The organism is Colwellia sp. RSH04 (assembly GCF_003545765.1).
Taxonomy (GTDB): domain Bacteria; phylum Pseudomonadota; class Gammaproteobacteria; order Enterobacterales; family Alteromonadaceae; genus Colwellia.
In genome coordinates this window covers 115,343-173,013 of record NZ_QXIO01000002.1, presented here as the reverse complement: position 1 = coordinate 173,013, position 57,671 = coordinate 115,343, and the positions used below count along the sequence as shown (strand labels likewise).

Genomic DNA, 57,671 nt, shown 5'->3' with positions numbered 1-57,671 from the left:
ACAATGCTAAATTAGATAATGAAGTTAAATTATCATTTTTTAGGCTTATCGCATGTCTGTAGACTTTTTCAGCCTGTTTTTCATAGCCATTCAATTTATAAAGAATACCTAAATTACCCCAAGCTGGACTAAACTCCCCATCAGATATTGTAGCTGCTTTAAAGTATTGATAAGCCACTTTATACTGTTTGCTCACTAACGCATTAGCACCTTTGTTATTATAGAACATTGCTAACACCGTATTTTTATCAATAATACGTTTTCTAAATGATTTTTTAGCTGCATCTGGATCAAAGTCGATTTGAAAAACATCTTCACCCCAAACGACACGTAAACCAGGAGAATCTTCTTCCCTAACTATTAAATTAATGTGACCAGTTAATTGGTTATATTTACCGTTTCTTACCCAATATTCAGGTACATCTATTTGTTGAAAGTTTACGTTGAGTTTTGCAGCTGTTGCTAATGCATAAGCCATTACCGTTAAAGACATACAGTTGGCTGTTTGACTATGATAGGCGTCTCTTGCTGTTACATTGGCATTGCCATCATATTTTAATGAAATATCCTCATGATTAAATATATGATCAAGTAAAGCATCTGCTCTATCACGAGTTCTTGGATGTTTGTTTAGTTTTTTCTCGACAAGATCAATCATGGGTTGATCGAGTTTGAATATCTCTTCTTCGGTTTCTACCTTAATAGCTTCTTCACTGCTAAATGAATTATCTAAATAGAGATTATTACTTTGTTTGACGTGCGTAGGTAAAGGGACATTGATGGTAGAACAAGAGAATGTATAGCTTGATAAAAGAATTAATGCGAACACATCTAATTTTTTCATATTTTTCACTTAATTATGGCTAATCATAATTAAAGTGTAGATCATAAAAAAAATAAGAAAAACAAACTACGAAGATATTAATACTTTCTTACAAATTGGTTACAAGTATAAGCGACTGTTATTAACGTTCGCCTGTACCAAAAAAGTAAATCAGGTTTGTTGCAAACGCATTTTCAGACGTTTTAGCATTGGTGCTGTAATGATGACGCCAATCGGCTTGTATAGCAAAATTATTGTTGATTTTGTAGTGCATCCCTATACCACCATTTAGTTGAAGTTTTTTGTAGTCATTGTCTTTTTTCCACATAATTTCGCCAAAACCTGCTGTAATATAAGGCCTAAAGTTACTTTCAGTATTGAAATAATATTGTCCATTTAATCGATAACTTTCGTAGGCAATTGGTTGGTTTGTTTGTATCTCTGTTAATTGTGCTTTTGAATAACTTACTCTACTCGAGAACTGCTTAGAAAAATATAAGCCTAAAGTATATTCTGTTGTAGTTCCTCCTTCTATCATCCATGATTCGTCAAGTTCAATATGACCAACCCCATAAGACATACCGATAATACCCGTATCAACAGGGTCGTTTACTCGTTTATAGGTTTTATGATTACCTGAGTAAGTACCGCCCTCACCTAATTGCAATGATATATTAAGTTTAATTTGATTTTCTGTGTTGCCAATATCATCTACGGGTACTTCGTTAAAGCTAACAAATCCGGTACCTGCTCGAATAATTTCTCGACCAAATAAGTTGTTAACACCAACACTTAAACTATCAACAGGATCTAATATAGCTAATACTGTACTGCCTAACGCACTTGAACCCCAAATAGTTCCACCATCTTCTCGGATATCCATTTCAGTATTATATGCCCACTCACCATAAGCCCAACCAAGAACAGGTGTTATGACTAAGTCTTGAATAGAGGGGACTTCTGCAAATGATTCAATACCATATTCCCAATAAAAAGTAGACATTAACGTGGAATATAAAAAGGCATCCCACTGCCTATAGCCTGATTTACGAGCAACTTGATAATAAACACCACCAAAATAAGGGTGGCCAACAAAGTTAAGCATACCCGTATCACGATCCCACACAGGACCTTCTTTAACATTATCAGACCACTTATTAAAAATACCTTCTTCTTTATCCCAATTAGAGATATCTTCTGGTAACAAAGCGATTAGCCCTATAACACCAAAACCATAGGCAAATATTGAACTGGTTTGTGACCAAAGTCTTGCGCCATCTTCACCACTTTTCGGGTTAAACAAAGACATTTTATAGGGAGATTGGTAAAAGTCTTCATTAGGAGTTAAGTTTTCCCAGCTCGTATTGGTAATCGATTTTTTATAAACTTCTTCAATGTTTTCAGTGCTGATAGCTGGTTTTAATTCAACAGGTGTTGAATTGGCATGGGTATTAAAGGAAGAAGATACTGCAACAAAACATAAACATGATTTAGCATATTTGGTAAGAAAGTTGTTTTTCTTATTGTTTGGTTTAAACACATTCATTCCTTTATAGAATTAACACTAAAAAAAAAGCCGCTAACTGGTAGCGGCTTTTAATATATATGGCGGTGAGATAGGGATTTGAACCCTAGAAGGGCTACAAACCCTTGCTGGTTTTCAAGACCAGTGCTTTCGACCACTCAGCCATCTCACCAATTACTTTTAAGCTTAATAAGTTAGAAACTTTTAAAGTTTCCTTAAAAGCGGGGCGAATTCTAAATAGTCGTTAACTGTTTGTAAAGAAATAAATGAGGATTATTCAAAAAAAAACTAATATTTTTTAAATAGTATGGCTAAATAGTGATTAAAACAGCAAATACATGATAACTGCAGTGATTAAACTGGTAGTTAAACATTGATATTTAAGGTTATGATGTAAAAAAGTGTCAGTAATAAAGGTTTTCATTGATGAATGACTTCAACATCAATTTCCTCAGCTCAATAGATAAAATTAACCCCGCTGACTGGCAAGCACTAAAAAAATCTTCCTGTCCGTTTGAACACTATAACTTTGCATGTAATCTTGAACGAAGCCAATCTGTTAGTATTGAACAAGGATGGCAACCTCACCATTTAGTCGTTTGTGACCAAAGCCATGTTAGCGCAATAATGCCAATGTATTTAAAATCACACTCTTGGGGGGAATACGTATTCGATTGGAGTTGGGCAGATGCATATCAAGAGCACAACCTTAATTACTATCCTAAATTAGTTGCTACATGCCCGTTTACGCCAATTGAAAGTACCAAGTTATTTTCAAACCACATTGATATCGTTGAGCTACTTAATTCATTGTCAGACCATTGCCTGCAGAATGACATCAATAGCTGGCACCTTTTATTTACCGAGCAAATAACTAAACCACTACCAAACAATATATATGAACGCAATACCGTTCAGTTTCATTGGTTTAACCGTAATTATGAAACCTTTAATGATTTTCTGAATACTTTTACGTCAAGAAAAAGAAAAAACACCTTAAAAGAGCGTAAGTCAGTAACACAGCAAGGGTTAACTATACGTCAATTAACAGGTGATGAAATAACGACTGACGATCTAAAATTCTTTTATCTAACATATCAACTCACGTATCTTAAAAGAGGTCATCAACTACATTTAAGCTATAGCTTTTTTGAACTGTGTTTAGAGAACATGGCAAGCAACATCTTATTAATCATTGCAAATAATGGTGAAGAAGACATAGCAAGTGCACTATTCTTTTTTGATGAACAGCAATTGTTCGGACGTTATTGGGGAAGTACTAAACCATATAAAAATCTACATTTTGAGCTTTGTTATTATCGTGGTATTGAGTTTTGTATTGAAAATAAATTAAAGCGCTTTAACCCAGGCACGCAAGGCGAACATAAAATTCAGCGTGGTTTTGAGCCTGTGCTGACCTACTCTTACCATTGGATAAAACATATACCGTTTAGGTCGGCAGTAGAAAACTTTTGCAAGCAAGAACAACAGCATATGTTAATGTACCAGCAACGTTGTAGTAACTTACTGCCATTTAAAACTGAATTTGAATAAGCATCATGACTAACAAACTTTATTCGCAAGCGTGCGAGAATAATAAAACACCTATTTTAAATATTTTAATGAAAGAACTTCAGAATTCACGACACTTACTCGAGATAGGTTCAGGTACTGGCCAACATACCGTATTTCTAGCTAAACATTTACAACACTTAACTTGGCAACCTAGCGATTTATCTTTAAACCATGGGAGTATAAATGCATGGATTAAAGACTACCCTGCTAAAAATATTCAAAAACCGATTGAATTTGATTTAAACAACCCTTGGCCTAAAACTAACATTAAAACACCCATCGATACCGTTTTCACTGCAAATACGCTACATATTATAAGCTGGCAACTTGTGATTAAATTTTTTCAATCAATTGCTGATAATTTATCAAAGGGAGCTACGCTTTGCATTTATGGTCCATTTAAATATAAAAACAAATTTACCAGTGAAAGTAACGCTAATTTTGATCTGTGGTTAAAAGAACGTGATATAAATAGCGGAGTACGTGATTTTGAAAACATTATAGCATTAGCTGATTCTGCTAAGTTATATTTAAAACATGACTACCCTATGCCCGCTAATAATCAATTATTAGTATTTATAAAAAAGTAGCTTTATTGTTTATTAGCTCATATGTTGTTGTTGACGTTTCAACGCTTTATTTTTACTGACGGTTTCGACTTGTTGAACAGCATAGAGCTTTAGCCCACTAAAAATACTTTTTAATTGGGATGCCTTGTAATCAATCTCAATTTTTGAAATAACTACTTGGTGTTTTTCTGGAAATAACGCTTCAACTGCTTGTGAAATTAATTCAAAAAGCTTTTTCAGGTTTATTTTATGAATTTGCCCTGTTTTACTAAATATCCACTCAGTAATCGCCATAAAATCGTCGAAAGGTTTCTCAGACAATATATAAGGTAATGTATTTTTAAATCGTCCCGAGTTACCTATCATGTCCCAATATCTAGCAAAGCGATTAACTCGTTGCATAGTATTAAAACTGACTCTATCGGTGCTCAAAATATCAAAGGGTGGTAAAGGGTTAAAACGTAAATCAAACGCTTGTGTATGCCTAATTATTGGGCTACCTTTTAAACGCTTCAATATACCCATTTGTATCTCATGAGGACGACAATGATAAAGCTGGTTAAAACTATCTTTAAAGGTTTCTAAGGTTTCACCCGGTAAACCAAAAATGAGGTCGGCATGTATATGCGCACTGGTGTTTTCTCTCAGCCATAACAAGTTTTCTTTCGATTTATCGTTATTCTGTTTTCGGTTAATATTGGCTTGAACATCAGTATTAAAAGTCTGTATACCAATTTCAAATTGCAAACTATTTTGCGGAAATTGCGACAACAGCGCTTTAAGTTTTCTAGGCAGGTGATCAGGTACTACTTCAAAGTGTAAATAAAGGTCGTCTGTCATCTTATCTAAGAAGAACAGCATAATTTGCATGGTCGTATTAATATTTAAATTGAAAGTTCTATCAATAAATTTAAAGTTTCTAGCGCCCCGTTGGTAAAGAACTTCCATTTGGTCTAAAAAGTTATTTAACTCAAATGGCACAGATGATTTATCTAGTGACGATAAACAAAACTCACATTTAAAGGGGCAGCCGCGTGACGCCTCAACATACAAAAGGCGTTTTTCTAGATCTTCATCAGTGTAATATTCATAAGGTAAAGCTAAGTCTTCTAGTGGCACTGGCTTGGAGTTTAGAACTTTTTTATCTGGTGGTGTTTGATTAATAATATCTTTGCACAATTGATAAAAGCTAATATCAGCTGGCCCTGTTAATACGTAATCGGCACATTCAACAATAGCTTGCTGCTCTGTTTCATAACTAACTTCAGGGCCGCCTAAAATAACTTTTACCTCTGGTGCAATCACTTTTAATAAATTAACGACATTGGTGGTTTCAACGATATTCCAAATGTAGACACCAAAACCAACAATACTAGGTTTAGAGGCTAATATTTGTTCGACAATATCTAACGCTCGCATTTGAATAATAAACTCTTTTATCTGACAAAATGGCTGCAATTCTTGTAAGTTGGCATAAAGATAGCGTAAACCAAAGCTAGTGTGAAAATACCTAGCATTAAGTGTAGCAAGTATAATTTTTGGGGGGTATTGAGAGTTATTGCTATCAATAAGAACTTTAGAGGTTGAAAGTTCGGGATTACACGTTGGTACTGCCATGCGAAAAAACTGCCTTAATTGAATACCGTTAATGGTAATACAGCAATTATACTTTGATTGCTGAAGAGTTTCGAAGTATTGTTTTGGTGTAGCGCGTTATTAACCGTTAAATAGCTGAAATTTTATTAATAAATCAGCGGCTATTTTATGTTCATTTTTAAGTTTTAGTACTTCAATTATACACTCTATTGTACAAAGACCGCCGTGCGGTTGGTTGGCTCTAAGGTTATATAGCGAGCGACTACCTGTGTTTAACGTACATCGTGGCGCACTTTTTAAATAGGCACTATGATTGAATATTTTCCTAGCTTCTTGCCAAGTACTATCAATAATAATGATATTTTCGTAATGCTCAATGAAAGCTGGTTTTTTGAAAGTTGACTGAGTAGTCACTATGTTCGTCGTTGAAATATCACTCTTAGAATAGAGCAATATGGCTTCATCGTTTTCTATTAAGTTAACAAGGTATTTGTTTGGGTTTACCCTATTCCACACCACCCGTTCAACAATATTATTTGAACCATCTAGTGCAAGAAAGCCTGTATTAGTGATTCTTTTCACTTCACGTTCATGGGTCAGTAAAATAATTTTCATAAATGTCTAAATCTAGAAAGCAAAAAAGCCCGTTACTTTCGTAACGGGCTTTAATATATGGCGGTGAGATAGGGATTTGAACCCTAGAAGGGCTACAAACCCTTGCTGGTTTTCAAGACCAGTGCTTTCGACCACTCAGCCATCTCACCAATCGTCTTAAAACAATGCTTGCTTGAAGACGAGGCGAATATTAAAGTCTCTAATGAACGTTGTAAAGCACTATTTTACTAATTAATACAGTTTATTGATTGTTTGCTAATAAAATAGACAACTTGCTTTTAAATCAGGCAATTCATATAAATGTTGAGAATATTATGACTAAAAATAACTGTCGATGCCCATGGTTAGATCTAAGTAAACCTGATTATGTTGAATACCATGATAAAGAATGGGGTGTACCTGTGCACGATGATAAAAAGATGTTTGAGTTTTTAATTTTAGAATCTGCTCAAGCCGGGTTAAGTTGGTACACAATTTTAAAGCGTCGTAAGGGGTATGAAAAAGCATTCGCCAATTTTGATGTGCAACGTGTCGCGAAATTTGATCAAGCTAAAGTTGAAGAGTTAATGCTTAATGAAGGTATCATTCGCAACAGAGCGAAAATAAACGCAGCTATAAATAATGCTCAAATATTTATAGCGATTCAAAAAGAGTTTGGTAGCTTCTGCAATTACTTGTGGGGCTTTGTTAACGGTACACCAATAATAAATGAACTAAAAGATTTGTCTGACTACCCTGCTACTTCAGCACTTTCTGACAATATTAGTAAAGACTTAAAAAAACGAGGTATAAAGTTTTTTGGTTCAACGATATGCTATGCTCACCTTCAAGCCTGTGGCTTGATAAATGATCATGCTTTATCTTGTTATAGAAGAGAGCAAGTTATAAATGGTTAACAAAAGAAAACAATTTATTATCATTAATATGCAGGTAATAGCATAGTAATTAAAAATAACCCGTGCCATAATATGTCAAGGATTGAATGGTTAACTTTGCAATAAGACTTGAACTTATTATTTTTAACCCTATCTAAATAAGTATAATAATTTTTAAAGGAAAGATTATGCAATCAAATATGAATTTTCAAACAGCTAGCCATAGTTCTGCTATTGAAATTAATAAGGTATTAAAAAATACCTATATGTTGTTATCAATGACCTTAGCATTTAGTGCTGTTACTGCAGGTATATCGATGGCAATGAACTTGTCACATATGACTGCGCTAGTAATGACCCTAGTAGCATTTGGATTAATGTTTGTTGTTAACAAAAAAGCAGATCAAGCAAGTGGTATTTACTGGATTTTCGCTTTCACTGGTTTAATGGGGGCTTCATTAGGGCCAATGTTAAACGCTTATGCAGCAATGCCTAACGGCGGCACTTTAATTATGCAAGCATTAGGTGGTACGGCATTAATCTTCTTTGCATTATCTGGCTATGCATTAACCAGTAAAAAAGACTTCTCATTTATGGGTGGCTTTTTAATGGTGGGTTTAATCGTTGCAATTGTAGCGAGCTTGGCAAATATGTTTTTCCAAATCCCTGCATTATCTTTAGCGATTAGTGCTGCTATTATTATGATTATGTCTGGTTTAATTTTATACGATACAAGCCGTATCATTAATGGCGGTGAGCGTAACTATATCAGAGCAACAATTTCATTATATTTAAATATTTATAATATTTTTGTACACCTACTTCATTTATTAGGTGCATTTGGTAGCGATGATTAATTGCTACCAAATATGTAGTTTGCTTATTAGCTTATTGCTATAATTTAAAGCCTCGTGATTAACGAGGCTTTTTTTTATGGATTTTTTTCAGGATATAACGTGAATAAACTCGCTGTAATTATTACATCACCGCCAAGTAGTAACTTGTCGGTAACCGCAATTGAATATGTTGAAGCAGCTTTAGCTATGCAGATTGACATTGTCGGGGTCTTTTTTTACCAAGATGGCGTTATGCATGCTAACAGCTATGTTGATATTCCAAGTGATGAATATCAGGCTAATGCAAAATGGTTAACGTTAAAAAACAAATTTAAGTTACCTCTTCATCTTTGTGCTACTGCAGCGAGTAAACGTGGTTTGTGTATTGATGAAACAATAAAGCCAGATTCACAATTATCAAACATTGATAATGCGTTTGCTGTATCAGGTTTAGGTGAATTAGTTGAATTAACTAATTATGCTGATCGGGTAGTACAATTCTGATGGCAAATAAAGTTTTAGCTATTCTTAACAGTAAAGCGCCCTATTCCTCTACCTTCGGTAAAGATTCTTTAGATATTGCGTTAATTTTTGGCTCATATGAACAAGGTGTGTCTTTGTTTTTTCAAGGAGAAGGTGTATTTCAATTAATACCTAACCAAGATGGCCAACAGTTATCCATGAAGGATTATTTGAAAACATTTTCAGCATTCGAATTTTATGACATTGAAGATATTTATGTTTGTTTAGAATCACTTCAAGAACGCAAACTTTCAAATGCATTTCATATAGAGAAGGTAAATATATTACCTGCTAAAGAGTTCGCTGCTAAATTAAAGCAACATGACTGTATATTAAGGTTTTAATTATGGCAACATTACACTTAGTAAGAAAGTCAGCATTTAATAGCCAAGAGTTATTACAATGTTGTCAGGTTTTAACATCATTAGATATATTAATATTGATAGACGATGGCTGCTATAACCTAAATCACGACCTGTTGGCAGACATTAAAGAGATTATTAGTGTTAAACACATAAAAGTCATTAAACACCATGCTGCAGCTCGTGGACAGTATGTACCAAAAGATATTGAGAGGATAAGTATGAGTGATTTAGTTAGTTTAACTTTTGAAACAGAAAATGTGATCACATGGCAATAACATTAAGCTTTAAAGGCGAAACCATTACAACTGACAAGCATGGCTACCTTGAAGATCATCAAGTGTGGAGCGAAGACTTAGGAACATATATTGCAGAACTAGATGGTATTGAGTTAACACAGGCACACTGGGAAGTGATTAATTTTGTCAGAGCGTTTTATCTTACTTATAAAACATCACCTGCAATCAGAGCATTAACAAAAGCGATGAAAGCAGAGTTTGGAGAAGAAAAAGCGAATAGTCGTTATTTATATAAATTGTTCCCAGAAGGACCTGCAAAACAAGCAACAAAATATGCAGGTTTACCAAAGCCTGCACGTTGTATATAACCGTATAGTCAGGTTAAACTTTTATATTTACTTGGCTACCACTACTTCCTGAAGGTGCAGGTACATTACTTAAATCTGCAGTTTGGATAAGTTTGATTGCCATTTGACCTTCAAGCTCTTGTTGGTCTTTGGCAAGCGTCGCAGTTTTTAATGCAAAACCAGTATCTGTATTCGTTTGAACGGATGAAGGTGAACCTAAAACAATTGACATAAAAAACTCCTATTTAAGTATTCAAATATATATCGGCGGTTATTATGATAACTTTAGCTTATTTCAAAAAAAAACCTGCACGTAATGTACAGGTTTTTTAGAAATCACTAATTAAGCGTTATTTAAGTGGCAATGTAGGTACTGTAATACCAGCCATTTCTAACATAACACGAACAACCTGACAGCTATAACCAAACTCATTATCATACCAAACGTATAATACAGCACGGTCGCCATCGACAATAGTTGCTTGAGAATCTACAACACCAGCATAACGTGAGCCAACAAGATCAGTAGATACAATTTCTGTAGACGCAGTGTAATCTACTTGGTTTTGTAAATCTGAATCTAAAGAAATTTGACGTAAGTAATCATTTAGCGCAGTTTTATCTGTTTCAGCCTTCAAGTTTAAATTCATTATAGCCATTGAAACATTTGGCGTTGGAACTCGAATTGCATTACCTGTTAGTAACCCTTTTAATTCAGGAAGTGCTTTAGAAACAGCTTTAGCAGCACCTGTAGTACTTATTACCATGTTTAATGGTGCACTACGTCCACGTCGAGGTGCTTTATGATAGTTGTCAATTAAGTTTTGATCATTGGTATACGAGTGAACCGTTTCAACATGACCATTTTTAATACCAAACTTATCGTTAATGGCTTTTAAAACAGGCGTAATGGCATTAGTAGTACAACTTGCAGCAGAAACAATTTTATCTTCAGGTAAAATCATATCTTGGTTTACACCGTAAACGATGTTTTTGATATCGCCTTTAGCTGGTGCTGTTAGTAATACTTTTGCTACACCTTTAGATTGAAGATGTTGACCTAAGCCGTCTTCATCAGACCATATACCGGTATTATCTACAACTAAAGCATCGTTAATACCGTAAGAAGTGTAATCCACTTCTGAAGGTGACTTAGCATAAATAACTTTTATAAAAGCACCATTTGCTTTAATAACATTATTCTCACTGTCTGTTGTAATACTGCCATTGAAAGCACCATGTACAGAGTCACGACGTAATAAACTAGCACGTTTTTCTAAATCATCATCACCTTTACTTGGACGTAAAACGATCGCACGTAAATTAAGTTTGGCGTTAGGTCCTGTTTGTTCAATTAACAACCTGGCAAGTAAGCGGCCAATACGACCAAAACCATATAAAACAACGTTTTGGCTTTCTTGATCAATGTTTTCACGAGAAATAGCGGTGAGTTGTTTTTCTAAATATTGTTCAATTGATAAATCATTTGCTTGACCTTGGTATAAGTAACCGTATGCTAATTTACCAATATCAATTCTTGCTGGAGCTAAAGTCATTGAGTTCAATGCTTCAACAAAAGGAAAGCTTTCTCTTAAACGCAACTTGTTTTCTTCATGCAAAGCCACCGATTTATGAGCCTTAATGATATCGATAGGAGAAGCGTTTAATAATGGACGACCATAAACAGATATCTCAATACCTTTATTTCTAAAAAGTTGCCCTATGATAGGTTGCATGTTTTCTGCAAATGTTTGACGCTCTTGCCAGCTTGCTTGATACTTTTCCTCAAGATGAGAAGTCATTATTTGAACCTTTTATTTCAGTCAATTGAACACAAACTATTATTTAATTGAATAATCTTAATTAAATTAGTAGTAAATAATAGCGGATAGTTAGATTTGGTGCGTATTGTAATGCAGCGTGAAATATTTCTCTACAGGTTACAGAATTATTTTTAGCCTAATTGCCTTAAATCAAACTATGGTATAGGTCAACACGCCTTAAGCAAAGAAGAAAGAAGAATGCCGTTTATTCATTATGATAAGAATTAAACGTTATTTATTATTAGAAAACTGAAGACTTAAAGAGTTAATACAATAACGTTTATAGGTGGGTTGTGGACCATCATCAAAGACATGACCTAAGTGAGATTGGCAGTGCTTACATCTTACTTCTGTTCTGACCATGTTATGAGATGTATCTTTGATATACTCTATAGCACCTTCCACAGCTTGAAAAAAACTTGGCCAACCACAACCTGAATTAAACTTAGCTGAACTATCAAATAAAACTTGTCCACAGCAAACACAAGCATACTCGCCTTTCTCCCAGTGATTATAGTATTCACCAGAGAAAGGTTGTTCGGTGGCAGCTAAGCGACATACCTTATAGGCATCATCGCTTAGCTTATTTTTATAGATATCGTCTGTCACTTTAAAAGTTAATCATCTATTAATATTGTTTTACGTTCATCTGAGGACCATTCCACATGGTATTTTTTTCCAGCAGGTTTATCTACTCTTTCAAAGGTATGCGCTCCAAAAAAGTCGCGCTGCCCTTGTAAAAGGTTAGCAGGCAAAACTGCAGCTCGCATAGAGTCATAATAGGCCAAAGCTGAAGAAAGTGCACCTGTAGGTATTCCATTCATTGTGGCAAAACAAATAGACTTACGCCAATTCACATGACGCTCACTAAGTTGTTCAGCAAAGAATTTATCTAATAATAAATTATCTAGATTTTCGTTTCTTGTAAAAGCTTCTGTAATTGACTGTAAAAAAACAGCACGAATAATACATCCTGCTCGCCAAATTTTAGCAATACTAGCGAAATCAAGCGTCCAACCATGCTCTTTTTCCGCTAACTTCATTAACTGAAAGCCTTGTGCATAAGCACATATCTTAGCGCAATAAATCGCATCATGGAGTTGCTCAATAATTGCTTGAGATTCTTCTTTTGAGACTGATACAACAGTTGGACCTGATAAATCTTTGCTCGCTTGTTCTCTTAATTCTTTAAAAGATGATATTGAGCGAGCATACACTGCTTGTGCAATAGTTGGAGCTGGACAACCTACTTCTAAACTACTCATAGCAGTCCACAAGCCAGTACCCTTTTGCCCTGCCTTATCAAGAATCAAATCAACCAATGCCGTATTAGTATCAGATGATTTTTGCCTCAATACTTCCACTGATATTTCCATTAAATAGCTATCTAACAAGCCATTATTCCAGTGCTCGAAAATGTCTGCTATTTCATCACATGACAAACCAAGACCTATTCTAAGAACATGATATGCTTCACATATAATTTGCATGTCAGCATATTCAATACCATTATGTACCATTTTAACATAATGCCCTGCACCTGCTGGCCCTATATAAGCAGCACAAGGTTCACCCGTATCAACAGTTTGGCCAGGTTGATTTCGCTCAATAGGCTTACCTGTGACGGCATCAACTTTTGCGGAAATGGCTTCCCAAATAGGCTTAACCCTTGCCCAAGCATATGGTGCTCCGCTAGGCATTAATGATGGACCAAATCTTGCTCCAACTTCACCACCAGATACTGCAGAAGAAAATAATAAAAAGTTGTTCTTGTATTTTTTTTCTCTTGCTACGGTATCTACCCATAAACTATTACCTGTATCAATAATGATATCGTCAGGTTGAATACCAGCACCAATTAAATTTTCACAGACTTGATCTACAGGCGCTCCTGCTGGAACACTTAGTACAATAAGATGAGGGGCTTTCAGTTGAGATAATAATTCAGTGTATGATGAACATCCATAGACTCGAGGGGTTGTCGTATTATTTTCTTGTTTGTCTTGCGCAATTACTGCTTGAACTTTTTCATCGCTTAAATCAAAGGCAGCAATGTTATAGCCATTATCTGCTAAGTTTAATACAAGATTTTTACCCATTACGCCTAAACCAATGAAGCCAATGTCACACAAAAGTTTATCTTGTGTCATAAATTTTTCCTTTATGAAATCGAGAGTGTTATTCACAATTTATTATTTTTCTAATATTCTAACATGCAATTATAAAATATTCGTACAAATTGGCTAAAATATTCAATTAACAGCTATGATTTTAGTAAATTTACACAAAAATGATGTGACAATGTAAATTTATGTCAAATAATAGCACTTTATCTTGTTTTTTTTCTTAAATGGTGTAATTTTACTACATAACGAATTTTAGAGGTTATTCACATGATTAAAGTTGGTATTAATGGTTTTGGCCGTATAGGTCGTTTTGTATTTAGAGCAGCAGTTGAGCGTGACGATATTGAAGTTGTGGGCATTAATGATCTTATAGATATAGACTATATGGCTTACATGTTGAAATATGATTCAACTCATGGCCGTTTTAACGGAACTGTTGACGTTGTGGACGGGCAGTTAATTGTAAATGGCAACGTTGTTCGCGTAACCGCAGAAAGAGATCCATCAAACTTAAAATGGAATGAAATTGATGTAGATGTTGTTGTGGAATCTACAGGCCTATTCTTAACTGATGAAACAGCACGTAAACATATTGATGCTGGAGCAAAGCAAGTTGTACTTTCAGCTCCTTCAAAAGATGATACGCCAATGTTTGTATGTGGTGTAAACTTAGATAAATATGATGGCCAAGACATTGTTTCAAATGCTTCATGCACAACAAATTGTCTAGCGCCTGTTGCGAAAGTTTTAAATGATAACTGGGGTATTCAAGACGGTTTAATGACAACCGTACATGCAACAACAGCTACCCAAAAAACAGTCGATAGCCCTTCAGCAAAAGATTGGCGTGGTGGCCGTGGAGCAGGTCAAAACATAATACCTTCTTCAACAGGTGCGGCGAAAGCAGTAGGCAAAGTTATTCCTTCGTTAAACGGTAAACTTACCGGAATGGCATTTAGAGTACCTACCCCTGATGTATCTGTAGTAGATTTAACTGTTAACCTGAAAAAACCAGCAAGTTATAATGAAATCTGCCAAGCAATGTCTGCCGCCGCAGAAGGTGAGCTAAATGGTGTACTTGGATATACTGAAGATGCTGTCGTTTCAAATGACTTTATTGGTGAAACCTGTACATCAGTATTCGATGCAAAAGCGGGCATTTCTTTAACGGATACATTCGTTAAAATAGTTGCTTGGTATGACAATGAAATTGGCTATTCAAATAAAGTTTTAGACTTAGTTGCTTATGTAAGCAATTATAAAGAATAGAGTATATTGAATCTAAGTATTTGAGAAAAGGGTTAAGCAAAAGTGCTTGACCCTTTTTATTACTAATTAAGTATTTAAAGAAAGGTTAATTTGTTGTAATACGGATTGAGGGTCACTGGCTTTGGTAATAGGTCTGCCTATAACTAAATAATCAACACCGACATCAATAGCTTCTTGCGGTGTCATAATTCTTTTTTGATCATCGCTACTCGCACCCGCTGGTCTAATACCCGGTGTAATTAACTTAAACTCCTTACCAAGATTTTCTTTTAATAGATTAGCTTCCCATGCTGAACATACCACACCATCTAAGCCACTTTTTTGTGTTAACTTGGCTAACGACATCACTTGCTCTGCAGGTGTTTTAGTAATACCTAATCCTAGAAGGTCTTCTTGTCCCATACTTGTTAACACTGTTACAGCAATTAATAATGGAGCGTCATTACCAAATTGACTTAAAGCTTCACGAGATTTTACCATCATTTGCTCACCACCACTTGCATGAACATTTACCATCCACACACCTAGATCTGCAGCTGCGGTAACGGCCTTAGCAACCGTGTTGGGAATATCATGAAATTTAAGGTCAAGAAATACATCAAAACCTTTATTTGTTAACAGTTTAACAAATTCAGGCCCGTAGTAAGTGAACATTTCTTTGCCGACTTTTAACCTCGCATCACTAGGTTCAATTTTATCGACAAAGGATAAAGCATCACTTTTTTTATCAAAATCTAATGCGACAACTACTTTTGGATCTAACATGATATTTCCTGCTTTTAAACTATAGATTCCCGACAGTTCATTACAAGGAATGAAACATGGAAGGTTCGGGAATGACATTAACTTTTTATTACTTATTAATTTAAAATTGTAAGCGTCATCTGCTAAATAAAACAATTTATCAAACTAATAATGATTCGTTTCAACATGATATAACTCTAGAACAAAGAGATTGCACGTAGCCGACGATAGTCAGTGTGTACATTCGAAGCTGCTCTTGAGCTTTACAATAAAGGAAAGGTTTATTATTCCCCTTCTAGGCCCCTAACTGGTTTCAGTTGTTCCCATTCATGGCAAGAAGGGCAAGACCAATAATGCGTAGAACTATTGAAACCACAAGTTCTACAACTATACCTGTGCTTTATACTTATATATTCACTTATTAATTCTTTGATCAAATCTAAACTGGTATTGTCAACATTATCAGATTGACTCATCTGCATTTTAATGAAATGTTGAAATCCACGTATTGTTGGTCGACGCTTTAACGCGGTTAATATGAATTCTTTAGCTTTTTTATGGCCATGTTTTTCTTGAATATAATTTAGATATGTAATTAATGCGCTTGAACTGGCGGTTTCATCATAAACTTTCTTAATAAATTTATAAAAACTTTCAAGATCATCCAATCTAGTATAACAGGCTTGCATTTGTGCTATAACATCAGGAAAAAATTCTTTATCCTGTTCATAAATCTCCTGATAACATTGAGCAGCTTGCTCACATTGTTCATGATTTTCATAAATCTTAGCCATTAGCCAATTAGCACGACAAGAATTAGGGTCTAAAGCCAAAGCTTCTTCAAGAAGTTCAATAACATCAATGAATTTATCTTGTTCAAACGCTGTTGTTGCTAATTCACAATAAAAATTAGCTAACGTATGTAGTTGCCTTTTATCATTAACTTTAATAATTTGTTTTTTATGAGATAGACCTTGTTGCCAATCTTTAGTTGATTGAAAAATTTGCAATAAGTAACTAATCGACTTTAACCCATATGTTTTGGATTTAAGTAACTTGCTAAACATTTTTTCAGCTCTGTCATATAAACCAGCACTGAGAAAGTCTTTGCCTAATTCAAATACAGCTTGTTGCTTAGCTTTAGTTGGTAACCCACCTAATCTAACTAAGTGTTCATGTACTTTTAAAGCACGATCAAGTTCACCCCGCTTTCTAAATAAATTCGCCATAGCAAAATGGGCTTCAACACTGTCATCTTCAACTTTTAATGCATCTAAAAGAGAATCAATAGCTTTATCTTGTTGATTTGAAAGAAGGTAATTCAAACCGGTAGAATACTTGATCGAAAGATCTTGTTTTTCTGTTTGCTGATTTTGTTTAACACTGTTACGACCCATAAACCAGCCATAAGCCATAGCAACAGGTAATAGAAGAAATAGAAGCTCAATCATTTAAACGTTATCAACCAAAGTTATTGCTGGGGACTAGATAAAGCTTTTTTACCTTTTCGTATTAAGCGCCAAACTATTGTCACAAGAATACCGATAATAAAACCTAAAGCTGAGAATATACTTACCGCTTCAGCAACGGTAATATCACTGCGTGCAATAAGGTAATTCAAGGTGATAATTTGGTTATTTTGACTACCAAATACAAACGCTATAGAAATAAAGAGTAACAGTAAAAATAAGGTGAAATATAAACGCACTATGTTTTGCCTTAAAAAATATAAAAAAAACGGCATACTTTAATGTATGCCGTTTATTATCTAACTTCTTAGTTCACTTTGCAATTTATGCTACTGAAAGATTAACTCTTTCTCGCAATTCTTTACCTGGCTTAAAATGTGGAACATATTTTCCACTTAATTCAACAGACTCACCTGTTTTAGGATTTCTCCCTACACGAGGTGCACGGTAATGCAATGAAAAACTTCCAAAACCACGAATCTCAATACGCTCACCTTTTGACAAAGATTGCGCCATCAACTCTAAGATTTCTTTTATAGACTTTTCAACATCCTTAGCAGGAACATGATTAAATTTTTCTGCTAATTTTTCAATGAGTTCTGACTTGGTCATTTGACCCTCCAGTATTCACTAAGCACCGCGTCAAAGCTAGCGTTGCGCCATGAGGTGGTAAAGTAAAAGTAGAGTAATTAATATACTCTACTCGCGAGTTACACCTATGTGTAACGTTACAAAGTAAACTAAAATAAATTAGTTTTGTGCGTTTTTAAACGCTGCTGCCATCGCACTTAAACCAGTTTCTTCATTTTGGTTTAAGTTATCCATAGCTTCACGCTCATCTGCTTGGTCTTTAGCTTTGATTGATAAGCTAATAGTACGGTTCTTACGATCCACACCCATAAACTTAGCTTCAACGCTATCACCAACAGAAAGTACTGTAGAAGCATCTTCAACACGCTCAACAGAGATATCAGCAACACGAAGGTAACCTTCAACGCTTTCTGCTAATTCAATCTTAGCACCTTTAGCATCTACTTCAGCAACCTTACCTGTAACAATAGCACCTTTTTTCTTATCTGTCAGATACATATTGAACGGGTCGTCTTCTGCTTGTTTAACACCAAGAGAAATACGCTCACGCTCAGGATCAACTTGTAATACGATTGCTGTGATTTCATCACCTTTCTTATAATCACGAACAGCTTCATCACCGCCGTTCCAAGATATATCAGATAAGTGAACTAAACCGTCAATACCACCGTCTAAGCCGATAAAGATACCGAAGTCAGTAATTGACTTGATCTTACCTGAAACTTTATCACCTTTGTTGAAGTTCTTAGCAAACTCTTCCCAAGGGTTAGCAATACATTGTTTAAGACCTAAAGAAATACGACGACGTTCTTCGTCAATTTCTAATACAAGTACTTCAACAGTATCACCTAAGTTAACAACTTTAGATGGATGGATGTTTTTATTAGTCCAATCCATTTCAGATACGTGAACTAAACCTTCAACGCCTTCTTGGATTTCAACGAAACAACCGTAATCAGTTAAGTTAGTTACGCGACCAGAAAGTTTAGAACCTTCTGGGTAACGGTTAGCAATTGCTACCCATGGATCTTCGCCTAACTGTTTCATACCTAGAGAAACACGAGTGCGCTCACGGTCGAATTTAAGTACTTTAACTTGGATTTCATCGCCAACGTTTACGATTTCACTTGGGTGCTTAACACGCTTCCAAGCCATATCTGTGATATGTAATAAACCGTCAATACCGCCAAGATCTACGAATGCACCGTAGTCAGTAAGGTTTTTCACGATACCCTTAACTTCTTGACCTTCAGCTAATGACTCAAGTAATTCATCACGTTCTGCGCTACCTTCAGCTTCGATAACTGCACGACGTGAAACAACTACGTTATTACGCTTTTGATCAAGCTTAATAACTTTGAATTCTAAATCTTTACCTTCAAGGTGAGCAGTGTCACGTACTGGACGTACATCTACTAATGAACCAGGTAAGAAAGCACGGATATTGCTAACTTCAACTGTGAAACCACCTTTAACTTTACCGTTGATAACACCGATAACAGTTTCTTTTTCTTCGTATGCTTTTTCAAGCACTTGCCATGCTTCGTGGCGTTTTGCTTTCTCGCGAGAAAGAATTGTTTCACCGAAACCATCATCAGTTGCATCTAATGCAACATCAATTTCATCACCAACACTTACTTCTACTTCACCAGCAGTGTTTTTGAATTGATCAATTGAGATAACACTCTCAGATTTTAAGCCAGCATCAACAATTACATTGTCTTTGTTAACTTGAACGATAGTACCACGGATAATTGAACCCGGACGAGTTTCGATTTCTTTTAAACTTTCTTCAAAAAGTTGTGCAAAATTTTCAGTCATAACTTGTATATAAACTCAGTTATTAATCCAATCTACGTTCTTGTATCATGGGGTTGTTAAAATAGCCCAGTGCATCCTTACAGTAGGCCTAAAGTTATTCTTAAATATGTTAATTATAGCTAGTTTTTAGCTAATTACACATTAAGAAGAGTATTGTAATTGTGTTAACTTTTCATTCGCAAACGAAAGGACTTTATTGACCACTTCTTGTATGGAAAGGTCAGTAGAATCAAGGGTTAACGCACCCTCAGCTGGAATAAGCGGAGCCACCTTGCGGTTCTGATCTCGCTCATCTCTTTGACGTATGTCATCCAAAAGGCGCCCGATTTTAACATTAAAGCCCTTCTCTTTCAACTGATTAAATCTTCTCTGAGCTCTTTCTTCTGCGCTAGCAGTTAAGAAAACCTTAACAGGTGCTTTAGGGAAAACGACAGTTCCCATGTCACGACCATCTGCAACAAGCCCTGGAGAAACACTAAAAGCACGTTGTCTTCTTAATAGCGCTTCTCTTACTCTTGGAAAAGCTGCTACCTGAGAAGCTAATGCACCTACCTCTTCTGTACGTATAGAGTCAGTAACATTTTCGCCTTCTAAAATAACTTTCGCTTCACCTTGACTGTTAATTTCAAACTGCACATCAAGATGTGCTGCCAAAGGAATAAGCGGCTCTTCTTCTTCTAAACTTACGTTGTGATGTTGCAGTGCAACGGCAAGAACACGATAAATCGCTCCACTGTCTAATAAATGCCAACCTAATTGGTCTGCAACTATTCTAGCGACTGTTCCTTTACCTGCACCACTAGGTCCATCTATAGTAATAACTGGAATGCTTTCCTGCATACACATATCTCCTAACATCAAAAATCGGCGAGATTATACGGGATTTGTCTTGTAAAATCGCCAAAAATATTACTCTCTGCGATAATTAAACAGAAATTTGCGACAGTTTATCAAAATAATCAGGAAATGTTTTAGCTGTACACTTAGGATCATTTATTGTCACAGGGGTATCACTTAAGGCCACTAAAGAAAAACACATAGCAACACGATGATCGTTATAAGTATCAATTTCAGCATGTGTGAAAACACTTGGTGGTGTAATTGAAATAAAATCCTCACCTTCGATAACTTCAGCACCAACCTTTCGTAATTCTGTTGCCATTGCATTTAATCGATCTGTTTCTTTAACACGCCAATTATAGATATTTCGAATACTCGTAGTGCCTTTGGCAAATAATGCGGTGGTCGCAATAGTCATTGCTGCATCAGGTATGTGGTTCATATCCATATCAACAGCAATAAGTGGTTTGCCAATAACAGTGATTGACTCATCTTCCCAGCGAACTTCTGCACCCATTTTTTCAAGTACATCAGCAAAATGTTTATCACCTTGAACACTTAATTTACCGATACCGTGTACGGTAATTTCACCACCTTTAATCGCACCCGCTGCAAGAAAATATGATGCTGAAGACGCGTCACCTTCAACCATATACTTTTCAACAGCTTGGTATGACTGGTTACCTGATACCGAGAAAGACTTATAGTCATTATTTTGAACAGTTACATTAAAACGAGACATGATATCTAATGTGATATCTATATAAGGCTTTGAGACTAAATCACCCTCAATTACAATTTGAGTATCATTTGCTAGTAATGGCGTGATCATGAGTATTGCCGTTAGAAATTGGCTAGATATAGAGCCGTCAATGCTAATGGTATTACCTGATAAAGCTTTGCCATGTATTTTTACCGGCGGGTAATCTTTATTTTCAATATACTCTATATCCCCATTAAGTTGAGCTAACGCATCAACCAAGTGCCCTATGGGACGTTCTTTCATTCTGGGTTCGCCGGTTAAAACATATTCTCCTTCACTCGCAGCAAGTGCTGCACATAAAGGGCGCATTGCAGTACCTGCATTACCTAAATACAACTCTAATGGTTTATTTGTGCTAAAAAAACCATTGTTACCTACAACAGTACACTCTGTACCGCAATCACTTAACGTATAATCGATACCTAAAGTGCGTAATGCATTTAACATATGGTTAATATCATCACTCACTAATAAATTAGTTATTTTGGTTACACCGTTTGCTAAAGCTGCAATGAGTAAAGCGCGATTAGATAAACTTTTAGAACCGGGTAAAAAAACTTCACCATTGATTTTATCAATTGGATTTAATGTTAACTGCTCCACTTTACTTATTCCTCTCTTCAAACTGTTGCATAAACGTAACAAGTGCTTTAATACCTTCTATTGGCATTGCGTTGTATATGCTAGCACGCATTCCGCCGACTATACGGTGACCTTTTAATGCGGTTAAGCCTGCTTTTTCTGCTTCTTGCAAAAATTGACTATTTAAGCTTTCATCTTTCAACCAAAATGGTACATTCATTTTACTTCGATATTGTTTAATTATATTGTTTTCATAAAATTCACTTTTATCTATCGCGTTATATAACAGTTCAGCCTTCTCTTGATTGATCTTTGCTATTGCTTTTACGCCACCTTTAGCTTTTAGCCATTTGAATACTAATCCCGCCAAGTACCAAGCATAAGTTGGTGGTGTATTGTACATGGAGTCGTTATCAGCTGATGTTTTATAGTTCATAATACAAGGTGTTGCTGGTTGCTCTTTACCAATAAGATCATCACGAACAATGACAATGGTTAAGCCCGATGGGCCAATATTCTTTTGAGCTCCAGCATAAATAAGCCCAAACTTAGTAACATCTATTTCGTGAGATAATATAGTTGAAGACATATCGGCAACTAACGGTACACCATTCGTTTCAGGAATATCGAAAATCTCTATACCATTAACCGTTTCGTTTGGGCAATAATGAACATATGCAGCATCTGGTGATAATTGCCATTCACTTGAAGGTTTCACACTAGTTTGCTCACCTGTTAAGGTGATATCTATAGTATTAATATAGCCAAATTTTTGTGCTTCAACCGCTGCTGCTTTTGACCAAGAACCAGATATAATATAATCAGCAGTTTTACCTTGAGGCAATAAATTTAAAGGCACTGCAGAAAATTGTCCTCTACCACCGCCATGACAAAACAATACATGATAATTGTCAGGGATAGACATCAGTTCTCTTAAATCAAGTTCAGCTTGTTTAGCCATTTCCATATAAATACTGCTACGGTGACTCAATTCCATTACTGAACTGCCAGTAGATTGCCAATTAATGAATTCGCGTTGAGCTTGTTCCATTACCGCTTTTGGTAACATGGCAGGACCCGCACAAAAATTAAATATTTCTGACATAGATTTTCCTAACTTATTATACTTTTAATTAAAATATCTGATAACACATGACAGCGCTGTTCTCAAAAGTGACATAAGGATTATTAAAAGTTGTCATTTTGAGTCGTACTGTACTAAAAAATAAATATAAAAAAGGCGGTTATTAGCCGCCTTTTTATGTAGAACTTAGAAACTATTCTGCTGATGGTTCAGCGTTATCATCTTCGCTCTGTTGAGCGTCATGCTCAGGACTAACTTGGCCTTCAATAACTGATGGCTCATCAGTTATATCAATTTCATTGTCTTCAATTTCATCTATACGCTGAAGAGCAACTACATGTTCATCTTCAGCAGTACGAATCATACGAACACCTTGTGTGTTTCGGCCAATCACACTAACTTCATTAACACGCGTTCTAACTAAAGTTCCGTTGTCAGTGATTAGCATGATTTCATCTTGCTCTTCAACTTGAACCGCTCCAACAACTGGACCATTACGTTCACTGACTTTGATTGATACCACACCTTTAGTCGCTCGACTCTTAGCTGGGTATTCTTCTAAGTCAGTACGTTTACCATAACCATTTTGCGTAATCGTTAAAATTGCACCATCGTTTTTAGGTACGATTAGCGACACAACTTTTTGATCACCTTCGAGTTTGATACCACGTACACCAGTACCAGTACGACCTATAGGTTTAAGTGCCCAACGTTGCTCACCTGTCTCAGGATCAATCTTAATTTCACCTGTTTCGCTATCTTTAACTTTCTCGTTAAAGCGCACTACTTTACCAGCATCTGAGAATAACATGATGTCGTTATTACCATCAGTAATATCAACACCAATTAAGGTATCGTCATCACGTAGATTCAACGCAATAATACCGTTAGCTCGTTGGTTAGAATAAGCCGTTAAGGCTGTTTTCTTGACCGTACCTGACGCAGTTGCCATGATAATGTATTTATCTTCTTCGTATTCACGAACAGGTAAAATAGCCGTAATTCTTTCATCATTTTCTAATGGAAGAATATTAACAATTGGTCTACCTCTTGCTGTACGACTTGCTAAAGGTAATTGGAAAACTTTTAACCAATATAACTTACCGCGATCAGAGAAACATAAAATAGTATCGTGCGTATTAGCCACTAATAAACGCTCAATAAAATCTTCTTCTTTCATTTTGGTAGCAGCTTTACCTTTACCACCACGACGCTGTGCTTCGTAATCAGAAAGTACTTGATATTTTACATAGCCTTCATGAGAAAGCGTAACCACAACATCTTCTTCTGTAATAAGATCTTCTAGTGATAAATCATGTGATGCATTGGTAATTTCTGTTCTTCTTTCATCACCAAACTCTTCTTTAATCGCCGCTAATTCTTCACAAATAACTTCCATTAAACGTTCTGGTGAAGCAAGAATATGCATTAATTCAGCGATTACGTCTAATAACCCTTTATACTCACTTAGAATTTTTTCATGTTCCATGCCTGAAAGTTTATATAACTGCAAATCAACAATCGCTTTTGCCTGTTCTGCGGTTAAATAATATAAACCATCACGGATACCATACTCTGGTTCTAACCATTCAGGGCGTGCAGCATCATTGCCAGCCGCACTAAGCATGTGTTCAACATTACCTAGCTGCCAACCTTGAGAAATTAATTTCTCTTCAGATTCTTTTCTATTGCTTGAACTCTTAATCATTTCGATGATCGGGTCTATATTTGCTAATGCAATAGATAAACCTTCTAAGATATGTGCACGCTCACGTGCTTTTCTTAATTCAAAAATGGTTCTTCGAGTTACAACTTCACGACGATGCAATACAAACGCTTCAAGCATCTCTTTTAAGTTGAATATTTTTGGTTGACCATTAGTCAATGCCACCATATTCAAACCAAATGAAACTTGCATTTGTGTCAATTTGTAAAGGTTATTTAATACCACTTCACCTACATCACCACGCTTAACCTCAATAACCATACGCATACCGTCTTTATCAGACTCATCGCGTAAAGCAGAGATACCTTCTAAGCGCTTTTCTTTTACTAGCTCTGCCATTTTTTCAATTAAACGGGCTTTGTTTACTTGATAAGGCAATTCATGAACAACAATCGTCTCTTTACCTGTTGTTTCATTCACTTCGATTTCAGCACGAGCGCGAATTTTAATTTTGCCTCGACCTGTTCGGTAAGCTTCTTCTATACCCGCACGGCCACTGATAATACCAGCTGTTGGAAAATCAGGTCCTGGGATAAACTGTAGAAGCTCATCAATAGTAATGTCCTTGTTATCTATTAATGCTAAGCAGCCATCTATAACTTCTGTTAGGTTATGTGGCGGTATGTTTGTCGCCATACCAACAGCAATACCAGATGAACCATTAACTAATAGTGCAGGAATACGAGTTGGCATCACCGCAGGAATAAATTCTGTACCATCATAGTTAGGTACGAAATCAACCGTTTCTTTATCTAAATCGGCTAAGATTGAATGGGCAATTTTATCCATTCTAATTTCGGTATAACGCATTGCAGCAGCGCTATCACCATCTACAGAACCGAAATTACCCTGCCCATCTACCAACATGTAACGCATAGAAAATGGTTGAGCCATACGAACGATAGTGTCGTAAACTGCAGTATCACCATGGGGATGATACTTACCTATTACATCACCAACAACACGTGCTGATTTTTTATATGCTTTGTTCCAATCATTACCTAATACATCCATCGCAAATAACACACGACGATGCACTGGTTTTAAACCATCACGAACATCAGGCAATGCACGCCCAACGATAACGCTCATGGCATAATCTAAATAGGAGGTTTTTAGTTCATCTTCAATATTAACTGGAACTATTTCTTTGGCCAGATCGGACATAAATTGACGGTATCCCTTAACTTAATCTTGTCGTTTTAATAATGAAATAATTATCAAAACTGACATCAAAATACAAAGATTCTTATTGTTATCTTAATATTACTAATTTAGTAATCAACGCAGCATACTATCATAAAATTTTCATCGACAATACTGCTTTATTTAATCATATTATTTCGGTGAAATTATAGTCAACAATATGACTATAAATTGTTCATTATCATGATAATTTATCGTCTCTACAACTATCCCCTTTGTTTCAAAAACGCTTTAGTTTAGAATCAACTTTATGCTAACTCCTACTGAATAGATTGTATTGTCCATGAACCAAACAGAAAACGTAAACCCAAAAGAAATTGAAAAGTTTGAAAGTGTTGCTCACCAATGGTGGGATTTAAACGGTGATTTTAAACCACTACATCAAATCAATCCTTTAAGAGTACAGTTTATTAATCAGCATATTGCCGAACATCAAGAATACAAGCAAAACGGTATTTTTGATAAACAGGTCATTGATGTTGGCTGCGGTGGCGGCATATTGTCTGAGTCTTTAGCAAAGTTAGGCGCTAAGGTGACAGGTATAGATATGGGGACAGAACCCTTAAATGTGGCAAAACTACATGCTTTAGAATCTCAACTAACGATTAATTATGAAAAAACAACAGTAGAAGATAAAGCAAATGACAATGCAGGATACTTTGATATTGTTACTTGCATGGAAATGCTTGAACATGTGCCGGATCCATCGTCGGTTGTTGCATCGTGTTCAAAACTTGTGAAGCCTGGTGGTTTAGTTTTTTTCTCTACTTTGAATAAAAGCATAAAGTCGTATCTACTGGCAATTTTAGCTGCTGAAAAGGTATTAAAACTTGTTCCAGAAGGTACACACGACCATGATAAGTTTATTCGTCCCTCACAATTAATATCTTGGGCCGAACACAGTGGTTTAAAATGTATTGATACAAGTGGCATTCATTACAACCCCATTACAGAGAACCATACGTTGACTTCATCATTAGATGTCAATTACATCATTTGCTGTAGAAAAGTAGTAGGGTAATGTTTGAAAAAACAACAGCCTGAGTAAACAATAAGCTTAACCGAACTGAAATCATAACTCACTGATATAGTGAGTTATTTTTTTTTGCAATCATAAACTGATTAGCAATTAATCACTTAATCATATTTTAAAGAAATATATTTTTATCTTTAAAAATAGTCGAAAATAATCGTTGCTTTTACCCTAATCCAAAATAAATTGGCTTTAGTAGGTTAGTAAAGACTAACCGAATTTTTATAAGTTATTTTCAACCTAAATACGCCTTATTTTTCCTCTTGCAAAATATCCAAAACCTCATTATCTTGTGCTTATAATTATAAAAATCCCTAGATATTGTGCATTCAATGTTCAATTGCTATTTCAGCACTTACATACCTTTGATCAGGTTCCAGTCAAGTGTAGGATTTTTTATTAGGGAACAATCACAATAATTGCGTATAGGTAATTCATGAATAATAATCTTTTTGTAACTAAACGTAATGGTGAAAAAGAAGCCATTGATTTAGAAAAAATTCACCGAGTCATCGCATGGGCTGCAGACGGCCTTGAAGACGTTTCAGTCTCACAAGTTGAATTGAAGTCCCATATTCAATTCTATGATGGAATTAAAACAGAAGATATTCATGAAACCATCATTAAAGCTGCAGCTGATCTTATTTCAGAAGAAACACCAGATTACCAATATCTAGCAGCAAGGTTAGCTGTTTTTCATCTTAGAAAAAAAGCTTATGGTCAATTTGAACCACCAAACCTTTATGAACATGTGGTTAAACTTGTTGAAGCAGGAAAGTATGACCAACACATTTTACAAGACTATACAATTGAAGACTTTAAGAAGATTGAAGGCTTCTTAGATCACAGTCGAGACCTTGATTTTAGTTATGCCGCAGTTAAGCAGCTAGAAGGTAAATACTTAGTTCAAAACCGTGTTAGTGGTGAAATATATGAAAGCGCTCAGTTTTTATATATTTTAGTTTCTGTGTGTTTATTTGCTAAATACCCAGCAGAGACACGTTTGCAATATGTAGAAGACTTTTACCATGCCATTTCACAATTTAAGATATCATTACCTACCCCGATCATGGCAGGCGTTAGAACGCCAACAAGACAATTTTCATCTTGTGTATTAATTGAGTGCGATGATAGTTTAGATTCAATTAATGCAACCTCGAGTGCAATCGTAAAATATGTATCTCAACGTGCGGGCATTGGAGTTAATGCTGGTCGTATTAGAGCCCTTGGTAGTACGATAAGAAATGGCGAGGCATTCCATACGGGGTGTATACCTTTTTATAAGCACTTCCAAACAGCGGTTAAAAGTTGTTCTCAAGGGGGAGTTCGTGGCGGAGCAGCAACATTATTCTACCCACTTTGGCATTTAGAAGTTGAAAGTTTATTAGTTTTAAAAAATAACCGTGGTGTAGAAGAAAACCGTGTTAGACATCTTGATTATGGTGTTCAATTTAATAAGTTGATGTACCAACGCCTAATAAAAGGTGGTTCTATTACCTTATTTAGTCCAAGTGATGTACCTGGTTTATATGATGCATTTTTCGAAGATCAAGAGAGGTTTGAAGAACTCTACCTACAATATGAAAATGATGAAAACATTCGTAAAAAGCGTATTAAAGCAATAGAGTTATTTACGTTATTTGCTCAAGAACGCGCAAGTACTGGTCGTATTTATTTACAAAATGTAGATCATTGTAATACTCATAGTCCGTTTGAACCATCTAAAGCAGCTATTCGTCAGAGTAATTTGTGTTTAGAAATAGCTTTACCGACTAAACCGATGAATGACATTAATGATGAAAATGGCGAAATTGCACTTTGTACGCTATCAGCTTTTAACCTTGGTGCTATTGATTCATTAGACGAATTAGAAGGGTTAGCCGATTTAGCAGTTCGTGCATTAGATAGTTTATTAGATTACCAAGACTACCCTATTGCTGCTGCACGAAATGCGTCGATGTCAAGACGAACTTTAGGTATAGGTGTTATTAACTACGCATACTATTTGGCTAAAAATGGCTTGTATTACTCTAACGGTAGTGCGAACAACCTGACCCACAGAACCTTTGAAGCAATTCAGTATTATTTATTGAAAGCCAGTAACTTATTAGCAAAAGAACAAGGCGCATGCCCTAAATTCGATGAAACACGTTTGTCAAAAGGCATACTACCTATCGACACGTATAAAAAATCAATTGATGATATTTCTGGTGAAAAGCTTCATTTAGATTGGGAAAGCCTTCGTACTAGTATTCAAGAATTTGGCGTAAGAAACTCTACTGTATCCGCTTTAATGCCGTCTGAAACGTCTTCACAAATATCAAATGCTACTAACGGTATTGAACCACCCAGAGGCTTAATAAGCGTTAAATCAAGCAAAGATGGTGTTTTAAAACAAGTTGTTCCTGATTATAAAAACTTAAAAGATAATTACGAATTACTTTGGAATATTCCAAGCAATGATGGATATCTTGAATTAATCGGCATAATGCAAAAGTTTGTTGACCAAACCATTTCTGCAAATACTAATTATGACCCTTCTAAATTTGAAGGTGGCAAAGTGCCAGTAAAACAAATACTGAAAGATATTTTAACGGCTTATAAACTTGGTGTTAAAACTATGTACTATCACAACACTCGCGATGGCGCATCTGACGATGTTGAAGTTGAAGACGATAGTTGTGCAGGTGGTGCTTGTAAAATATAACCTCCCAGAATTATTGAACCAATTATTCAAGCAGCATAAAAAATTCTCTTTATGCTGCCATATAACGGCAATTTAGGATAAACAGTCATGCCTTATACTACCTTTAATCAAATTCCTAATGATGCATTGTTAGAACCAATGTTTTTAGGTAATAGTGTTAATGTTTCACGTTACGATCAGCAAAGATTCTCTGCATTTGAAAAGTTAATTGAAAAACAGTTATCTTTTTTTTGGCGACCTGAAGAAATTGATGTATCTAAAGATAGAGCTGACTGGCAAAGCCTGACGGATTCAGAAAAGCATATTTTTATTTCTAATTTGAAATATCAAACGCTATTGGACTCTATGGCTGCGCGTTCTGTGAATGCCGTTTTATTACCACTTGTTTCGTTGCCTGAAGTTGAAACTTGGGTAGAAACATGGGCATTTAGTGAAACGATTCACTCACGCTCATACACACACATATTACGTAACCTATTCAACGAACCTGGTGAAGTTTTTGATGATATTGTTGTTAACCCTGCTATTTTAAAACGAGCATCAAGCATCGCTAAATATTTTGATGACGTCATCTTAACAACGCAATTATTGCAATCTCAAGGTGAAGGACAATATGAAGTTGAAGGACAAATCTTTGACGTAAGTAAAAGAAAGCTTAAAGAAAGACTTTACCTAGCTGTATGCTCAGTTAATGCGCTTGAAGCAATCCGATTTTATGTCAGTTTTGCCTGCTCGTTTGCTTTTGCTGAGCGAGAGTTACTTGAAGGTAATGCGAAAATCATTCGATTAATTGCGCGAGATGAAGCTCTACATTTAACTGGAACTCAACATATATTAAATAATTGGGCTGCCGGTAAAGATGACCTTGAAATGAAAGAAATAAGTGAACAAATGAAAGGAGAAGGTTTACAAATATTTCTTGATGTAGTTGAACAAGAAAAAGAATGGGCGCAATACCTATTCAAAGATGGTTCAATGATAGGTCTTAACGCTGAAATACTAAACCAGTACATAGAATACATTTCAAATCAAAGGCTTGCTGCTTTAGGCTTCGATGCACCTTTCACTATAAAAAGTAACCCGTTACCATGGATGAACGCTTATTTAGTTAGTGACAATGTGCAAGTTGCGCCACAAGAGTCTGAAATTTCAAGCTACCTTGTTGGTCAAGTCGACTCAACAGTGGATGCAGATGATTTTGACGATTTTGATCTTTAGTCATGAATATCATTACTAGGTGTACTATTGCTGAACTATTTATCGATGATGAAAGATAAAAGTACACCTAATCTGCTAGATACACTAGGCGAATTAATTCCTGTAATATCAGTAGATGATCAAAAAATAGCTTTTAAAAATTCAAAGCAAACTTTATTAGAATGTTTAGAAGCTGCTGATGTTGAAGTTCATTACCATTGTCGAGATGGCTTTTGCGGTGCATGCAGAGTAACGTTACATGAGGGAGAGATTCATTATCCTAATGGGGAGCCTCTCGCATTTGTAAACCCTAATGAAATACTCCCCTGTTGTTGTGTACCAGTAACTGATATAAAACTCGAAATAGAATAATAAAAAATTATACTCGAATTATTTATTTATTATTTTAACAGATATGCTATTCATCACTTTATCAAACTCAGGGATTAACGCTTGGTAAAGAGGTAAATAATCTTGCTTCATCTCTTTGTTAATTGCTTCATCCAATGCCTTTGTTTTTTCAAACAATGGCATTGCTCCTACCGAGCAAGATACTCCTTTTAAGGTATGTACTATATGCTTCAAACTTGCATAATCATTTGATGATATTGCTTGTTCAAGCTTTATCCCATCACCATTATGATCCTGATAAAACATTGATAAAATCTCTAAAAATAAAGACTCATCACCGAGCACATTATTAAGACCAACAGATGCGTCTATGCCTGCAATATTTATTTCAGGTGATTGTGAACCTAAGTTATCAAAATCTGTAAAATTATCATTCATGGCTATACTTATAAATCGTTCTTGTGGATTAAATTAAAAAGTGTCTATTTAAGTATACCTATATTTTAATAATCATATAGATAAAAATTCAGCGAGTTCCTTAGAATTAAAAGGTTTTCTCAAAACGGGATAATCCCAACTACTATCTTCTATCGCTATATAACCACTGATAGAAAATACTTTAATGTTAGGATACTGTGCTTTGACTATATTTACAGCTTCTTTTCCTGACAAATCCGGTAAAATCATGTCCGTAATAAACATGTCAAAATTAATATCTTTGTTAAGCCTGTCGAGTAATTCAATTTTGTTATTTGCCACGACAACATTTGCTCCTTTGCTTTCTAAAAAAAGAGCAACAAATTCCGCTATACTCACCTCATCATCAAGAACTAAAATATTAGTATTTTCATAACTTAAAAATTCTTTTTTGCTTTGTTTCGGTAGGAACTGTTCGTGAAGCGCTTTACATTTGAACACTAAAGTAAAATGTGCTCCTCCTAACTCACAGGAGCCTTCTACTTGAATTTGGCCATTATGTTTGTACATAGTACTATAAACGTTAGCAAGACCAATTCCATTCCCTTTGTTTACCGATTTAGAACTATAAAACGGATCAAATATTTTAGTTAAGTTTTCACTTTTAATACCTACACCACTATCTTTTACATGAATTTCAAGCTTATTACCTGCTATTAGATTTGCTGATATTTCAATCTGCCCACTTAAACCTTTCTCTTGTATTGCATCTTGAGCATTCAATACTATGTTAAGTAATATATTAATAAACTCGCCTTGCGGAAAGTTGATTATGCAATTAAGCGGTTTAAAATCAAATTGTATATTGATGGTACTTAATAGTAACTGCTTGAATAAATATTGGTTGTCTAATATTTCTTGTATAGGATCAAAAGTAACCACTTTAACTGTCGGCTTTCGAGTAAAGGCTAATAAGCGCTCTGTCACATCCTTACCTTTATCGATAGCATTTTTTACTCTATCAATATAGGTTGATATATCCTTTTCTCCTCGAGCAAACTTTAATTCCAACATTTCAATTGCACCAAGAGCTACTCCCAATACATTATTAATATCGTGAGAAACATTACCAAACGTGTTTCCTAATAAAGCAAGTCTGTTTGAAATGATCTGTTGTTGCTCTTTTCTAAATTTTTCGGTGACATTTTCTACTATCCAAATATATATGCCTTCCTGAGCTTCATAAGTAACAGATAAATCAAAAACCGAATTGTATTTATCAAAACTAACATTTGTCTGTTTTACCTGTCCCGCTTCTTTGGCTTGATTTTTAAACGCCATATATTCAGAAATGCTGAAATTAATATAGTTAAATAACACCGAACTTTTTTCATCGTAATGAGGAGAAATATCTTGATATACAACATTATCGTTGTCATCAATGAAAAATATAGGTACTCGTATGGTAAAATTTACCATGGCAAGTAACTTTAATTTCTCAAACATATTCTCACTACGAGTAATGTCTTTATAAACGCCAAAAATTGCCTTGGGTCTACCTACAGCATCTCTTTCAATCTCAGCATTTAACTCAATTTTCTTTTTAACATTATTCGATAATTTTAGGCATGATTTAATATGGAAAGCTTGATGATGAACAATGGCATTGTTCATCATTGCTTTAATTTTTGTTTTATCTTTTGAGATAAAGAAATCTATTGCTTTATCGATGGTCGGAGTAAATTGATTAACAACTAAATTATGAATTCGAAAAATCTCTTGTGACCAGGTTAAAGTTTCCTGCTCAATGTCGTAACGCCAATGACCTGCATTACTGATACGCTCTGTTAACATTAGCCAATCATTCTGCTTTTTAAGCTGATGCATCATCTGTTTGGTTGCACTGATATCACGAACAGTACCAAATAATAAATTGGCTTTGCCATCTTGTTTATCAACCACTCTTGCAACACAATGAAACCATAATGCTTTATTAAACTTAGTTTTAATGGGTAATGTTATATCAATTTTATTGGTTATACCTTTAAGATGTTGTTTTAGTTGACTAAGTAATTCTTGAAAATCAGCTTCTTCAATGTGTTTTGCTAATAGTGCTGGAGAATCAGTGAAACTCTCATTTTCATAACCGAGCATTGACATTAATTTAGCAGAATAAACGATAATATCTTTGGCTGGATGCCATTCAAAATATGCATCATCAACAGCTTCTAATACTTTATAGGCAAAACTTAGTGCTTCAGTTTTCAAAACAATTCATCCTCGTCGTCAAAAGTATCGTCAGTAATAACTGCTTTTTGTTCAATACTTAAAGATTGGAGTTGGTCAACACTGACTAATGCTTGATCTAATAATTGTGTCACTTCCAAAAAGTTTATATCGTCTTGGCTATGTTTCTTCAGTGCTGTATGAACTAGGTTAGTTAAATAATCTTCTTGTTTTTCGCTCATATCAAGAATGTGGAAACTTGTTCCTATATTTTGTACTATTTCATTCATGACTTCTTGTTGGTGGTGTTTTGAAATTTGCAACATTTTTTTGGTAGTGTGTACCGCTTGTTTAATTTGTTCTTGAACATTTACCAAGGAGTTTTTGTAAGTGATAAACGCCATTCTAGCACCTATACATTCAATCACTGACGCTAAAGCATCAACGTATATATCTGTGTCTACATTACCGTCCTCTAAATTTAATATTAAAAGAGATACCAATGCGTGATTGAAAATTGTCCTACTACCGAAACGATATAACCTAGGTTTGACTTTTAGAAGTTCCATCACTTCTATTTCTACAGGCGAACATAAGCCTTTTTGGGCACTAAAAAATTTTGGTTTTTCGTTTAATGGATAAAAGGAAATACAGCCATGTAGACCGGTTGAGTACAAATAAGAAAAGACTTCATCACGAATTTGTTCAATGGAAAAGCAATTATTCAACTTTGAAGTTAGCTGCATACAGCTACCATACTTTGAAGCCTGCGCCATTGATATGTTGATGACATTTTCTTTGGACTTTATTTCATGCTCAAAATCATGGATTTTATCTTGATAATCAATGAGTTTTTCTAATTTTGAATGAAGAGCAAGTAGTGAGATAGGCTTAGCTAAGAAATCATCCGCACCGCATTCTAACCCTTTTAAAATAGCTTCTTCAGTTGCAAGGCCTGAATAAAGTACAAAAGAGGTTGGCGCTCTTTGAGAGCCATGATGAGTTCTTATCCAATCAGAGCCCTTATCACTCCCTATATTTTCGTCGACAAGCGCAATATCAAAATGCACATTCTCTTGTAGTAAGTCATTCGCAACGTTTATGTTACTTGCGCATTTTACATCAAAAATATCTTCCAAACTTTCCGCTAATAACTTTAAGTAATCTATATTGTCATCAATGATTAAAATATTATGTTTTCTCATAAAGCTTCCTTACCTTGTTTACTGATTAATTTGCCATACAAAGTTTGCAATAACAGAGGTTCCGTCTTCAACAAATGTTAAGGAGTCACATAACTGCTTCACTAATTCAATACCTCGACCACTTAACGCACCAGAATCCATGGATTTACTCTGATTCTTTTGCATTACCTGTTTGATATCAAACCCTTTACCACTGTCTTTAATGTTGATTTCCATCCTTCCCCCACCCGTAAAAGGAAAATACTTTAATGAAATCATTACATAACCAGAATCCAGCTTTTCTAACCGATGAGCTTTTTCATGAAAAAACTGACTAAACCCTTCTGCTGATTGTTTTAAGGAAGAACTTAATCCTAATACACCATGATCAAGTGAATTTACAAATAGCTCTGTTAATATTGTGTACAAACTATGCCAATGTTCACCTGCACCCTCTATATCATTAATTTGATTCATTATCATTGGTATAGGATTAACGTTTTTTAGAAGTTTTCCTGAAAGTTTCAATTGCCAAGACCAAGCTGGTATTGATTTATCATTAAACTCTTCTTGATATATTTCCTCGGGTATAGACGCCCTATTGCTCACAACTTTCTTAAGCCAATTATTACAAGGGGCAGCGACAAGTGAAATGTCATCTTCTTGTGGAACTCCCCGACAAAACGTTGCTAAATACTGTTCTACATTACTTACTAGATTGTTTTCAGCTATTCCTTCCGTTGCTGCATGCTCAAATCTTTCTACACCAAAAAGTTCTCCTTGCTCATTTCTCGCCTCAATTATTCCGTCAGAAATAAAGACAACGTGATCCGACAAATCAATATTAATTAACTCTACTTTTGCGTCAGGAAGTAAATCAGGCAAAATACCTAAAGGAGGATGTGTTGATTCAAATTGTTTCTTTATCTTGCCTTTATTATTAAAAAGGTAACCATCAGGTAAGCCAGCATTAAAAATATATGCTGATTTTTCATGTTCAGATATACAGACAATACCAGCAGCAAAAAATAAGTCAGCGGGTAATAATTGATTAAGTTGCTTATTAAGTTGAGCGATAATATCAATGACAGAAAAACCCTTCTTTGTCATTGCTCTAAATGTTTCAGTAACAGGGATAGCGCCAATTGATGAGCGCAGACCATGGCCAGTAAAGTCTCCTAGTAACACATGGATATCACCATTAGGACATAAGGCAGTTAACTGAATATCACCACTAAAAATTGTAGCTGGTTTTTTAATGACTTGTACTCTATCTAGCGCATAGTTTCTAGATTCAATCACTTCCGACATCATTTTTTCTGCAAGCTCAGCATCTTGCTGCTGCTCTTGTTGTAATGACTTGACTTGCTGATATAAATTACTAATTCGTTGTATGGATTTTATTTTTGCTTTGAACACAGCGGGAGAAAATGGTCTTACTAAAATACCATCACCGCCTGAATCAACGCTATCAATATATGCTTGATCAGTATTCATACTGGTAATAAAAATTAATGGTGCGAGATCATTAGTACCTGAGAGGTTTTTTATTTGCCTCGCTGCTTCAAATCCATTCATAATCGGCATGTTAATATCCATTAACACTAAGTCAGGTTTGTGCTTAATATATTTTTGAACACCACTTGCGCCATCATTGGCTACTATAACAGTATAATTCTCTTCTTCTAATAGCTTAGATAATACTAAGCATTGAGTCTTAGAATCATCAACAATCAGAGCAAGCCTTTCAATAGAAAACATAGCTAGATTTCCATTTACTTAATTGTCATTAAACGATGAAATTGTGCTATTTCTAATATTTTACTTACTGTATCACTAGGGTTGCTAATTGTTAAAGTACTCGCATTCATTTCAACATGATCTTTAAGCAACAGGATCATACCTAATGCCGAGCTATCCATATATTTTGTATTGCTTAGATCTAAAATATATTCTTGCCCTTTGTTATTTATTTCACTATAGGAATCCCTAAACTGTTGATGTAATGAAAAATCAAATCGATCATCTACAGAAATAATTACTTTATTTTCTTCGGTTTTTACAGTTGATTTTACTGTCATAGCAAACTCCCTAATTTACATGATTACGATATAAAACTAAAAAAGCTCAATGTCTCCTTCATCCATATTTAATTGCTTAACACTACGTTGACTTTCAGCTTTATTTGTCTCTTTATATACAGCTTGGCATTTATTTTTTAAATTAAGCAATTGATGATGTACCTCAGCACTGGGTATATTTTTAAAATCTGCTAACACTTGACTGATAGACAATATACTTTCCACATTTAATTCAAGAGAATGTAACGATTGTCGAGTCATATCTTCAAATTGCAATGAACGAACACCAGTTGCAACAGCATTAGTCAATTTAGGTGATAGATTACTCAATTTATCAACACTTGAGTTTGTATACTGGTTTAAACTGTCGACATGTTTCATCATTACAGACATTTTATCTTTCGCTTCCAAAGTTGATGTCATGTCAGCAGAGGCCATTATTTCAACTGACTCGCGAAGATTAGAAATGGTTTCTTTTGCTTGATTTATTTCATTTCTTATTTCTTGGTTGAGTTCTGTTGAATCGACAGAGAGTGATCTAACCTCATTAGCGACTACAGCGAATCCGCGCCCAGCATCTCCAGCTCTTGCAGCTTCAATAGCAGCATTTAATGCTAATAGGTTTGTTTGCGAAGATAAGCTTTCAACTTGAGATAAAATATTGAAGATACCATCAAACCGTTCCACCATTTGGTCGGTATAGCCCATTGTTTCAAGGCTTTGTTTACTAGTTTCAACTATAACACTAACAAAATCATCCAGTGTTTTATCTGAATCTTTTACAAAATCTTCTAAAGTCCCTTCACCACCAGCAAAGCTATGACTATTTTCTATTAATTGAACAATCATTATCTGCTGTTCATCTGTTAATTGCTGCATCTCCTTAAAACTATCTGACATACCAATAATCGCTTCTTCAATTAAAGACTTTGTTCTTTTTAACTCAGCTTCAATGACAAGTACTTCTTGTTGCAGAAATTGCTGTAACTCAAAGATAACCTTGTGTATTAATTCATTATCGACATCAGGAATATGTTGACCAAATTCATCAACTTCTTGAGATAAATCAGTTTTCACTGCCATTTGAAATTGATAAATAGTGCAAGATATTAGCAATATAATGACTATAAAAAATAAATAAGCACTATGGAATACTAATTGGTTTAGTACTAACAACGTGATCAATATTAAAGATGAACCTAGTACATATCGTTTAAGACTCATTAAGTTCCTCCTTCATTTCATTCTTAGATAGTTGAGCATAATCAAGTAATAAATTGGGAATATCATCTAAAGGAGCTTCAAGACTATGAGCATTTAAGTTAAAAGCTCGGCCTGGCATCCCCCATATCAAGCTCGTAAATTTATCTTGAATAATTGTTCTTGCCCCATGTTCTTTTAACCTAAGCATGCTATGCGCGCCATCTTGGCCCATACCTGTTAATAAAACTGCTTGAACATTGTCTGCTAGCTCCACTAAAGAATCGAATAAGACATCAACAGAAGGTTTATGCCTATTCACTTCATTTCCATCGGTTAATGTTGTAAACAAAGAACCATTTTTATTGACAACCTCAAGATGTTTATCACCTGGTGCTATATAAACATGGCCTGGTTTTATTTTTTGCCCATGGCTTGCTTCTTTAACTTCAACATCACACTGACTATTTAATCGCTCGGCGAACCGTAAACTAAATGATTTTGGAATGTGCTGTGTGATAACGATTGGCGGGCTGTTACTAGGCAACCTAGTCAATATTTTCTTAATGGCATCAGTACCACCTGTTGAAGCCCCAATAGCAATTAAGTGATTGGAGCGCTCTATTCCTTTGAAGGTATTTATTTTTTTGGGCTTATCAGGTTTATTTTTTCCAACCACATCAATCAACTTAAAATTACGTTGATCGACTGAGACAGCTTCACGAATCTTTTCAATTAATAAGTCTTGAAAATTAGCTTGAGTTGCAATGAGCTCTTTCACACTTGGTTTTGCAATAAAATCTACCGCACCAAGCTCTAATGCTTGTAATGTGATATCAGCCCCTTTAGTTGTTAATGTAGAAAGCATGACAACTGGCATTGGTCTGAGGCGCATTAAATTCTTTAAAAAAGTAATACCGTCCATTTTAGGCATTTCCACATCTAAAGTAATCACATCAGGATTAAGTTTTTTAATGAGCTCTCTCGCTTCTAAAGGATCCTCAGCTTCCCCAACCACTTCAATATTACATGCCTGCTTTAGAGACTCTATAACAATACTTCTAATGACAGCAGAATCGTCTACTACTAAAACTTTTATTAACGCCATATATCTTTGTCCTACTGTACATATAAAATTAAGAGAGTACTAAATAAGCTATTAAAACAGCTCTACATCGCCATCAACTTGTTCTTGTTCTATCTGGCTACGATAATTATATTCACGTTTAGAAATTGTATCGTTATGTAGGTTATCAAGCCTTTTTACAAAAGCTCTACCACTGCTAGGTTCAAAAATCACTTTTCTTGGGTAAATATCACCAATATCACAACTTTCTACAGGGATGTTTTCTTGCGCCAAATAATGTATGGCAAAGTCAATGTTACGCTGTCCTACATCGGTCATATTATTTAGCACCTTTGCACCGCCAAACAACTTTGCTTTTAGGTTAATTTTTCTTCCACCCAATTTTAAAATAGTATTTATTAAATGCTCCATGGCAAAATTTCCATAGCGAGTTGCATCACTCATTTTTTCACGACTGCCCCAGTTTATTTCATGGGCTTCTTTATTAGTGATCGGCAACATAAAGTGATTCATGCCGCCAATAAAAGTTTTATTATCCCAAACACATGCAGAGATACATGAGCCTAATGTCGTTGATATCGCAATATTATCTGAGGTTGAATAAAATTCTCCAGGTAATATTTTAGCGACAACCATGTCTCTTTGCTTATCCCAGTAATGATTAATATTACTAAACTCAGGCAAACAAGATAATCTAGATTGTTCTACTTCAGGATGATCATTTCGACGCACATACACCTCTATGATTAATGTTTTAAACAGGTTTTCTAAACATTGTTCTGCCTGCATGTTCAAAATATTTTTGAAACTCACCGAGGTTTTCACTGTGACCAAGTATAAATAAACCACCAGGCGCTAATAAATCATAATAACGAGCGAATAAATCTTGCTGCGTCACTTTGTCGAAATATATAATGACATTACGACAAAAAATAATATCGAATGGTCCTTTCATTGGCCACTCGTTTAACAAATTCAACCGTTTAAAAGTGATTAAACGTTGAAGATTACTCGTCACTTTCACGTTATTAAGATTGTGAGCTTTACCTTGATAAAAATATTCTTCTAAAAAGTGCTGTGGAATGTCCTCAACTCTTTTTTGATCATAAATACCACTTTTACCTTTATTTAATACATTACTGTCTATATCTGTTGCTAGAATTTTAGCATCCCATTCTGAAAGCTCATTTTTAAAAATACTGTGCAATGTCATCGCAATACTATAGGGTTCTTCTCCTGTTGAGCTTGCAGAAGACCATATTCTTAAGCGTTTTTTACCATTTCCTTGCCTTTTTTTGGTTTGCAACAAATTAGGAAGTTCTGTTTGTATTAAATAATCAAAATGATGTTGCTCCCTAAAGAAACTAGTTAAATTGGTTGTTATTGCATTAATAAAATAATCTTTTTCTTGCTCTGGATTACTTTCAAGTAACTGACAATATTTTGAAAAAGAAGCAAGCTTCTTTTCTCTTACAATCCGAGTAAATCGGCGATATACCATTTCACGTTTACTTTCATTTAATACAATGCCCGTCGTTTGATATACAAACTGACATATAAAGCTAAATTCACTATTTGATAACTTAGCTTTATTGTCTCTATCCACTTTAAAGTGATTATCTCGAGGTTGTATCGACATAATACTTCTCTAAAACTCTTCCCATTCTTGATCAACAGGGGTTACCGGTCTTTTAGCTTTACTACTTAATGAAGGCACTGCGGGACTAAATTTTGATGTACGTTTATTAGAATTTTGTCTTGGTGAACGAATAACTGGTTTTTGTTCTTCTTCACCAGTATTTAAAAAAGCGACTTGTTCTAATAATGCTTGCGACTGCTCTTCCATTGACTTACTTGATGCTGCTGCTTCTTCAACTAATGCGGCATTTTGTTGTGTCATTTCATCCATTTGACTAACCGCAGCACTTACCTCTCTAATACCTGCTGATTGCTCTTTACCTGCACTGTCTATATCTGAAATCATTTTACTAACTTCTTCTATAGACGTTACTAACTCGCTAAATGTTTGTCCTGTTTCATCAACTAGTTTTGTTCCTTGTCCAACCGCTTCAACGCTGTCATTAATTAACCCTTTAATTTCTTTAGCTGCACCAGCAGAACGTTGAGCAAGGTTTCTCACTTCAGCTGCAACAACGGCAAAACCTCGACCTTGTTCGCCTGCCCTTGCCGCCTCTACCGCTGCATTAAGTGCTAATAGGTTTGTTTGGAAGGCTATTTCATCAATAACACTGATAATATCTGCTATTTTCTTACTCGATTTATTAATATCACTCATCGCTGTAATAGCATTTCTAACTACAGAGCCACCGTTAGTCGCTTTGTCCATTACAGAGTCAGACAATTTACTCGCTTCAGTTGCATTTTCAGCATTTTGCTGAACAGTGCTAGTTATCTCTTCCATAGCAGAAGCTGTTTCTTCAAGGCTAGATGCTTGCGATTCTGTTCTGTGACTTAATTCGTTATTTCCTTCAGCAATTTCACGCGCTGAATCAAAAACGTTAGTAGAAGCCCCTCGTATTTCCCCAACCATATTAGTTAAATTTTCTATAGAGCCATTCATAGCATTAGCTAGTGCTAAAAATTCCCCCCCATAGTTATCATTCATTGACTGAGTTAGATCGCCATCAGCAAGTGCCTGAGCTATATTAATTGCATCATTAATCGGTTCAACGATAGCATCCATCAAATTATTAATGTTAGTCCCTAAAACATTCATAAAGCCTTCATAGTTTTCTGTATCAATACGACTATCTAATTTGCCTGAAATAGCATCTGTGATTAAATTTTCAATTTGTTTTTGCGCATCTTTCTCTTCAGTAAGATCTAACCATTGCACTGCATTTCCTACATGATTCCCTTTATCATCTCTTAAAGGGATTGCAATGAGTTGAAAGGTGAGTCCTACGACATTAATTTCAGCTGAGTATGGAAGATTATCAGGATTTCCTAGTAAATTTTGTTGATGTGCAGGGTTCTTATGAAAAGAGTCAAAATTTGTCCCTATGACTTTGTCAACACTAAATGATGGTAGAGCGGTACGAAGTCGCTCTTCTCTTCTACGTAACATATTTAATACCGCAGGGTTAGCATACACGATGTTACCTTGGGTATCGGCCATCATTAAATTAGTTGTCATTCCTTCAACCGCTGAGGTTAAACGGCCTACTTCTAAAGATTTAGATCTTATTTCTGTTACGTCTGACCACTCTAAAGAGTTTCCGATATATTCCCCGTTTAAATCCATTATCGCAGTAACATTTAGCTCTATCGTCAAATGCAATATTTTTATATCGGTAGTAAATGGTAAATTAGCAGGATCTGATAATAGCTTGCGTTGATGCTCAGGGTTCTTATGGAACATATCTATATTAATGCCCATCATAGAGTCTGCATCAGCTTTAAAGCTTGGCCACTTTTTAACAAACGTTTCTTCATGCTTCTTCAGTAAATCAAGTGTGGCTTTATTAAAATATGTGATAGTAAAATTCCTGTCTATCATCATAAATGCTGTCATAGATTGATCTAAAGCGCCTTGCAAACGTACAGCTAAATCATTTCCTTCCTTAGTTTTATTGTTCATCATTGCACCTTTCTTGTTACTTTTGTTAGATTGCTTATTCTCTCTAGCAGAATTATTGGCAGCAGTTATCATCGTTGTTGATAACGTTTTATAAACAGCTGTCCAAGCTCGTTTAACAGACGGAGTAAACTCATCACCCAAGCCCACAGTTAGAGTCTTTATTAATGCAGCACCTACAGTAGCGTAATGTTCTTCTTTCGTGCCATATTCAAGGTGCTTTATACCTAACTTTTCAACGGCTGGAATTAACTTATTTGGATCATTTAGCAATTTTACCGCTGTGTCGAGCATCGACATAAGTTTCTTACCCTGCTCAGTTAAATCTTCAGGAAAAAGTGAAGTTAAGGCGGGGTCCATTTCAAATAATGTTTGATAAAATATTTCCGCTGCCTTAGGAGCTATTGGGAGAACTTTTATCCAACTTTCTTGCACTAAGCTTATTTGCTTTGGAGTCATATCAAATTCCTGTATTGTTTAATCTTTTTATTATCTAATGGGTAAGTAAATGCATTACATTATGGTTTGTTCTACTGCTTCAGTTTGACTTTCATCAACTGAGGAGTGCTCTATACAATAAAGATCATCTTCGTTCAGCAAAGTGTCACTATCTAACAGAATAATGAGTTTTTCCTCTACACTTGCTAAGCCCTTTAAAAAACAACTATCTATGTTGTTACCAAAAGCAGGCGCCGGCCTAATAGATTGATGAGTAAATTTGTATACTTCTGAGACTGCATCAACAACCAAACCAACAACCATTGTTCTATGTGCATTAGTTTGTTTTAAAATAATAGTAACTGTTTGATCGTTATACTCAAGCGCCTCTTGACCAAACCGTAACCTTAAATCAATGATAGGAATGATAACTCCGCGTAAGTTTATAACTCCCTTGATATAATCAGGCTTGTTGGGTAGCTCAGTGATAGAGCTCCATACTCTAATTTCTTGTACACAAAGAATATCAATACCGTATTCTTCACCTTGAAGCAAAAATGTTAAATACTCTTGTTCGCTATCTATCATGATATTTCCCATTACTAAGTATTATATTGATGCATGGTTGTCGTCTTTCTCTAATAGCTGTAAATTAGCTACGTTTAATAACGTGACCACTTTAGAATCAGCATTTATTAGCCCTTCAATATACTGTGGTGGGACACACCCACCAAAATGAGGTGCAGGTTTAATATCTCCAGACTCTACATTTAATACATCTGAAACAGCATCTACGACAAAGCCCATTGTCCTCGAAGAGCTTTCTGCTTGGTAAGTTAAAACAATCACGACTGTCGTTTCAGTATAAGATGCTTCACCAATTGAAAATTTCAATCGAAGATCGATAATAGGCACAATAACACCACGCATATTGATAACACCTTGAATATAAGAAGGTGAATTAGGAATAATTGTTGGTCTTTCCCAGCTTCTAATTTCTTCTACACAAAGAATGTCTACCGCATATTGCTCATGAGCTAATGTAAAAGTCAGGTATTGATCAGCACTAGTAATAAAATCGATACCTTCAATTGAATGCTCACCCTCAACAGGTATCTCATTTGCCATGGCTTGTATATTCATTAATTATACCCTCCGACTTTCTCTATTTGATTAGGGTATTTCTGATGCTGGGAACGTTGTGCTTTTTCAAGGGCCATTTGAATCATGCCGGGTATGTCTAAAATCATTGCTACCGAGCCATCACCTAAGATAGTGGCTCCTGAAATCCCTAGCACTTGTTGATAATTATCTTTTAAGCTTTTTATAACAACTTGTTGTTGAGCTAATAAATCATCAACCATTAAACCTACTTTTTGACCATCTGCTTCAACCACAACCAGTAACGCGTTATCAAGTTCATTGCATTGCGCATCTATATTAAATAGTTGAAATACCGGTAAAATTGGGACGTTATCTTCTCTTAACCTATATAAATCCATGTCACCAGAGACTCGATTCAAAAATTCTTTTTCAATTTGTAAAGACTCAACAATAGATATCAAAGGAATGATGTATGTTTCTGTTCCAACTTTTACTAACTGACCATCAAGTATCGCTAATGTTAATGGTAAATTGACTTTGAAATTACTGCCCTGACCTGGTGTTGAGTCAACTTGAATTCTCCCTCCAAGAGCTTGGATATTTCTTTTCACAACATCCATGCCAACACCCCTACCAGAAATATCTGTAACTTCTTGAGCGGTAGAAAAACCAGGTTCAAATAACAAATCATAGACTTGGCTATCAGAAAGAGTCGCATTAGCATCTATCAGCCCTTTCTCAACAGCCTTGTTAAATACGTTATCTCTATTGATTCCACTACCATCATCTGATATTTCGATAACAATATTTCCACCTTGGTGATAAGCATCAAGAGAAATAATACCTTTCTTAGATTTACCGTTAGCGAGTCTAATTTCGCTTGGTTCAATTCCATGATCAACTGCATTTCTAATGAGGTGAACAAGTGGATCACCTATCTGTTCCATAACAGTTTTATCTAGCTCTGTTTGCTCACCTTTAATAATGAGCTCCATTTCCTTACCTGTTTTAATTGCTAAATCGTGAACTAAACGAGGAAAGCGATTGAATGCAAAACTTATAGGGAGCATTCGAATACGCATTACACTTTCTTGTAACTCTTTTGTGTTTTGCAATAATTGTTCTAGCCCATTAGTTAAACGGTCTAGTTTAGACAAATCAAAATCACTACCTAACTCTGAAAGCATTGATTGTGTTATGACTAACTCACCCACTAAATTAATTAAGCTATCTACCTTATCAACGCCAACTCGTATTGAACCAACATCTGATTTAGCTTTAGGTTTGGCTGTTATTGGTGAGTTTTCTTTAACTACTTCTATTTTCGGTTCTGGCGTTATAACCTGAGTCTCTTCATCATTATTTTGCTTTAAAGGTTCTTCTGATTCATGATTTTTATTTAGTGTTGTTTGTTCAGGATTTTTTTCAGGTTGATTGGCTTCATCTATTGTAATATCTAACTCACACTCATCTTCAACCCATTCAAAAATTTCTTCAATATCTTCGATACTTGCATCACTTATCAGCCTTAATTGCCAGCTGAGATAGAGTTCAAGTGGGTCTATATCATTTAATGCAGGTAGCGTAGATGAGTCAGCCTTTACTGTTAACGTGCCAAGTTCAGCAAGAGCAGATAATAAAAATATAGGGTCATTCCCCGTTTTTGCTAAACTTAATTCAGGAACAAAATTAATGATATAATGCTTTTCTTTAGTACATTTTTCTTCTTTAAAAGAATCATTATTATCAGTTGTTGGCTTTTTTTCTAAGGCTATTGTTAGTCTATCAGACGTTTGCTCAATTTTATCGCTATCATATTCATCACCATCGCGAGCTGCTTCTATTAGCAAGCGTATGCAATCAACAGATTCTAATAAAATTTCAGTATCATCATTGGTAATTTCACGACGGCCATCGCGCATTTCATCCAATAAAGTTTCTACTAAATGGGTGAAATCGGTCACATTTTCAAAACCAAATGTACCTGCACCACCTTTAATCGAATGCGCTGCACGAAAAATAGAGTGAATTAATTCACTATCCCCCGCTTGAAGATTTAACAAGCCTGATTCCATTAACTCTAGGCCTTCAAAGCTCTCTTCTAAAAAGCTAGGTATAAATTGTGATAAATCAACAGTCATAAAGAGTACCTAGTAAATTTAACGTACTACACGCTTAATTGTAGCTAAAAGTTTCTCTGGATTAAAAGGCTTGACTAACCAGCCAGTGGCACCAGCAGCTTTCCCTTTCATTTTCATATCGGTAGAGCTTTCTGTGGTAAGCATAAGAATTGGTGTAAATTTAAAATTTGCAAGTTTTCTCAATTCTGTACAGAGAGTTATGCCATCCATGTTCGGCATATTGACATCAGAAATAACTAAATCGAAATTACCACCTTTTGCTTTTACTAATCCTTCTTGTCCATCTTTAGCTTCAGTAGTTTGATAACCTGCACTTTTAAGTGTAAAACTCACCATGTCTCTAATTGAGTTGGAATCATCTACAACTAACACCTTTGTCATGTGTACTTCCTCATAAATATATAAGTAACATCTGTGATGTAAAAACGTTTAATTAATCCGATAAGTATTGCATCAAAATTGCATCATTTATTCCAAGTTGGTTGATGCTTTCTCTTAATATGGAAGAGGTAGATTGCCACTTAATCTCTTTACCTTGTGCAATAATATAAGTCACTACAGCAAGAATAAACTGCACACCAATAGTATCAATTCTTGTCAGTTCACTGTCATCAATGGTGATAACCGTATTATCATCAATTTCTGAAATGATTTGAGGTTGGTATGAGTCAACTTGAGCAATGGTTAACTCGCTGGGAAGCTTGATCATATGCCATCCATTTCAATATTTATTATTAAACTAAGATTAACTATATGACAGATTTTAGCTAAATCAAGAAATTAGCAATAAAATTTTTAATAAAATTAGGCGATTAAGTGATCAAGTGATATTTTAATAATCATATAAAATAGAAAAAACTAGCCGTTAAGCCTATTTATGGTACTTAATTAGGCTCTGTTAATTGAAACGTTGCATATTCGAGTATGTATGGAAGGGGAAAATTAAGTTTTAGTATAAAGAAAATAGAAACCACGCCCAGACTTATAGCCTAAAGTAACGTGGTATTTATGTGTAGTCGCTACAAACTAACCAAGATGTAATAAACGCGTGTATATTTTATCTTGGTAAGTAAATAACCATAATAATGCAGAAAATTACAATAAACCAAAAGGCTTTTGTGAAAAAGAGCAATTTTGCTTTTTTACTTTGGGGTTGTTTAGTAGGAAGCTCCATTCCACAACGTGAACATTGCTTCGACTCTGCTAAGTTTTCATTTTGGCAATACAAACAAGTTTTCATCGACAATAAAACCCTATTATCCATTTTGTGACGTTAATTGATGGTAAAGCTGAGGTAACCTTGTGGGTAACTGAGCTGGTCTTAAAATTTGCGTAAAACCATCACTTCCAAACAAGTAAGGCAAATAATCTTGAGCGTCAACATCAATCGTAATACAGAATGGTTTTATACCTAACCTTTTTGCTTCACATATTGCTTGATGAGTATCTTCGATACCAAAACGACCTTCATAATGGTCAATATCATTGGGTTTACCATCAGTAAGAATTAATAGTAGTTTTTCACTGGTATTTTGCTCATTAATAACTTTAGTCGCTTGACGTATAGCTGCGCCCATTCGAGTATAAAAACCCGGTTTTATTGCTTGAATGCGGCCTCTGACATCATCGTTATATTTCTCTTTAAAGTTCTTTAACATAGTAAAACGAACATTTGAGCGCTTTACTGAAGAAAACCCATACATGGCAAAATTATCACCCACAGCTTGTAGAGCTTCACCAAATAACAGCATGCTATCTTTTACTACATCTATCACTCTATTATCATTATCTAAATGTGAATCTGTTGACATGGATAAATCGGCAAGTAATAAACAAGATAAGTCTCGATGATTACCTCTAAATGATTGAAACAAGCCTTTTTCTGCTGTTGCAGATGTTTTACTTTCAACGTGAAAATCAAGCCAAGCAGAAAGATCTAATTCTTCACCTTGAGGCTGAGCTTTTAACCAATACCTAACACTTTGCAATTGCTCAAACTGTGCCTGAATTGTTTTAGCTGTTTTTTGCAATTTAACCGGTAATTTTGAAGGTTTTGAGTCTCTGGGTAGCATAGGTTGCAATAAACAATGATCTTCTAACAATAATTGCTTTCTATAATCCCATTCGGGTAATTTAATACCATCACCTAATGGAATGTCGTCTTCTGAAGCAGAAGGTAAGTCTAAATCAACTTTTATTTGGGCACTTTTTTGTTGCTCTTGTTGTTGTGCTAACGTTATTTTATCAAGATCATCTATCGTTCTCTCGTAATCGTCATCATCTTCATCACTGTCGTCGCTGCCTCGATCTAATTTAGAGAATTCACTCCAAGAGAACATACTTTCAAGGCGAAATATCATCATTCCATTACGTTCATCGGGAGATTCAACACGCTCAGCTTCTTTACGAGAGTTCTTCGCCTTTTTAACCGATTTTTGCTGCTCTCTTTCGTTATCTTCCATTGCAGAGTCATCAAATTCTGCTTGCAATATTTCATCTGAGCTAGCTGAAGGATACAGCCATAAATAAACGGCTTTAGGGGCAAAGTTCACAACTGGGAATTCATCAACAGATCCTGGTTTTACTATCGATTGCCTAATAGACTGTTCCATCAATGCTTCTTCATCAGACATACCATTAATGTCTGCGCGAAGTTCAACAAACGATTTTGCTAACCTGTCATAACGATTTTGTAAACTTGGGTATTTTTCTAATACATCGACAACCAATTGCTGATTATCTTTAGCCCAATGAGAAAACTGACCGCTATGATTTGCCGCTAATACAGATAACCATATATATAAATCGTAATTTAATTCTGTTGTTGGAAAAACAGCTAACGATTCAGGCAAACGAAGGCTTTCATCATCTTGCCAAGCAAGACTGACTAACTGGTTATCGCCTGAAATTTTTTGAAGAAAAGTTTTTCTTGTTAAGTATTCTCGACCTGTAGCAGCTTCAACACGTTTTACTACATCACCACCTAAGGCACGAAATACCATACCGACTGATTTACTGATCTCATCAAAAGACACCCTCGCTTCATCGAATTCAGGATTTGCTTTACGTGTAATATATTTATGCCAAAGGCCACCGACCCATTCTTCCATAATGCTAACTATTTTTATGTCATGTCAAAATTATACGCGTATATTAACAAGATAATTAACTGTTGATGTGATGTGGGTCAAGAGTTTAATAAATAAGAATTACTTTTGTTTAGATTTAATACAACATATTTAAAAAATAGGAAGTTTTCGTGCCATAGCTCTAGATAAGTTTAGCATCCCTATTAACACAAATGCGGCATGAAGTGTGATGAAGTAAAACAGACTGACCATGATAGAAGCTTCAAATTGATTCGAAAACAAAAATACAATCAGCGGAAATATAACCAACATAACACCTGCTAAACAAGAAATTTGAACGCTACGGTATAAATGTATTTTGCCAATACCAAAGGTATTTAGTGATATACGTTTCGTCTCTTCTATCGAAAGTTGGTTTTTAGTACTACGCTGGTACTTAAGTAAAAAATAAACAAGGATAAAGAAACAAATACCAGGTAATAACAATAAATTAGCTAAGTACAGTGATTGGCAAATGATTGAAAACTTAGTGCTAGGGGTCGTTTCTCTTTCCATAATTTATATCTACTTTTTAATTAAATTAAATAAATTAACCCAATAATGAATGGAATCACTACTACATAACTTAATAGTAGCACACGCCATAACTTAGGTGCTTGCTTAAGTTCCATAAATATATCAATTATTTGCTGCCCTTTTATAGACACAATAAGTAAAGCAACACCGACATACAATGCTCTATTATCAACAAAGTGAATGAGATAAACAGAAAGGACTGTCAGTACAATTAGTACTAACCAGCTAACAAAGGCTAATTTTGTATCTTTATTGATGGTATCTTTCATATAACGTTTACCATTAAATAACATAAATGAGCGGAAATAAAATAATCCACAGTAAATCAACCATATGCCAATAACAAGCACCTGATTCAAAACCCGATATACTCTTAGCAGAGTATGCTCCACAAAAGGCTCGCTTTGCAATAAACAACAAAATAACCATGCCTAATAAAACATGCATTAAATGAAACATAGTGATCAAGAAATATAAAGTGAAAAAAGTATTTGTCTCAATACCAATATCTTGATCAAATAAAGCAAAATATTCCCAGAGCTTAACAAAGATATAAATAAGCGCCGTTAAATTTGCGAGTACAATAAGATAGGCGGCTTTTTTACCTTGATTTTGATGCATTACATTTAATGCTAACGCGACAAAAAAACTGCTTGTGATTAAAGCGATGGTGTTTATTAGGCCCGCACTTTGATGTAATTGCTTTTTTCCATCACTAAATAGCGTTAAGTTTTGCTGCTCTGCTATAGCAAAACCGATAAAAAAAATAGCAAATACCGTTAGCTCTGCCAGAATAAAAAACCACATAGCCAAATCGCCAGGCAAAGTAGACTTTACTGTATTATTTTCGTTAACGGCTGAATGTAAAGAGGTGCTTTTTGACATAAGAGAAATATTAAGCAATAAGGCTGCTTATTAATTGAAAGTCATAAAAACGGTTAATTTATATATTCCTAAATTAACCGCGACAAAGGATTAATCAAAATAAATTTTAGCAACATCCATCAATGCTTTAACTGTTTGAGGATCATCTGATAATGGTTCCGCTAAACAACAGCGACATACATCTAAGGCATTCATACCTGAGCCAATCATACGTGCGGCGTAAATCAATAATCGTGTCGAGGCAACCTCATCAAGATCGTTTTGTTCTAATCGACGCAGTGCTGCAGCAAGTTCAACGAGTTTAGATGCTAAATGAGGATCTGCGCCAGCTTCTTTAATTAAGATTTGTTGTTCTAATTCTGCACTTGGGTAATCAAATCGTAATGCAACAAAACGCTGCCTGGTACTCGGTTTCATACCTTTTAATAAGTTTTGATATCCTGGATTATAAGAAACGACAAGCATAAAACCAGGGGCCGCTTCAAGTATTTCGCCCGTTCTTTCAAGAGGTAAAACACGGCGATCATCAGCTAGAGGATGAAGGACAACAGTAGTATCTTTTCTTGCTTCGACAACTTCATCTAAATAGCATATTCCCCCTTCCCTTACTGCTTTAGTTAATGGGCCATCTTGCCAATACGTTCCATCAGGACCGATTAGGTGTCTCCCTACCAAATCAGCCGCCGTTAAGTCATCATGACAAGCAACGGTGTAAAGAGGCTTATTTAGCTTTTCAGCCATGTGAGCAACAAAGCGGGTTTTGCCACAACCTGTAGGTCCTTTTATTAATACAGGTAACTCATGTTCAAAAGCATAATTAAACAATGACACTTCATTTTTTTGTTCTTGATAAAAGAAATTAGATTCACTCATAATTCAGGTATTTAGTATATAGTGTAAAATTGTCACTAAAGTACTCTTCTCAACATAAAAGTACAATGCCTTAGCGCCTGTTACTTGATAAAGATCAACTGCGCTATTTGAACTAACATAAGTTTGTAAATAAATAAAACCTTCTACTATCAAACTATCTATGTATATTGTATATTTACGGTATACAATGATTAACTCAACTAGGTGAACACATGACTATTGGAATTGGCGGCTCGACGGCAGCAATTGAACTTGAAAAACTATCAGACATGACTACTGATATATCTCCTATCTCAGAACTTGAATTTAAATCACGTATGGTAAAAGCTCAGCAAATAATGAAAGCTGAGAATATTGATGCTATGTATCTTAACGCCGGTACAAACCTTTATTATTTCACCGGTACACGTTGGTACCCAAGTGAACGTATGGTAGGAGCTATTTTAACGCAATCTGGTGAATTACATTATGTCGTTCCTCATTTCGAAATAGACTCCATCAAATTGCAAATTACGATTGAAGGTGAAATGCATGGATGGCAAGAGCATGAAAGCCCATACGAGTTAACCAATAATGTGTTAGCTAATCTAGGTATCAAAGCAGGTACTTTAGCTGTAGATGAATCGACTAGCTTCTTTATGACTAATGGTATCCAGAATGTTAATTCACAACTAACATTAATTGATGCTAAAACAATCACTGCAACATGTCGTGGACAAAAATCAGATCATGAAATTGCCTTGCTTCAGCGCGCAAAAGATATGACGATGATAGTGCAAAAAGCAGCAGCTCGTATCCTGTATGATGGAATTTCTACAGATGAAGTAAAAAACTTTATTAATCAAGCTCATATAAAATTAGGTGCTCCAGCAGGATCGTATTTCTGTATTGTGCTATTTGGTTTAGATACCTCTTACCCGCATGGTGTAAAAACACCAAAGAAACTCGACTTAAATGATGTAGTATTAATTGATACTGGCTGTCAATTACATGGTTATAATTCAGATATTACAAGAACGTATGTGTTTGGTGAGCCTAGTGCAAGACACAGAGAAATGTGGCAAATAGAAAAAGACGCGCAAATTGCAGCCTTTAATGCAGCAAAAATTGGCGTACCATGTGGTGATGTTGATGTAGCAGCACGTAATTATATTGCTGAAAAAGGTTTAGGGCCTGACTATGAAACGCCAGGATGCCCACATAGAACAGGTCACGGTGTTGGTTTAGATATTCACGAATGGCCATATTTAGTTAGAAGTGACAGAACACCACTTGCTAAAGGTATGGCTTTTTCAAATGAACCAATGCTTGTAATACCTGGGGAATTTGGCATACGACTTGAAGATCATTTTTATATGACTGAATCAGGCGCAAAATGGTTTACTGAGCCTTCATACAGCATTGATGATCCCTTTGGTTATGAACAATAGTATTAAACATAACTAACCTGTTCTACCTTCCTCAATATTATAGCCAAACATTATTTTTAACACTTTAATGTTTGGCTATTACGTTAATATTTAGTTAAAATCCCAAACACTTTTTTCAACTCTATACTTTTTATGCACGCTATTTTTGAATATATCCCGCTTATTATTTTCTTTGTTGTTAATAAATTTGCCGATATTTATTGGGCAACTGGCGCATTAATTATTACTTCAGCGCTACAAGTACTATATTACGTTATAAAAAAAGAAAAAATACCAACAAGACATCTCGTTGTTTTTCTCATGGTCGCTGTCTTTGGCGGGCTAACCATATTTTTCCATAATGACGCTTTCATTAAATGGAAAGTTACGATTATAAATGGCTTATTCGCATCAGCTTTACTAATTAGTTACTACGGCTTTAATAAAAACATCATCAAACAATTTCTAGGTGAAGCACTTACTTTACCTGAAAATATTTGGGCAAGACTAAACTTGGCTTGGGCTTTTTTCTTCACTTTTTGCGCTATCTTAAATATTTATATTGCCTATAGTTACGAACTTGAAACCTGGGTTAACTTTAAAGTATTTGGGTTAACTGGTTTAACCTTTGTTTTCGCTATTAGCTCGGTATTATTTTTATATAAATACATGCCTCAAGAAGAAAACAAAGACGATGAAAATACGCAAAATAATAACAGTGAAATTAACTAACTTTTCACCTCATAGATTTTAATACGAGAGAATATATGTACTATCTTATTTATAGTGAAGATGTGGAAGACTCATTATCATTGAGACTTTCAGTAAGAGACAAACATTTGGCACGCTTACGAAATTTACAAGAACAAGGGCGACTTTTAGTGGCTGGCCCATGCCCTGCCATTGACAGTGAAGACCCTGGCAGTGCTGGTTTTACAGGTTCACTCGTTATTGCAGAATTTGATAGTTTAATCGAAGCACAGGCTTGGGCTGATGTAGATCCTTATATAGAGGCAGGTGTTTATAAAAAGGTTATCGTGAAACCTTATAAAAAGGTATTGCCTGCGTAGAGGCCTTTCGCTCTATACCGAGAGTAGTCTCTTTCTATTGCGTTATCTTTTAAACCAATAATGTTGGACGAAAAAGGTAGCGCTATTGAGAAACCAACCCCATTTCCAGTATTACCGCTAATAACTTAAAAATGCTTATTTTTGTGTGCAAATTTTTAATAAATAGCTTAAATTAATATAATACGTCTTTTATACTTATCATTGTAGCTTTTAGGTATCAATATAAACTATGAATAAAAAATTTCTATTATCTCTTTCGCTACTGACAATATCACTGATATCACCAGAATCTAGAGCAGTAACAAGCCTTAAAGATTGTGATAATGTCAGAGCAAACGAAAGTCAATTATCTCGTTGTTTAGATAGTATGATTGACTCTCTAGATAAAGAATTACAAACATGGATAAACCATCATACTTTTAACTTAGAAGAAAAAGCGTTAATCAACGGACGATATTCCGCACTTAAAATGTTTAAACGTTCGCAAAGCAATTTTATTAGCTTTCGCGAAAATGATTGCCGCTGGAGGTATTTGGCCATTTCACCTGAAAAAGGTGCTGGAAATGCCTTTAAGCAGTGTTTTGTTGATTTAACAAAAGCAAGAATTAACCAACTTTCAACGAATACAGAAGTCAAAATATAACCATTATTTTGTAAAAACACTAAAATCAACATTTAATTTTAGTGTTTTATATACAAGCTTTTAAGTAGATAATTTACTCTTCAGATAATACTTGTTTTGATTTTTCACACACTTCTTGCTCGTCACTTAACATAACAGCTAACCATCGACCTTCTGGAGAGTTTTCAAGGCCAATCTTCAAGATCATCGTTAAAGGCACACTTAATAGCATACCCACGGTACCAAGTAACCACCCCCAGAAAATTAATGATAAAAAGACTACAAGTGTCGATAAACCTAAGCCCTTACCCAAATAGCGAGGCTCCACTATATTCCCCATAACCATATTGATCATAACGTAACCTAAGCCTATAAGACCAGCTTCTCCAATTCCTAGCTGTAAAATAGCTAATGTCATCGGTGGAACGGCAGCAATAATAGAACCGATATTAGGAATATAATTTAACAGAAATGCTAAAACCCCCCAAAGTAAATAAAAATCTAATCCAAAAGCCCACAACATGATTGAAACAATACACCCTGTCGCAAGACTTACTAGGGTTTTAATAGCAATATAATTATTTACTGCCGCTAGAAAGCGTTCAATTTGGTTAAGACGCATTTCTGGATCATCCATAGCGAAATGAAGCTTTAACGGGAAAGAAGCAGATTCAAAAAGCATAAAAACAACGGTTAATATGATCAAAAATAAATTAGCCATAACCGAACCAAAACCGCTCAACATTTCAGCAGCTAACCCCATAGCCGCGGCTGGATCAAAATATTCACTTAATACAGAGATTGAAATATCTATATTGTATTTAGTAAACAGCTCGGTTAGCCAAACAAACTGCTCCTTTAATTGCACGCGGTATTGAGGTAATTGTTGAGAAAGCTCATTCAATGATTTTCCCACCAAACCTGTTAACGACAATGCAACGAAAACAAAGCAAACTATGACGAAAATGACAGAAATGGCTTTAGGTATTTTGTATTGACTGGCTTTAGCGATCAGGGGGTTACAGATAATAGCAATAAACAATGACAATAAAAATGGGACAATGATGCTAGCGGCAACTTTGACACCAGCCAAAATAATAAAGACGGCAGCAACCGTGACAAACCCTTTAACTAATGAACTATTTTTATCCAAAGCGACCATGTATATTTCCCTTTTTATTATATACGGGCAATATACATGACATTACCTAGATTCACTAGCGACTCTTTAAATATCGTTGGCCTTTTAAGCCAGTTTTCTTAACAAGCCTTGAGTATTTTGTTTCATGGTATTTGAAACCATAAAGTAACCTATAATCGCAACAAACAAAGCCCCACTTAATGGACCTAAAAACCAAATATAAGGATGAAAACGGCCATCAACATTGAATATCTGCTGTTGAATAATAAGCAAAGCAACATCGCTAACCAATGCGGCAACAAAGCCTGCGATGGCTCCTAATAAGAGAAACTCATAAAGCGTTGCTAATTTAATTAACTTGCCTCTAGCGCCTAATGTTCTCAATATAACCACTTCTTGCATTCGCTCAGCTAAACTGGCTTGCACTTGTGATATTAACACTAAAGCGCCACTAATTAAGACAATTGAGAGTACAAAACTAATTGCTAAAGTAACCTGAGCAATAATCGATTGTGCCTGCTCAAGGCGAGATTTTATATCAATCATACTTATTGTTGGGTATTGATGTAATAACTTGCTAATAGCTTTAGTATCGCTGTCTTTTAGTTGAGCGGCACTGAAGTAAGTAACGGGTACTTTACCAGCCATGTTTGGGCTTAAAATCATAACAAAGTTAGGTTTAATCGTTCCCCAATCAACCTTTCTAAAGCTCGTTACTTTTGCTTTAATCACTTGTTCATTAATTAATAATGATAATCTATCGCCGATTTTTAAACCTAATACATCTTTCCAGCCTTCAAATACTGAAACTTCAATATCAGCAGAGCCTTTTTTAAACCATTCACCTTCAATAATTTCATTACCATCAGGCAATTCATCAAGCCACGTTAAATTAGGCTCTCGACTTACTCCCTCTCTGGCATCTTTGTCGCTCTCTTCACCTTCTTGTTTTGAAACCCGTGTTGCAAACGATTCACCATTAACACCATCTACTCTCCCCTTAAATACAGGGTAAAATGTTTCATGAGGAATACTATTGTCGTTAAAAAATTGTTTAAGTGGCTCAATCTCGCGCTCGGCTATATTAATAATAAACATATTAGGTGCGTCATCAGGTACTTGCATTTGCCAATCAGTAATTAAATCATTTTTTAAAACGACCAAAAAAAGCATAAGTTTAATGGCTAGAGCAAAACTAATTAATTGCACAGCGTTCGCATTTGCACGTTTTTGTAACGTTGCAATAGCTAAAGACCAGCTCGAACCAGGCCTTAAACCTAATTGACGTCCTGCAGCAAAAAGTAACCGTGAAAT

At 35.2% G+C, this 57,671-nt stretch carries 56 protein-coding genes and 2 tRNA genes (2 of these 58 running past the window's edge); 17 read left to right on the top strand and 41 right to left on the bottom strand.

Going from position 1 to position 57,671, the window contains the following annotated elements:
* The 3 genes from D1094_RS04315 to D1094_RS04305 form a co-directional block, all read right to left on the bottom strand.
* On the bottom strand, window positions 1-844 hold the 5' portion of the coding sequence (locus D1094_RS04315) for a tetratricopeptide repeat protein (RefSeq protein WP_118958871.1). It extends 341 nt beyond the left edge of the window; only the first 844 of its 1,185 coding nucleotides appear in the window; its start codon is at window positions 842-844; the stop codon falls past the left edge of the window.
* Window positions 845-965: 121 nt separating this feature from the next.
* A complete protein-coding gene (locus D1094_RS04310; protein ID WP_118958870.1) occupies window positions 966-2,369 on the bottom strand; it encodes a DUF3943 domain-containing protein in 1,404 nt (467 codons plus the stop codon).
* Between the two features lie 60 nt (window positions 2,370-2,429).
* A tRNA-Ser gene (locus D1094_RS04305) sits at window positions 2,430-2,520 on the bottom strand.
* Window positions 2,521-2,774: 254 nt separating this feature from the next.
* Between D1094_RS04305 and D1094_RS04300 the strand changes: the two genes are divergently transcribed.
* Complete coding sequence (locus D1094_RS04300) at window positions 2,775-3,902, top strand: GNAT family N-acetyltransferase (protein ID WP_118958869.1); 1,128 nt, start codon at window positions 2,775-2,777, stop codon at window positions 3,900-3,902.
* Between the two features lie 5 nt (window positions 3,903-3,907).
* On the top strand, window positions 3,908-4,513 hold the full coding sequence (locus tag D1094_RS04295) for a DUF938 domain-containing protein (protein WP_118958868.1): 606 nt from the start codon (window positions 3,908-3,910) through the stop codon (window positions 4,511-4,513).
* 12 nt (window positions 4,514-4,525) lie between these two features.
* Here the strand turns inward: D1094_RS04295 and D1094_RS04290 are convergent, their stop codons facing one another.
* From D1094_RS04290 to D1094_RS04280, 3 genes are all read right to left on the bottom strand, one after another.
* A complete protein-coding gene (locus D1094_RS04290; RefSeq protein WP_118958867.1) occupies window positions 4,526-6,109 on the bottom strand; it encodes a B12-binding domain-containing radical SAM protein in 1,584 nt (527 codons plus the stop codon).
* Between the two features lie 99 nt (window positions 6,110-6,208).
* Window positions 6,209-6,703 (bottom strand): tRNA-uridine aminocarboxypropyltransferase, encoded by a 495-nt coding sequence (locus D1094_RS04285; protein WP_118958866.1) that lies wholly within the window; start codon window positions 6,701-6,703, stop codon window positions 6,209-6,211.
* Window positions 6,704-6,761: 58 nt separating this feature from the next.
* Window positions 6,762-6,852 (bottom strand) — tRNA-Ser (locus D1094_RS04280).
* A gap of 165 nt (window positions 6,853-7,017) precedes the next feature.
* On the opposite strand from D1094_RS04280, the gene D1094_RS04275 reads away from it, so the two are divergent.
* From D1094_RS04275 to D1094_RS04250, 6 genes are all read left to right on the top strand, one after another.
* Complete coding sequence (locus tag D1094_RS04275) at window positions 7,018-7,599, top strand: DNA-3-methyladenine glycosylase I (RefSeq protein ID WP_118959111.1); 582 nt, start codon at window positions 7,018-7,020, stop codon at window positions 7,597-7,599.
* Window positions 7,600-7,766: 167 nt separating this feature from the next.
* Window positions 7,767-8,435, top strand: coding sequence for a Bax inhibitor-1/YccA family protein (locus tag D1094_RS04270; protein ID WP_118958865.1), 669 nt, complete (start codon window positions 7,767-7,769; stop codon window positions 8,433-8,435).
* Window positions 8,436-8,534: 99 nt separating this feature from the next.
* On the top strand, window positions 8,535-8,918 hold the full coding sequence (gene tusD, locus D1094_RS04265; protein WP_118958864.1) for a sulfurtransferase complex subunit TusD: 384 nt from the start codon (window positions 8,535-8,537) through the stop codon (window positions 8,916-8,918).
* Complete coding sequence (tusC, locus tag D1094_RS04260; RefSeq protein WP_118958863.1) at window positions 8,918-9,280, top strand: sulfurtransferase complex subunit TusC; 363 nt, start codon at window positions 8,918-8,920, stop codon at window positions 9,278-9,280. Before tusD ends, tusC begins: the two co-directional genes overlap by 1 nt.
* 2 nt (window positions 9,281-9,282) lie before the next feature.
* Entirely contained in the window at window positions 9,283-9,576 is a 294-nt protein-coding gene (tusB, locus tag D1094_RS04255; protein WP_118958862.1) for a sulfurtransferase complex subunit TusB, read from the top strand.
* Window positions 9,567-9,905: a TusE/DsrC/DsvC family sulfur relay protein gene (locus D1094_RS04250; RefSeq protein ID WP_118958861.1), complete on the top strand. Its 339-nt coding sequence runs from the start codon at window positions 9,567-9,569 to the stop codon at window positions 9,903-9,905. Before tusB ends, D1094_RS04250 begins: the two co-directional genes overlap by 10 nt.
* A gap of 13 nt (window positions 9,906-9,918) precedes the next feature.
* Here D1094_RS04250 and D1094_RS04245 read toward each other — a convergent pair whose 3' ends face one another.
* From D1094_RS04245 to gndA, 4 genes are all read right to left on the bottom strand, one after another.
* A complete protein-coding gene (locus D1094_RS04245; RefSeq protein ID WP_118958860.1) occupies window positions 9,919-10,116 on the bottom strand; it encodes a hypothetical protein in 198 nt (65 codons plus the stop codon).
* A 118-nt stretch (window positions 10,117-10,234) separates the two neighbouring features.
* Window positions 10,235-11,686, bottom strand: coding sequence for a glyceraldehyde-3-phosphate dehydrogenase (locus D1094_RS04240; protein WP_118958859.1), 1,452 nt, complete (start codon window positions 11,684-11,686; stop codon window positions 10,235-10,237).
* A gap of 252 nt (window positions 11,687-11,938) precedes the next feature.
* Window positions 11,939-12,316 carry a peptide-methionine (R)-S-oxide reductase MsrB gene (msrB, locus tag D1094_RS04235; protein WP_118958858.1) on the bottom strand — a complete coding sequence of 126 codons (378 nt, stop codon included), beginning with the start codon at window positions 12,314-12,316 and terminating at the stop codon, window positions 11,939-11,941.
* Between the two features lie 8 nt (window positions 12,317-12,324).
* A complete protein-coding gene (gndA, locus tag D1094_RS04230; protein ID WP_118958857.1) occupies window positions 12,325-13,857 on the bottom strand; it encodes an NADP-dependent phosphogluconate dehydrogenase in 1,533 nt (510 codons plus the stop codon).
* A gap of 243 nt (window positions 13,858-14,100) precedes the next feature.
* Here gndA and gap point away from each other — a divergent pair, with 243 nt between their 5' ends.
* Window positions 14,101-15,102, top strand: a complete 1,002-nt coding sequence (gene gap, locus D1094_RS04225) for a type I glyceraldehyde-3-phosphate dehydrogenase (protein WP_118958856.1) — start codon at window positions 14,101-14,103, stop codon at window positions 15,100-15,102.
* Between the two features lie 66 nt (window positions 15,103-15,168).
* On the opposite strand, the gene pyrF is transcribed toward gap, so the two are convergent.
* The 9 genes from pyrF to gyrA all read right to left on the bottom strand — a co-directional run bounded on the left by pyrF (window position 15,169) and on the right by gyrA (window position 25,889).
* Window positions 15,169-15,867: an orotidine-5'-phosphate decarboxylase gene (pyrF, locus tag D1094_RS04220; protein WP_118958855.1), complete on the bottom strand. Its 699-nt coding sequence runs from the start codon at window positions 15,865-15,867 to the stop codon at window positions 15,169-15,171.
* A gap of 263 nt (window positions 15,868-16,130) precedes the next feature.
* Window positions 16,131-17,297 (bottom strand): lipopolysaccharide assembly protein LapB, encoded by a 1,167-nt coding sequence (lapB, locus tag D1094_RS04215; protein WP_118958854.1) that lies wholly within the window; start codon window positions 17,295-17,297, stop codon window positions 16,131-16,133.
* Between the two features lie 20 nt (window positions 17,298-17,317).
* The gene (locus tag D1094_RS04210) at window positions 17,318-17,554 is read right to left on the bottom strand and encodes a lipopolysaccharide assembly protein LapA domain-containing protein (RefSeq protein ID WP_259337815.1); all 237 of its coding nucleotides are present in this window, start codon (window positions 17,552-17,554) and stop codon (window positions 17,318-17,320) included.
* Between the two features lie 85 nt (window positions 17,555-17,639).
* Window positions 17,640-17,927 carry an integration host factor subunit beta gene (ihfB, locus tag D1094_RS04205; RefSeq protein WP_118958852.1) on the bottom strand — a complete coding sequence of 96 codons (288 nt, stop codon included), beginning with the start codon at window positions 17,925-17,927 and terminating at the stop codon, window positions 17,640-17,642.
* Between the two features lie 138 nt (window positions 17,928-18,065).
* Window positions 18,066-19,727 (bottom strand): 30S ribosomal protein S1, encoded by a 1,662-nt coding sequence (rpsA, locus tag D1094_RS04200; RefSeq protein WP_118958851.1) that lies wholly within the window; start codon window positions 19,725-19,727, stop codon window positions 18,066-18,068.
* Between the two features lie 141 nt (window positions 19,728-19,868).
* Complete coding sequence (cmk, locus tag D1094_RS04195; protein ID WP_118958850.1) at window positions 19,869-20,567, bottom strand: (d)CMP kinase; 699 nt, start codon at window positions 20,565-20,567, stop codon at window positions 19,869-19,871.
* 85 nt (window positions 20,568-20,652) lie between these two features.
* Window positions 20,653-21,933, bottom strand: a complete 1,281-nt coding sequence (aroA, locus tag D1094_RS04190; protein WP_118958849.1) for a 3-phosphoshikimate 1-carboxyvinyltransferase — start codon at window positions 21,931-21,933, stop codon at window positions 20,653-20,655.
* Between the two features lies 1 nt (window position 21,934).
* On the bottom strand, window positions 21,935-23,017 hold the full coding sequence (serC, locus tag D1094_RS04185; protein ID WP_118958848.1) for a 3-phosphoserine/phosphohydroxythreonine transaminase: 1,083 nt from the start codon (window positions 23,015-23,017) through the stop codon (window positions 21,935-21,937).
* Between the two features lie 172 nt (window positions 23,018-23,189).
* Entirely contained in the window at window positions 23,190-25,889 is a 2,700-nt protein-coding gene (gene gyrA / locus D1094_RS04180; protein ID WP_118958847.1) for a DNA topoisomerase (ATP-hydrolyzing) subunit A, read from the bottom strand.
* Window positions 25,890-26,211: 322 nt separating this feature from the next.
* Here gyrA and ubiG point away from each other — a divergent pair, with 322 nt between their 5' ends.
* The 4 genes from ubiG (at window position 26,212) to yfaE (ending at window position 31,237) form a co-directional block, all read left to right on the top strand.
* Window positions 26,212-26,949, top strand: coding sequence for a bifunctional 2-polyprenyl-6-hydroxyphenol methylase/3-demethylubiquinol 3-O-methyltransferase UbiG (ubiG, locus tag D1094_RS04175; protein ID WP_118958846.1), 738 nt, complete (start codon window positions 26,212-26,214; stop codon window positions 26,947-26,949).
* Window positions 26,950-27,397: 448 nt separating this feature from the next.
* Window positions 27,398-29,668: a class 1a ribonucleoside-diphosphate reductase subunit alpha gene (gene nrdA, locus D1094_RS04170; protein WP_118958845.1), complete on the top strand. Its 2,271-nt coding sequence runs from the start codon at window positions 27,398-27,400 to the stop codon at window positions 29,666-29,668.
* An 87-nt stretch (window positions 29,669-29,755) separates the two neighbouring features.
* Window positions 29,756-30,886, top strand: coding sequence for a class Ia ribonucleoside-diphosphate reductase subunit beta (gene nrdB, locus D1094_RS04165; RefSeq protein WP_118958844.1), 1,131 nt, complete (start codon window positions 29,756-29,758; stop codon window positions 30,884-30,886).
* 27 nt (window positions 30,887-30,913) lie between these two features.
* Window positions 30,914-31,237 carry a class I ribonucleotide reductase maintenance protein YfaE gene (gene yfaE, locus D1094_RS04160; RefSeq protein WP_259337814.1) on the top strand — a complete coding sequence of 108 codons (324 nt, stop codon included), beginning with the start codon at window positions 30,914-30,916 and terminating at the stop codon, window positions 31,235-31,237.
* 18 nt (window positions 31,238-31,255) lie between these two features.
* Here yfaE and D1094_RS04155 read toward each other — a convergent pair whose 3' ends face one another.
* The 20 genes from D1094_RS04155 to D1094_RS04055 all read right to left on the bottom strand — a co-directional run bounded on the left by D1094_RS04155 (window position 31,256) and on the right by D1094_RS04055 (window position 52,115).
* Window positions 31,256-31,654 carry an Hpt domain-containing protein gene (locus D1094_RS04155; RefSeq protein ID WP_118958842.1) on the bottom strand — a complete coding sequence of 133 codons (399 nt, stop codon included), beginning with the start codon at window positions 31,652-31,654 and terminating at the stop codon, window positions 31,256-31,258.
* Between the two features lie 72 nt (window positions 31,655-31,726).
* Window positions 31,727-33,901 carry an ATP-binding protein gene (locus tag D1094_RS04150; RefSeq protein WP_118958841.1) on the bottom strand — a complete coding sequence of 725 codons (2,175 nt, stop codon included), beginning with the start codon at window positions 33,899-33,901 and terminating at the stop codon, window positions 31,727-31,729.
* Window positions 33,898-35,064 (bottom strand): response regulator, encoded by a 1,167-nt coding sequence (locus D1094_RS04145; RefSeq protein WP_118958840.1) that lies wholly within the window; start codon window positions 35,062-35,064, stop codon window positions 33,898-33,900. The genes D1094_RS04150 and D1094_RS04145 overlap by 4 nt, the downstream gene beginning before the upstream one ends.
* 18 nt (window positions 35,065-35,082) lie before the next feature.
* The gene (locus D1094_RS04140) at window positions 35,083-36,804 is read right to left on the bottom strand and encodes a SpoIIE family protein phosphatase (RefSeq protein ID WP_118958839.1); all 1,722 of its coding nucleotides are present in this window, start codon (window positions 36,802-36,804) and stop codon (window positions 35,083-35,085) included.
* Between the two features lie 14 nt (window positions 36,805-36,818).
* Window positions 36,819-37,124 carry an STAS domain-containing protein gene (locus D1094_RS04135; RefSeq protein WP_118958838.1) on the bottom strand — a complete coding sequence of 102 codons (306 nt, stop codon included), beginning with the start codon at window positions 37,122-37,124 and terminating at the stop codon, window positions 36,819-36,821.
* Between the two features lie 36 nt (window positions 37,125-37,160).
* A complete protein-coding gene (locus tag D1094_RS04130) occupies window positions 37,161-38,348 on the bottom strand; it encodes a methyl-accepting chemotaxis protein (protein ID WP_118958837.1) in 1,188 nt (395 codons plus the stop codon).
* Entirely contained in the window at window positions 38,338-39,432 is a 1,095-nt protein-coding gene (locus D1094_RS04125) for a chemotaxis response regulator protein-glutamate methylesterase (protein WP_118958836.1), read from the bottom strand. The genes D1094_RS04130 and D1094_RS04125 overlap by 11 nt, the downstream gene beginning before the upstream one ends.
* A 51-nt stretch (window positions 39,433-39,483) precedes the next feature.
* The gene (gene cheD, locus D1094_RS04120; protein WP_259337813.1) at window positions 39,484-40,143 is read right to left on the bottom strand and encodes a chemoreceptor glutamine deamidase CheD; all 660 of its coding nucleotides are present in this window, start codon (window positions 40,141-40,143) and stop codon (window positions 39,484-39,486) included.
* Window positions 40,144-40,165: 22 nt separating this feature from the next.
* Complete coding sequence (locus D1094_RS04115) at window positions 40,166-41,050, bottom strand: protein-glutamate O-methyltransferase CheR (protein ID WP_118958834.1); 885 nt, start codon at window positions 41,048-41,050, stop codon at window positions 40,166-40,168.
* 9 nt (window positions 41,051-41,059) lie between these two features.
* Window positions 41,060-43,468: a methyl-accepting chemotaxis protein gene (locus tag D1094_RS04110; RefSeq protein WP_118958833.1), complete on the bottom strand. Its 2,409-nt coding sequence runs from the start codon at window positions 43,466-43,468 to the stop codon at window positions 41,060-41,062.
* Window positions 43,469-43,522: 54 nt separating this feature from the next.
* Window positions 43,523-44,035 (bottom strand): chemotaxis protein CheW, encoded by a 513-nt coding sequence (locus D1094_RS04105; RefSeq protein ID WP_118958832.1) that lies wholly within the window; start codon window positions 44,033-44,035, stop codon window positions 43,523-43,525.
* Between the two features lie 21 nt (window positions 44,036-44,056).
* Window positions 44,057-44,590, bottom strand: coding sequence for a chemotaxis protein CheW (locus D1094_RS04100; RefSeq protein WP_118958831.1), 534 nt, complete (start codon window positions 44,588-44,590; stop codon window positions 44,057-44,059).
* Window positions 44,590-46,692: a chemotaxis protein CheA gene (locus tag D1094_RS04095; protein WP_118958830.1), complete on the bottom strand. Its 2,103-nt coding sequence runs from the start codon at window positions 46,690-46,692 to the stop codon at window positions 44,590-44,592. Before D1094_RS04095 ends, D1094_RS04100 begins: the two co-directional genes overlap by 1 nt.
* A gap of 18 nt (window positions 46,693-46,710) precedes the next feature.
* Entirely contained in the window at window positions 46,711-47,073 is a 363-nt protein-coding gene (locus tag D1094_RS04090; protein WP_118958829.1) for a response regulator, read from the bottom strand.
* 52 nt (window positions 47,074-47,125) lie between these two features.
* Window positions 47,126-47,401, bottom strand: coding sequence for a lipid asymmetry maintenance protein MlaB (locus tag D1094_RS04085; protein WP_118958828.1), 276 nt, complete (start codon window positions 47,399-47,401; stop codon window positions 47,126-47,128).
* 547 nt (window positions 47,402-47,948) lie between these two features.
* Window positions 47,949-49,802, bottom strand: a complete 1,854-nt coding sequence (locus D1094_RS04075) for a nitric oxide reductase activation protein NorD (RefSeq protein ID WP_118958826.1) — start codon at window positions 49,800-49,802, stop codon at window positions 47,949-47,951.
* 129 nt (window positions 49,803-49,931) lie between these two features.
* Window positions 49,932-50,336 (bottom strand): hypothetical protein, encoded by a 405-nt coding sequence (locus D1094_RS04070; protein WP_118958825.1) that lies wholly within the window; start codon window positions 50,334-50,336, stop codon window positions 49,932-49,934.
* A 20-nt stretch (window positions 50,337-50,356) separates the two neighbouring features.
* Window positions 50,357-50,626 carry a cytochrome C oxidase subunit IV family protein gene (locus tag D1094_RS04065; protein ID WP_182440095.1) on the bottom strand — a complete coding sequence of 90 codons (270 nt, stop codon included), beginning with the start codon at window positions 50,624-50,626 and terminating at the stop codon, window positions 50,357-50,359.
* Window positions 50,627-50,639: 13 nt separating this feature from the next.
* A complete protein-coding gene (locus D1094_RS04060) occupies window positions 50,640-51,242 on the bottom strand; it encodes a cytochrome c oxidase subunit 3 family protein (RefSeq protein WP_118958823.1) in 603 nt (200 codons plus the stop codon).
* Window positions 51,243-51,332: 90 nt separating this feature from the next.
* Window positions 51,333-52,115, bottom strand: coding sequence for a CbbQ/NirQ/NorQ/GpvN family protein (locus D1094_RS04055; protein ID WP_118958822.1), 783 nt, complete (start codon window positions 52,113-52,115; stop codon window positions 51,333-51,335).
* Between the two features lie 212 nt (window positions 52,116-52,327).
* Between D1094_RS04055 and D1094_RS04050 the strand changes: the two genes are divergently transcribed.
* From D1094_RS04050 to D1094_RS04035, 4 genes are all read left to right on the top strand, one after another.
* Window positions 52,328-53,545, top strand: coding sequence for a Xaa-Pro peptidase family protein (locus D1094_RS04050; protein ID WP_118958821.1), 1,218 nt, complete (start codon window positions 52,328-52,330; stop codon window positions 53,543-53,545).
* Between the two features lie 132 nt (window positions 53,546-53,677).
* On the top strand, window positions 53,678-54,256 hold the full coding sequence (locus tag D1094_RS04045; RefSeq protein ID WP_118958820.1) for a septation protein A: 579 nt from the start codon (window positions 53,678-53,680) through the stop codon (window positions 54,254-54,256).
* A gap of 35 nt (window positions 54,257-54,291) precedes the next feature.
* Window positions 54,292-54,594, top strand: a complete 303-nt coding sequence (locus D1094_RS04040) for a YciI family protein (protein ID WP_118958819.1) — start codon at window positions 54,292-54,294, stop codon at window positions 54,592-54,594.
* A gap of 229 nt (window positions 54,595-54,823) precedes the next feature.
* Complete coding sequence (locus tag D1094_RS04035) at window positions 54,824-55,237, top strand: lysozyme inhibitor LprI family protein (RefSeq protein ID WP_118958818.1); 414 nt, start codon at window positions 54,824-54,826, stop codon at window positions 55,235-55,237.
* A gap of 73 nt (window positions 55,238-55,310) precedes the next feature.
* Here D1094_RS04035 and D1094_RS04030 read toward each other — a convergent pair whose 3' ends face one another.
* A complete protein-coding gene (locus D1094_RS04030; RefSeq protein ID WP_118958817.1) occupies window positions 55,311-56,378 on the bottom strand; it encodes an AI-2E family transporter in 1,068 nt (355 codons plus the stop codon).
* Window positions 56,379-56,462: 84 nt separating this feature from the next.
* Window positions 56,463-57,671: the final stretch of an ABC transporter permease gene (locus tag D1094_RS04025; RefSeq protein ID WP_118958816.1), read on the bottom strand. Its footprint extends 1,296 nt past the window's final position; 1,209 of the gene's 2,505 nt are visible here — the last part of the coding sequence; its start codon lies beyond the right edge, outside the window; it ends in the stop codon at window positions 56,463-56,465.

Excerpts from the sequence above, each read along its gene's own strand:
- D1094_RS04310 (WP_118958870.1), bottom strand. The coding sequence starts at position 2,369 with ATGAATGTGTTTAAACCAAACAATAAGAAAAACAACTTTCTTACCAAA.
- D1094_RS04300 (WP_118958869.1), top strand. The coding sequence starts at position 2,775 with ATGAATGACTTCAACATCAATTTCCTCAGCTCAATAGATAAAATTAAC.
- D1094_RS04295 (WP_118958868.1), top strand. The coding sequence starts at position 3,908 with ATGACTAACAAACTTTATTCGCAAGCGTGCGAGAATAATAAAACACCT.
- D1094_RS04290 (WP_118958867.1), bottom strand. The coding sequence starts at position 6,109 with ATGGCAGTACCAACGTGTAATCCCGAACTTTCAACCTCTAAAGTTCTT.
- D1094_RS04285 (WP_118958866.1), bottom strand. The coding sequence starts at position 6,703 with ATGAAAATTATTTTACTGACCCATGAACGTGAAGTGAAAAGAATCACT.
- D1094_RS04275 (WP_118959111.1), top strand. The coding sequence starts at position 7,018 with ATGACTAAAAATAACTGTCGATGCCCATGGTTAGATCTAAGTAAACCT.
- D1094_RS04270 (WP_118958865.1), top strand. The coding sequence starts at position 7,767 with ATGCAATCAAATATGAATTTTCAAACAGCTAGCCATAGTTCTGCTATT.
- tusC (WP_118958863.1), top strand. The coding sequence starts at position 8,918 with ATGGCAAATAAAGTTTTAGCTATTCTTAACAGTAAAGCGCCCTATTCC.
- tusB (WP_118958862.1), top strand. The coding sequence starts at position 9,283 with ATGGCAACATTACACTTAGTAAGAAAGTCAGCATTTAATAGCCAAGAG.
- D1094_RS04250 (WP_118958861.1), top strand. The coding sequence starts at position 9,567 with ATGGCAATAACATTAAGCTTTAAAGGCGAAACCATTACAACTGACAAG.
- D1094_RS04245 (WP_118958860.1), bottom strand. The coding sequence starts at position 10,116 with ATGTCAATTGTTTTAGGTTCACCTTCATCCGTTCAAACGAATACAGAT.
- D1094_RS04240 (WP_118958859.1), bottom strand. The coding sequence starts at position 11,686 with ATGACTTCTCATCTTGAGGAAAAGTATCAAGCAAGCTGGCAAGAGCGT.
- gndA (WP_118958857.1), bottom strand. The coding sequence starts at position 13,857 with ATGACACAAGATAAACTTTTGTGTGACATTGGCTTCATTGGTTTAGGC.
- gap (WP_118958856.1), top strand. The coding sequence starts at position 14,101 with ATGATTAAAGTTGGTATTAATGGTTTTGGCCGTATAGGTCGTTTTGTA.
- pyrF (WP_118958855.1), bottom strand. The coding sequence starts at position 15,867 with ATGTTAGATCCAAAAGTAGTTGTCGCATTAGATTTTGATAAAAAAAGT.
- lapB (WP_118958854.1), bottom strand. The coding sequence starts at position 17,297 with ATGATTGAGCTTCTATTTCTTCTATTACCTGTTGCTATGGCTTATGGC.
- ihfB (WP_118958852.1), bottom strand. The coding sequence starts at position 17,927 with ATGACCAAGTCAGAACTCATTGAAAAATTAGCAGAAAAATTTAATCAT.
- rpsA (WP_118958851.1), bottom strand. The coding sequence starts at position 19,727 with ATGACTGAAAATTTTGCACAACTTTTTGAAGAAAGTTTAAAAGAAATC.
- cmk (WP_118958850.1), bottom strand. The coding sequence starts at position 20,567 with ATGCAGGAAAGCATTCCAGTTATTACTATAGATGGACCTAGTGGTGCA.
- serC (WP_118958848.1), bottom strand. The coding sequence starts at position 23,017 with ATGTCAGAAATATTTAATTTTTGTGCGGGTCCTGCCATGTTACCAAAA.
- gyrA (WP_118958847.1), bottom strand. The coding sequence starts at position 25,889 with ATGTCCGATCTGGCCAAAGAAATAGTTCCAGTTAATATTGAAGATGAA.
- ubiG (WP_118958846.1), top strand. The coding sequence starts at position 26,212 with ATGAACCAAACAGAAAACGTAAACCCAAAAGAAATTGAAAAGTTTGAA.
- nrdA (WP_118958845.1), top strand. The coding sequence starts at position 27,398 with ATGAATAATAATCTTTTTGTAACTAAACGTAATGGTGAAAAAGAAGCC.
- nrdB (WP_118958844.1), top strand. The coding sequence starts at position 29,756 with ATGCCTTATACTACCTTTAATCAAATTCCTAATGATGCATTGTTAGAA.
- D1094_RS04155 (WP_118958842.1), bottom strand. The coding sequence starts at position 31,654 with ATGAATGATAATTTTACAGATTTTGATAACTTAGGTTCACAATCACCT.
- D1094_RS04145 (WP_118958840.1), bottom strand. The coding sequence starts at position 35,064 with ATGAGAAAACATAATATTTTAATCATTGATGACAATATAGATTACTTA.
- D1094_RS04140 (WP_118958839.1), bottom strand. The coding sequence starts at position 36,804 with ATGTTTTCTATTGAAAGGCTTGCTCTGATTGTTGATGATTCTAAGACT.
- D1094_RS04135 (WP_118958838.1), bottom strand. The coding sequence starts at position 37,124 with ATGACAGTAAAATCAACTGTAAAAACCGAAGAAAATAAAGTAATTATT.
- D1094_RS04130 (WP_118958837.1), bottom strand. The coding sequence starts at position 38,348 with ATGAGTCTTAAACGATATGTACTAGGTTCATCTTTAATATTGATCACG.
- D1094_RS04125 (WP_118958836.1), bottom strand. The coding sequence starts at position 39,432 with ATGGCGTTAATAAAAGTTTTAGTAGTAGACGATTCTGCTGTCATTAGA.
- D1094_RS04115 (WP_118958834.1), bottom strand. The coding sequence starts at position 41,050 with ATGTCGATACAACCTCGAGATAATCACTTTAAAGTGGATAGAGACAAT.
- D1094_RS04110 (WP_118958833.1), bottom strand. The coding sequence starts at position 43,468 with ATGACTCCAAAGCAAATAAGCTTAGTGCAAGAAAGTTGGATAAAAGTT.
- D1094_RS04105 (WP_118958832.1), bottom strand. The coding sequence starts at position 44,035 with ATGATAGATAGCGAACAAGAGTATTTAACATTTTTGCTTCAAGGTGAA.
- D1094_RS04100 (WP_118958831.1), bottom strand. The coding sequence starts at position 44,590 with ATGAATATACAAGCCATGGCAAATGAGATACCTGTTGAGGGTGAGCAT.
- D1094_RS04095 (WP_118958830.1), bottom strand. The coding sequence starts at position 46,692 with ATGACTGTTGATTTATCACAATTTATACCTAGCTTTTTAGAAGAGAGC.
- D1094_RS04090 (WP_118958829.1), bottom strand. The coding sequence starts at position 47,073 with ATGACAAAGGTGTTAGTTGTAGATGATTCCAACTCAATTAGAGACATG.
- D1094_RS04085 (WP_118958828.1), bottom strand. The coding sequence starts at position 47,401 with ATGATCAAGCTTCCCAGCGAGTTAACCATTGCTCAAGTTGACTCATAC.
- D1094_RS04075 (WP_118958826.1), bottom strand. The coding sequence starts at position 49,802 with ATGGAAGAATGGGTCGGTGGCCTTTGGCATAAATATATTACACGTAAA.
- D1094_RS04070 (WP_118958825.1), bottom strand. The coding sequence starts at position 50,336 with ATGGAAAGAGAAACGACCCCTAGCACTAAGTTTTCAATCATTTGCCAA.
- D1094_RS04065 (WP_182440095.1), bottom strand. The coding sequence starts at position 50,626 with ATGAAAGATACCATCAATAAAGATACAAAATTAGCCTTTGTTAGCTGG.
- D1094_RS04060 (WP_118958823.1), bottom strand. The coding sequence starts at position 51,242 with ATGTCAAAAAGCACCTCTTTACATTCAGCCGTTAACGAAAATAATACA.
- D1094_RS04055 (WP_118958822.1), bottom strand. The coding sequence starts at position 52,115 with ATGAGTGAATCTAATTTCTTTTATCAAGAACAAAAAAATGAAGTGTCA.
- D1094_RS04050 (WP_118958821.1), top strand. The coding sequence starts at position 52,328 with ATGACTATTGGAATTGGCGGCTCGACGGCAGCAATTGAACTTGAAAAA.
- D1094_RS04045 (WP_118958820.1), top strand. The coding sequence starts at position 53,678 with ATGCACGCTATTTTTGAATATATCCCGCTTATTATTTTCTTTGTTGTT.
- D1094_RS04040 (WP_118958819.1), top strand. The coding sequence starts at position 54,292 with ATGTACTATCTTATTTATAGTGAAGATGTGGAAGACTCATTATCATTG.
- D1094_RS04035 (WP_118958818.1), top strand. The coding sequence starts at position 54,824 with ATGAATAAAAAATTTCTATTATCTCTTTCGCTACTGACAATATCACTG.
- D1094_RS04030 (WP_118958817.1), bottom strand. The coding sequence starts at position 56,378 with ATGGTCGCTTTGGATAAAAATAGTTCATTAGTTAAAGGGTTTGTCACG.